The 55,093-nt window shown below is 60.3% G+C and carries 60 protein-coding genes and 2 pseudogenes (1 of these 62 cut by a window edge); 18 read left to right on the forward strand and 44 right to left on the reverse strand.

Annotation, left to right across the window (positions count from 1 at the left end; all coding sequences use genetic code 11):
* Position 1: 1 nt before the first annotated feature.
* The 6 genes from RIF72_RS09870 to RIF72_RS09895 are packed head-to-tail and all read right to left on the reverse strand — an operon-like array spanning position 2 to position 6,285.
* Positions 2 to 823 carry an ATP-binding cassette domain-containing protein gene (locus RIF72_RS09870; protein WP_309074642.1) on the reverse strand — a complete coding sequence of 274 codons (822 nt, stop codon included), beginning with the start codon at positions 821 to 823 and terminating at the stop codon, positions 2 to 4.
* Positions 820 to 1,629, reverse strand: a complete 810-nt coding sequence (locus RIF72_RS09875) for an ABC transporter ATP-binding protein (protein ID WP_309074643.1) — start codon at positions 1,627 to 1,629, stop codon at positions 820 to 822. Before RIF72_RS09875 ends, RIF72_RS09870 begins: the two co-directional genes overlap by 4 nt.
* A 4-nt stretch (positions 1,630 to 1,633) precedes the next feature.
* Positions 1,634 to 2,497: an ABC transporter permease gene (locus RIF72_RS09880; RefSeq protein ID WP_309074644.1), complete on the reverse strand. Its 864-nt coding sequence runs from the start codon at positions 2,495 to 2,497 to the stop codon at positions 1,634 to 1,636.
* Entirely contained in the window at positions 2,494 to 3,444 is a 951-nt protein-coding gene (locus RIF72_RS09885; protein WP_309074645.1) for an ABC transporter permease, read from the reverse strand. Before RIF72_RS09885 ends, RIF72_RS09880 begins: the two co-directional genes overlap by 4 nt.
* Positions 3,445 to 3,448: 4 nt before the next feature.
* Positions 3,449 to 5,101 (reverse strand): ABC transporter substrate-binding protein, encoded by a 1,653-nt coding sequence (locus RIF72_RS09890; protein WP_309074646.1) that lies wholly within the window; start codon positions 5,099 to 5,101, stop codon positions 3,449 to 3,451.
* Complete coding sequence (locus RIF72_RS09895) at positions 5,098 to 6,285, reverse strand: C45 family peptidase (protein WP_309074647.1); 1,188 nt, start codon at positions 6,283 to 6,285, stop codon at positions 5,098 to 5,100. The genes RIF72_RS09890 and RIF72_RS09895 overlap by 4 nt, the downstream gene beginning before the upstream one ends.
* A gap of 149 nt (positions 6,286 to 6,434) precedes the next feature.
* Here RIF72_RS09895 and RIF72_RS09900 point away from each other — a divergent pair, with 149 nt between their 5' ends.
* Positions 6,435 to 7,283, forward strand: a complete 849-nt coding sequence (locus RIF72_RS09900) for a MurR/RpiR family transcriptional regulator (protein WP_309074648.1) — start codon at positions 6,435 to 6,437, stop codon at positions 7,281 to 7,283.
* A 49-nt stretch (positions 7,284 to 7,332) separates the two neighbouring features.
* Here the strand turns inward: RIF72_RS09900 and RIF72_RS09905 are convergent, their stop codons facing one another.
* Entirely contained in the window at positions 7,333 to 7,623 is a 291-nt protein-coding gene (locus RIF72_RS09905) for a nucleotidyltransferase domain-containing protein (protein WP_309074649.1), read from the reverse strand.
* 288 nt (positions 7,624 to 7,911) lie between these two features.
* On the opposite strand from RIF72_RS09905, the gene RIF72_RS09910 reads away from it, so the two are divergent.
* From RIF72_RS09910 to RIF72_RS09930, 5 genes are all read left to right on the forward strand, one after another.
* Positions 7,912 to 9,228 carry an extracellular solute-binding protein gene (locus RIF72_RS09910; protein WP_309074650.1) on the forward strand — a complete coding sequence of 439 codons (1,317 nt, stop codon included), beginning with the start codon at positions 7,912 to 7,914 and terminating at the stop codon, positions 9,226 to 9,228.
* 63 nt (positions 9,229 to 9,291) lie between these two features.
* Entirely contained in the window at positions 9,292 to 10,419 is a 1,128-nt protein-coding gene (locus RIF72_RS09915; protein ID WP_309074651.1) for a sugar ABC transporter permease, read from the forward strand.
* Entirely contained in the window at positions 10,416 to 11,318 is a 903-nt protein-coding gene (locus tag RIF72_RS09920) for a carbohydrate ABC transporter permease (RefSeq protein ID WP_309074652.1), read from the forward strand. Before RIF72_RS09915 ends, RIF72_RS09920 begins: the two co-directional genes overlap by 4 nt.
* A complete protein-coding gene (locus tag RIF72_RS09925) occupies positions 11,318 to 12,775 on the forward strand; it encodes a GH1 family beta-glucosidase (protein ID WP_309074653.1) in 1,458 nt (485 codons plus the stop codon). Before RIF72_RS09920 ends, RIF72_RS09925 begins: the two co-directional genes overlap by 1 nt.
* A 44-nt stretch (positions 12,776 to 12,819) precedes the next feature.
* Positions 12,820 to 13,839, forward strand: a complete 1,020-nt coding sequence (locus RIF72_RS09930) for a LacI family DNA-binding transcriptional regulator (RefSeq protein WP_309074756.1) — start codon at positions 12,820 to 12,822, stop codon at positions 13,837 to 13,839.
* A gap of 54 nt (positions 13,840 to 13,893) precedes the next feature.
* On the opposite strand, the gene RIF72_RS09935 is transcribed toward RIF72_RS09930, so the two are convergent.
* From RIF72_RS09935 to RIF72_RS09995, 15 genes are all read right to left on the reverse strand, one after another.
* Positions 13,894 to 15,096, reverse strand: a complete 1,203-nt coding sequence (locus RIF72_RS09935; RefSeq protein ID WP_309074654.1) for an ABC transporter permease — start codon at positions 15,094 to 15,096, stop codon at positions 13,894 to 13,896.
* Positions 15,093 to 15,974: an ATP-binding cassette domain-containing protein gene (locus RIF72_RS09940; protein WP_309074655.1), complete on the reverse strand. Its 882-nt coding sequence runs from the start codon at positions 15,972 to 15,974 to the stop codon at positions 15,093 to 15,095. Before RIF72_RS09940 ends, RIF72_RS09935 begins: the two co-directional genes overlap by 4 nt.
* Positions 15,975 to 18,560 (reverse strand): pitrilysin family protein, encoded by a 2,586-nt coding sequence (locus RIF72_RS09945; RefSeq protein WP_309074656.1) that lies wholly within the window; start codon positions 18,558 to 18,560, stop codon positions 15,975 to 15,977.
* The gene (locus tag RIF72_RS09950; RefSeq protein ID WP_309074657.1) at positions 18,561 to 19,478 is read right to left on the reverse strand and encodes a hypothetical protein; all 918 of its coding nucleotides are present in this window, start codon (positions 19,476 to 19,478) and stop codon (positions 18,561 to 18,563) included.
* Complete coding sequence (locus RIF72_RS09955; RefSeq protein ID WP_309074658.1) at positions 19,472 to 20,083, reverse strand: flavoprotein; 612 nt, start codon at positions 20,081 to 20,083, stop codon at positions 19,472 to 19,474. Before RIF72_RS09955 ends, RIF72_RS09950 begins: the two co-directional genes overlap by 7 nt.
* Complete coding sequence (locus tag RIF72_RS09960) at positions 20,080 to 21,039, reverse strand: LLM class flavin-dependent oxidoreductase (RefSeq protein ID WP_309074659.1); 960 nt, start codon at positions 21,037 to 21,039, stop codon at positions 20,080 to 20,082. Before RIF72_RS09960 ends, RIF72_RS09955 begins: the two co-directional genes overlap by 4 nt.
* Positions 21,036 to 22,862, reverse strand: coding sequence for an ABC transporter ATP-binding protein (locus RIF72_RS09965; RefSeq protein ID WP_309074660.1), 1,827 nt, complete (start codon positions 22,860 to 22,862; stop codon positions 21,036 to 21,038). Before RIF72_RS09965 ends, RIF72_RS09960 begins: the two co-directional genes overlap by 4 nt.
* Complete coding sequence (locus tag RIF72_RS09970) at positions 22,859 to 23,914, reverse strand: methyltransferase (protein ID WP_309074661.1); 1,056 nt, start codon at positions 23,912 to 23,914, stop codon at positions 22,859 to 22,861. Before RIF72_RS09970 ends, RIF72_RS09965 begins: the two co-directional genes overlap by 4 nt.
* A gap of 117 nt (positions 23,915 to 24,031) precedes the next feature.
* Positions 24,032 to 24,247: an LxmA leader domain family RiPP gene (locus RIF72_RS09975; protein WP_017198208.1), complete on the reverse strand. Its 216-nt coding sequence runs from the start codon at positions 24,245 to 24,247 to the stop codon at positions 24,032 to 24,034.
* 64 nt (positions 24,248 to 24,311) lie between these two features.
* Complete coding sequence (locus RIF72_RS20110; protein WP_192811984.1) at positions 24,312 to 24,485, reverse strand: LxmA leader domain family RiPP; 174 nt, start codon at positions 24,483 to 24,485, stop codon at positions 24,312 to 24,314.
* A gap of 65 nt (positions 24,486 to 24,550) precedes the next feature.
* Entirely contained in the window at positions 24,551 to 24,718 is a 168-nt protein-coding gene (locus RIF72_RS20115; protein ID WP_192811983.1) for an LxmA leader domain family RiPP, read from the reverse strand.
* A gap of 59 nt (positions 24,719 to 24,777) precedes the next feature.
* On the reverse strand, positions 24,778 to 25,755 hold the full coding sequence (locus RIF72_RS09980) for a T3SS effector HopA1 family protein (protein WP_309074662.1): 978 nt from the start codon (positions 25,753 to 25,755) through the stop codon (positions 24,778 to 24,780).
* Positions 25,752 to 26,846: a class V lanthionine synthetase subunit LxmK gene (gene lxmK, locus RIF72_RS09985; RefSeq protein WP_309074663.1), complete on the reverse strand. Its 1,095-nt coding sequence runs from the start codon at positions 26,844 to 26,846 to the stop codon at positions 25,752 to 25,754. Before lxmK ends, RIF72_RS09980 begins: the two co-directional genes overlap by 4 nt.
* Before the next feature lie 284 nt (positions 26,847 to 27,130).
* Positions 27,131 to 27,445, reverse strand: coding sequence for a transcriptional regulator (locus tag RIF72_RS09990; RefSeq protein WP_309074664.1), 315 nt, complete (start codon positions 27,443 to 27,445; stop codon positions 27,131 to 27,133).
* On the reverse strand, positions 27,442 to 27,915 hold the full coding sequence (locus RIF72_RS09995) for a hypothetical protein (RefSeq protein ID WP_309074665.1): 474 nt from the start codon (positions 27,913 to 27,915) through the stop codon (positions 27,442 to 27,444). The genes RIF72_RS09990 and RIF72_RS09995 overlap by 4 nt, the downstream gene beginning before the upstream one ends.
* A 180-nt stretch (positions 27,916 to 28,095) precedes the next feature.
* On the opposite strand from RIF72_RS09995, the gene RIF72_RS10000 reads away from it, so the two are divergent.
* Together RIF72_RS10000 and cofE are read left to right on the forward strand one after the other, a co-directional pair.
* Positions 28,096 to 29,100: a TIGR03557 family F420-dependent LLM class oxidoreductase gene (locus tag RIF72_RS10000; RefSeq protein WP_309074666.1), complete on the forward strand. Its 1,005-nt coding sequence runs from the start codon at positions 28,096 to 28,098 to the stop codon at positions 29,098 to 29,100.
* Positions 29,097 to 29,924, forward strand: coding sequence for a coenzyme F420-0:L-glutamate ligase (gene cofE, locus RIF72_RS10005; RefSeq protein WP_309074667.1), 828 nt, complete (start codon positions 29,097 to 29,099; stop codon positions 29,922 to 29,924). Before RIF72_RS10000 ends, cofE begins: the two co-directional genes overlap by 4 nt.
* Here cofE and RIF72_RS10010 read toward each other — a convergent pair.
* The 3 genes from RIF72_RS10010 to RIF72_RS10020 are packed head-to-tail and all read right to left on the reverse strand — an operon-like array spanning position 29,921 to position 32,789.
* Positions 29,921 to 30,721: an ABC transporter ATP-binding protein gene (locus tag RIF72_RS10010; RefSeq protein WP_309074668.1), complete on the reverse strand. Its 801-nt coding sequence runs from the start codon at positions 30,719 to 30,721 to the stop codon at positions 29,921 to 29,923. The two genes, cofE and RIF72_RS10010, sit on opposite strands and share 4 nt — an antisense overlap.
* Positions 30,718 to 31,809 carry a putative F420-0 ABC transporter permease subunit gene (locus tag RIF72_RS10015; protein WP_309074669.1) on the reverse strand — a complete coding sequence of 364 codons (1,092 nt, stop codon included), beginning with the start codon at positions 31,807 to 31,809 and terminating at the stop codon, positions 30,718 to 30,720. Before RIF72_RS10015 ends, RIF72_RS10010 begins: the two co-directional genes overlap by 4 nt.
* On the reverse strand, positions 31,806 to 32,789 hold the full coding sequence (locus tag RIF72_RS10020; protein WP_309074670.1) for a putative F420-0 ABC transporter substrate-binding protein: 984 nt from the start codon (positions 32,787 to 32,789) through the stop codon (positions 31,806 to 31,808). The genes RIF72_RS10015 and RIF72_RS10020 overlap by 4 nt, the downstream gene beginning before the upstream one ends.
* 359 nt (positions 32,790 to 33,148) lie before the next feature.
* On the opposite strand from RIF72_RS10020, the gene RIF72_RS10025 reads away from it, so the two are divergent.
* Positions 33,149 to 33,841, forward strand: a complete 693-nt coding sequence (locus tag RIF72_RS10025; protein ID WP_309074671.1) for a hypothetical protein — start codon at positions 33,149 to 33,151, stop codon at positions 33,839 to 33,841.
* 52 nt (positions 33,842 to 33,893) lie between these two features.
* Here RIF72_RS10025 and RIF72_RS10030 read toward each other — a convergent pair whose 3' ends face one another.
* Together RIF72_RS10030 and RIF72_RS10035 are read right to left on the reverse strand one after the other, a co-directional pair.
* Positions 33,894 to 34,100, reverse strand: a complete 207-nt coding sequence (locus RIF72_RS10030) for a helix-turn-helix transcriptional regulator (protein WP_309074672.1) — start codon at positions 34,098 to 34,100, stop codon at positions 33,894 to 33,896.
* Positions 34,100 to 34,387: pseudogene (locus RIF72_RS10035) on the reverse strand (DUF2975 domain-containing protein); the annotation flags it as partial. The gene RIF72_RS10030 and the pseudogene RIF72_RS10035, both read right to left, overlap by 1 nt.
* 249 nt (positions 34,388 to 34,636) lie before the next feature.
* On the opposite strand from RIF72_RS10035, the gene RIF72_RS10040 reads away from it, so the two are divergent.
* Complete coding sequence (locus tag RIF72_RS10040) at positions 34,637 to 35,203, forward strand: type 1 glutamine amidotransferase domain-containing protein (protein WP_309074673.1); 567 nt, start codon at positions 34,637 to 34,639, stop codon at positions 35,201 to 35,203.
* A 115-nt stretch (positions 35,204 to 35,318) separates the two neighbouring features.
* Here the strand turns inward: RIF72_RS10040 and RIF72_RS10045 are convergent, their stop codons facing one another.
* Together RIF72_RS10045 and RIF72_RS10050 are read right to left on the reverse strand one after the other, a co-directional pair.
* Complete coding sequence (locus tag RIF72_RS10045) at positions 35,319 to 35,726, reverse strand: ASCH domain-containing protein (protein WP_309074674.1); 408 nt, start codon at positions 35,724 to 35,726, stop codon at positions 35,319 to 35,321.
* A 245-nt stretch (positions 35,727 to 35,971) separates the two neighbouring features.
* Positions 35,972 to 37,804 (reverse strand): VCBS repeat-containing protein, encoded by a 1,833-nt coding sequence (locus tag RIF72_RS10050; protein WP_309074675.1) that lies wholly within the window; start codon positions 37,802 to 37,804, stop codon positions 35,972 to 35,974.
* Between the two features lie 232 nt (positions 37,805 to 38,036).
* Between RIF72_RS10050 and RIF72_RS10055 the strand changes: the two genes are divergently transcribed.
* The 3 genes and pseudogenes from RIF72_RS10055 (at position 38,037) to RIF72_RS10060 (ending at position 39,847) form a co-directional block, all read left to right on the forward strand.
* The gene (locus RIF72_RS10055; protein ID WP_309074676.1) at positions 38,037 to 38,363 is read left to right on the forward strand and encodes a hypothetical protein; all 327 of its coding nucleotides are present in this window, start codon (positions 38,037 to 38,039) and stop codon (positions 38,361 to 38,363) included.
* Positions 38,364 to 38,402: 39 nt separating this feature from the next.
* Positions 38,403 to 38,545 (forward strand): annotated as a pseudogene (locus tag RIF72_RS20120) (dihydrofolate reductase); the annotation flags it as partial.
* Between the two features lie 558 nt (positions 38,546 to 39,103).
* Positions 39,104 to 39,847 (forward strand): MBL fold metallo-hydrolase, encoded by a 744-nt coding sequence (locus tag RIF72_RS10060; RefSeq protein WP_309074677.1) that lies wholly within the window; start codon positions 39,104 to 39,106, stop codon positions 39,845 to 39,847.
* A gap of 4 nt (positions 39,848 to 39,851) precedes the next feature.
* Here the strand turns inward: RIF72_RS10060 and RIF72_RS10065 are convergent, their stop codons facing one another.
* Positions 39,852 to 40,295 (reverse strand): YdeI/OmpD-associated family protein, encoded by a 444-nt coding sequence (locus tag RIF72_RS10065; RefSeq protein WP_309074678.1) that lies wholly within the window; start codon positions 40,293 to 40,295, stop codon positions 39,852 to 39,854.
* A 96-nt stretch (positions 40,296 to 40,391) separates the two neighbouring features.
* Between RIF72_RS10065 and RIF72_RS10070 the strand changes: the two genes are divergently transcribed.
* A complete protein-coding gene (locus tag RIF72_RS10070; RefSeq protein ID WP_309074679.1) occupies positions 40,392 to 40,646 on the forward strand; it encodes a DUF2630 family protein in 255 nt (84 codons plus the stop codon).
* A 12-nt stretch (positions 40,647 to 40,658) separates the two neighbouring features.
* Here the strand turns inward: RIF72_RS10070 and RIF72_RS10075 are convergent, their stop codons facing one another.
* Together RIF72_RS10075 and RIF72_RS10080 are read right to left on the reverse strand one after the other, a co-directional pair.
* Positions 40,659 to 41,801: a glycerate kinase gene (locus RIF72_RS10075; RefSeq protein WP_309074680.1), complete on the reverse strand. Its 1,143-nt coding sequence runs from the start codon at positions 41,799 to 41,801 to the stop codon at positions 40,659 to 40,661.
* A gap of 82 nt (positions 41,802 to 41,883) precedes the next feature.
* Complete coding sequence (locus tag RIF72_RS10080; RefSeq protein ID WP_309074681.1) at positions 41,884 to 42,855, reverse strand: D-2-hydroxyacid dehydrogenase family protein; 972 nt, start codon at positions 42,853 to 42,855, stop codon at positions 41,884 to 41,886.
* A 65-nt stretch (positions 42,856 to 42,920) separates the two neighbouring features.
* Between RIF72_RS10080 and RIF72_RS10085 the strand changes: the two genes are divergently transcribed.
* Entirely contained in the window at positions 42,921 to 44,741 is a 1,821-nt protein-coding gene (locus RIF72_RS10085; protein WP_309074758.1) for a sugar-binding domain-containing protein, read from the forward strand.
* 86 nt (positions 44,742 to 44,827) lie between these two features.
* On the opposite strand, the gene RIF72_RS10090 is transcribed toward RIF72_RS10085, so the two are convergent.
* From RIF72_RS10090 to RIF72_RS10115, 6 genes are all read right to left on the reverse strand, one after another.
* Positions 44,828 to 45,967, reverse strand: coding sequence for a Vms1/Ankzf1 family peptidyl-tRNA hydrolase (locus RIF72_RS10090; protein ID WP_309074682.1), 1,140 nt, complete (start codon positions 45,965 to 45,967; stop codon positions 44,828 to 44,830).
* Positions 45,960 to 46,178 (reverse strand): hypothetical protein, encoded by a 219-nt coding sequence (locus tag RIF72_RS10095; RefSeq protein WP_309074683.1) that lies wholly within the window; start codon positions 46,176 to 46,178, stop codon positions 45,960 to 45,962. The genes RIF72_RS10090 and RIF72_RS10095 overlap by 8 nt, the downstream gene beginning before the upstream one ends.
* A 56-nt stretch (positions 46,179 to 46,234) precedes the next feature.
* The gene (locus tag RIF72_RS10100; RefSeq protein ID WP_309074684.1) at positions 46,235 to 46,837 is read right to left on the reverse strand and encodes a flavodoxin family protein; all 603 of its coding nucleotides are present in this window, start codon (positions 46,835 to 46,837) and stop codon (positions 46,235 to 46,237) included.
* A gap of 5 nt (positions 46,838 to 46,842) precedes the next feature.
* Positions 46,843 to 47,121 (reverse strand): hypothetical protein, encoded by a 279-nt coding sequence (locus RIF72_RS10105; RefSeq protein WP_309074685.1) that lies wholly within the window; start codon positions 47,119 to 47,121, stop codon positions 46,843 to 46,845.
* Positions 47,122 to 47,256: 135 nt separating this feature from the next.
* On the reverse strand, positions 47,257 to 48,054 hold the full coding sequence (locus RIF72_RS10110; protein ID WP_309074686.1) for a glycerophosphodiester phosphodiesterase: 798 nt from the start codon (positions 48,052 to 48,054) through the stop codon (positions 47,257 to 47,259).
* Between the two features lie 13 nt (positions 48,055 to 48,067).
* A complete protein-coding gene (locus RIF72_RS10115) occupies positions 48,068 to 48,340 on the reverse strand; it encodes a hypothetical protein (RefSeq protein WP_309074687.1) in 273 nt (90 codons plus the stop codon).
* Between the two features lie 88 nt (positions 48,341 to 48,428).
* Here RIF72_RS10115 and RIF72_RS10120 point away from each other — a divergent pair, with 88 nt between their 5' ends.
* Positions 48,429 to 49,343, forward strand: coding sequence for an SDR family oxidoreductase (locus RIF72_RS10120; RefSeq protein ID WP_375164213.1), 915 nt, complete (start codon positions 48,429 to 48,431; stop codon positions 49,341 to 49,343).
* Positions 49,340 to 50,287, forward strand: a complete 948-nt coding sequence (locus RIF72_RS10125) for an isoprenylcysteine carboxylmethyltransferase family protein (protein WP_309074689.1) — start codon at positions 49,340 to 49,342, stop codon at positions 50,285 to 50,287. The genes RIF72_RS10120 and RIF72_RS10125 overlap by 4 nt, the downstream gene beginning before the upstream one ends.
* Here RIF72_RS10125 and RIF72_RS10130 read toward each other — a convergent pair.
* The 4 genes from RIF72_RS10130 to RIF72_RS10145 are packed head-to-tail and all read right to left on the reverse strand — an operon-like array spanning position 50,268 to position 52,514.
* The gene (locus RIF72_RS10130; protein WP_309074759.1) at positions 50,268 to 51,077 is read right to left on the reverse strand and encodes an HAD family hydrolase; all 810 of its coding nucleotides are present in this window, start codon (positions 51,075 to 51,077) and stop codon (positions 50,268 to 50,270) included. The two genes, RIF72_RS10125 and RIF72_RS10130, sit on opposite strands and share 20 nt — an antisense overlap.
* 40 nt (positions 51,078 to 51,117) lie before the next feature.
* The gene (locus RIF72_RS10135) at positions 51,118 to 51,936 is read right to left on the reverse strand and encodes a HipA domain-containing protein (protein WP_309074690.1); all 819 of its coding nucleotides are present in this window, start codon (positions 51,934 to 51,936) and stop codon (positions 51,118 to 51,120) included.
* Positions 51,860 to 52,186 carry a hypothetical protein gene (locus RIF72_RS10140; RefSeq protein ID WP_309074691.1) on the reverse strand — a complete coding sequence of 109 codons (327 nt, stop codon included), beginning with the start codon at positions 52,184 to 52,186 and terminating at the stop codon, positions 51,860 to 51,862. The genes RIF72_RS10135 and RIF72_RS10140 overlap by 77 nt, the downstream gene beginning before the upstream one ends.
* Positions 52,173 to 52,514 (reverse strand): helix-turn-helix transcriptional regulator, encoded by a 342-nt coding sequence (locus tag RIF72_RS10145; protein ID WP_178994725.1) that lies wholly within the window; start codon positions 52,512 to 52,514, stop codon positions 52,173 to 52,175. Before RIF72_RS10145 ends, RIF72_RS10140 begins: the two co-directional genes overlap by 14 nt.
* A 126-nt stretch (positions 52,515 to 52,640) precedes the next feature.
* Here RIF72_RS10145 and RIF72_RS10150 point away from each other — a divergent pair, with 126 nt between their 5' ends.
* Positions 52,641 to 53,702, forward strand: a complete 1,062-nt coding sequence (locus RIF72_RS10150; protein ID WP_309074692.1) for a glutathione S-transferase C-terminal domain-containing protein — start codon at positions 52,641 to 52,643, stop codon at positions 53,700 to 53,702.
* Positions 53,703 to 53,712: 10 nt separating this feature from the next.
* On the opposite strand, the gene RIF72_RS10155 is transcribed toward RIF72_RS10150, so the two are convergent.
* On the reverse strand, positions 53,713 to 54,648 hold the full coding sequence (locus RIF72_RS10155; protein WP_309074693.1) for a carbohydrate kinase: 936 nt from the start codon (positions 54,646 to 54,648) through the stop codon (positions 53,713 to 53,715).
* A 40-nt stretch (positions 54,649 to 54,688) separates the two neighbouring features.
* Positions 54,689 to 55,093: the 3' portion of an alpha/beta hydrolase gene (locus RIF72_RS10160; RefSeq protein WP_309074694.1), read on the reverse strand. It continues 417 nt past the right edge of the window; the window shows 405 of its 822 coding nt (coding positions 418-822); the start codon falls outside the window, past its right edge; it ends in the stop codon at positions 54,689 to 54,691.

Below are 55,093 nucleotides of genomic sequence, written 5' to 3' on the forward strand. Positions count from 1 at the left end.
CTCACACCCCCACCTCCGCCTCGAACGCCGCCCGCCTCTGCAGCACGTCCTTCGGATCCCACCCCGGCCCAGGCATGGAGGAAATGAGCAGCTTCGTGTAACTGTGCTCCGGCGCATTCAGCACCCGGCCAGTGGGACCCTGCTCCAGGATCGATCCCCGGTACATGACCAGTACGTCGTCAGTGACCTCGGAAACCACGGCGAGGTCGTGGCTCACGAACAACAGCGCGATCCCGGAAGACGCCCGGATCTCGTTCAATAGGGCAAGGATCTGCGCCTGCACCGAAACATCCAGCGCGGACACAGCCTCGTCCAACACCATCACGGACGGCTCAATTGCCAAGCACCGGGCAATCGCCACGCGCTGCCGCTGCCCACCACTGAGCTGGTGCGGCTTGGAGTCACCATGCTTCGCCAGCAGGCCAACCTGATCAAGCAGCCCAGCAACCCGCGAGGCGGAAGAAACATGATGCATCCGCATCGCCTGATCCAAGCACTGCGCCACGGTCAGCCGGCGATCCAGGGAACCGTACGGATCCTGGAACACCATTTGGATCTCCTTGGCACGCCGCAGGCGGGCCGCACGTCCCCGTTCCCGCGTCCCAAGCTGCCGTCCCCGCACGTGGATAGTGCCGGCGTCGGGCGTTTCAAGGCCCACCAACATGCGGGCGATCGTGCTCTTGCCGGACCCCGACTCCCCCACCAGTCCCATGGAACCGCCCGGCGGAATGGCGAAGCTGACGTTGTTGCAGGCCACAACGTTGCCCGCACCCACACGGAACGCCTTCTGCAGCCCGTCGACCTCGAGGACATGCTCGCTCATGATGCCCTGCTTTCTGAATTGGGGAGGTGGCCGATTGCGGGAACGGCCGACAACAACCGGCGGGTGTATTCGTGTTGCGCGCCGTGGAAGAGATCGTTGCCCCGCAATTCCTCCACGATCTGGCCGCGGTACATCACATAGACGCGGTGGCAGTAAGCGGCGGCCAGGTGGAGGTCGTGGGTGATGAGGAGGACGCCCAGGCCGCGCTGCGTCTGAAGGTCACGCAGGATCGCAAGAACCTCAGCCTGGGTGGTCACGTCCAGAGCGCTCGTGGCCTCGTCCGCCAGCAGCAACTTGGGCTGTCCGGTGAGGGCGGCAGCAATAACGACGCGCTGGAGCATGCCGCCGGAAAGCTCGTGCGGGTATTGGCGCATCCGCTCTTCAGGCTGCCGGATCCCCACAGCCGCAAGGAGTTCCAGCCCAGCCGCGGCAGCGTCCGCACGGCTGACACCCAGCACGTGGACCAGCCGCTCTGTCAGCGAGTCGCCGATCCGCCGCAACGGGTTGAGCGCCGCCCGCGGGTCCTGGTGAATCATGGCGGCTTCGGACGAACGAACGCGGTGGAGCTCGTCCCGGGAGGCGGAGAGGACTTCAGTCCCACCCACCGTAATGGAACCGTCGACGGCGGCCGTTTCGGGATACAGCCTCAGCACGGCTCGCGCGGTGGTGGACTTACCGGAACCGGACTCGCCCACCAGGCCCACCACTTCCCCGGCGTCAACGGAGAGACTCACCTGGTCCAGGATTTGGTGGCTGAGGCCATTCGTGGTGATGGTGAGGCTCAGATTGTCTATGTCGAGCAGCATTTTCCTACCTCTCAAACCGTGAGTTCAGGCGGTCGGACAACCGCACGCCCACCACGTTGACGGCCACCACAACGGCGGCGATGGCGGCGCCGGGAACCAGCGTCGGCCAGATGTGGCCTTGGATGATGCCGGACTGGCCTTCCTGGACCATGAGTCCCCACTCGGAGCTGGGCGGTTGCGCGCCGAACCCCAGGAAGCTGAGCGTCGCGAGGCTCATGAGGCCTTCACCGAACAGCACCACAAGGTAGCCGAGTAGCGGTGGCGTCAGGTTGGGAATGATGTAGCGGACGCACAGGAAGAATCCGCCCACACCTTGCACGCGATACGCATCCACATACGGGCGGGCCATCTCGGCCAGCGCCAGCGACCTCGTGAACTTGGCGATCACAGGTGCGTAGGCGAGCGCCAAGGCGACAATCGCCGTCGCGGGTCCTTTGCCAAAGACGGCGATGACCAAGACCACGAACAATAGCCCGGGGAAGGCGAACATGACGTCGGTGATGCGCGCCAGGAGGACATCGATCCAGCCGCCGTTCCAAGCCGCGACAGTTCCGATTGTCACCCCGAACACCGTGGCCAGCGCCAAGAGTGCAAGGGGTCCGAGCAACGATTCGCGGGCGCCGTGGATGAGCCGGGAGAACAGGTCTTGGCCCACTTGGTCAGTACCGAGCAGGTGCGCTGCACCCGGCGCCTGCCAGATCGCGGTGAAGTCCACGGCGTTGGCGGCGTACGGGGCCACCCACGGTGCGAGCAGAGCGGCGGCAACCACAACGATGAGGAAGCCAAGGCTCAGAAGGTACGCAACATCGCGTTTCTTCCTGCCAATAACCGGGGTGGACGCCAGCGTGGACGTCGAAAGGGAGCTCATGATTTCTTGTCCTTTGCCTTGATGCGCGGATCAAGCAACGGGTGGATCAGGTCCACCAGGGTGGTCACCACCATGTACGTGATGACCATGTAGAGGAGCACGGCCTGCACCACTGGGAAGTCGTGCGTGTTGATGGCATCCACCAGCAGCTTGCCGACGCCGCTAATGCCAAAGACACTTTCGACGACGACCGTTCCGGCCAGCATGCTGGCCACCACGAGCGCCACCATGGTCAGGATGGGTCCCCAGGCGTTGCGCAGGACGTGCCGGCGGATCAGTTTGGCGGGCGCCAGCCCGAAGCTGCGGGCCGCCTCCACGTGGTCCATGGACAGCTGCTCCACCATGGATTGGCGGGTCACCCGGCTGACAATTGCGACGGCGCCAACGGCCAGTGCCACTGCTGGCAGCGCAAGGTGGTGCAGCCGGTCCAAGAACCCTTCGCCAGCGCCCGAGACGGGAAACCACCCCAGTTGGACCGAGAAGATGGACACCAGGAGGAGGCCGATCACGAAGGATGGAACCGATGCTGCGAGCGTGGTTGCGGCGGTGATGGTGGAGTCTGTGCGCTTGCCTTGCCGGAGCGCGGACAGAATGCCCAGGCCAACACCGGCCACGATGAACAGCACTGATGCCATGGCCACCAACGCCAGGGTTGCGGGAAGTCGCGTGGCCATCAGCTCGGCCACTGGCTGGTGATATTGGAACGACGTACCGAGGTTGCCAACAAAGGCCTGGGATGCCCAGAGCCCGTATTGCACAATGAGCGGTTGATCCAGGTTGTACTGCGCCTTCACTTCGGCAACGCGCTCAGGCGTCATGTTCTCCGGGTTGCCGATCAGGAACGTGACCGGGTCCCCTGGTGCCGCATACATCGCGGCGAAGATGACGAACGAGCTCACCACCAGGGTCAGGATCATTCCCGCGATGCGGGTTGCTGCACGGATCATGGCGTCACTTCTTGCTGCTGCCGACGTCCGCGGCCCACGGGTAGTAGAGGAACGACGCCGACGACGGTGCTCCGGTGATGTCTTTCGCCATGGCGATGGTTGCGGGTGTGTGTGCCACAGGAATCCAGACCACGGCGTCGGTCCACTGCTTCTCCAGTTCGATGGCGAGCTTGGCGCGAGCGGCGTCGTCGGTGGTGGCCTGGGCTTCCTTGACCTTGTCGTCGTAGCCCTCGCCGGTGAATTTCACAAAGTTGACCCGGGCCGTGGAGGCCCCGTTTTTGTAGAAGCCCACGGGGTCGTTCTTGGAGATGTAGTACTCATCCGAGAAGAGGTCTGCTTGTGCACGCAGGGATGCGTCCGAGTAGAAGTCGCCGTATTGCTGGCGCGGGATGGTGACGATTTCGGCCGTCAGCCCGATCTTCTGCGCTGCTTCAACCACTGCACTGGAGATGACGTTCCTGATGGAGTCGCCGCTGTTGGCAACAACGATCGGCTCAGCGGGCACGCCGGCTTCCTGCACCAGTTTCTTCGCCTTCTCCAGGTCTTCCCCGGACGGCTGCGCGGGTGCGCCAGTCAAGGTTTCGTAAGCGGCGCTGAAGGTTGGCTCTTCGTATCCCCAAGCACCCGGACCCACAGGCGCCTTCCAGGGTTTGGCCAGCCCGCCAAATGCCGCCTGGGCTACACCCTCCCGGTTGAGAGCCAGCGACAATGCCTGCCGGATCCGCTCGTCCTTCAAGGCTCCGCGCTCGGTGGCCATGAGCGACCAGACGTTGGTGGACGGTCCTTGGGCGATCTGGACCTTGTCGCTCTTCTGCAGTGGTCCGGCCGTGGCGGGGCTGTCCAGGTAGGCGCCCTGGGCTTCGCCGCTGGTCAAGGCGTTGACGATCGCATTGTCGTCAGCCCAGCGGAAAGTTACGGTGCTGGCCAGGGAAGCGTTGTCAGCATCCCAGTAGTCACCGGCCTTGGTGAGGGTGATGTTGGAGCCTGCCGACCACTTCTCAAGTTTGAGGGGACCTGAGCAGGCGTCAGGAGCCGACGGCGACCCGTAGTTCGCGCCTTGAGCCTCCACGACCTTTTGGTTCAGCACGATTCCGCCGTTGCCGGCCATGGCTTGAAGGAAGATGGCGTCGCGCTGTTTCAGCGTGACCGTGATTTGGTTGTCGCCTGTCTTTGCCATGCCGGTGACGTTGGCGTATTCATCTGATTCGTCCGCGCCCTTTGCTGCGTGCCGCTGCATGCTCCAGAGCACGTCATCGGCGGTCATGGGCGTGCCGTCGTGGAATGTCACGTCCTTCCGGAGCGTAAACACCACCGTGGTGTCCGAGGTCCATTCGGCTTTCTCTGCCAGATGAGGCGTGGTGGTCAGGTCTGGCTGGAGTTTCATCAGGCGTTCGCAGACGTTGGACATGATGGTGTTCTCAGCCGTGCCGCTGTCCTTGTCCAGATCGAACGTCGCCGGCTCCTGGGTGATCATCCACGTGAAGGAATCGATCGCGCCTGCAGCTTCCGAAGTGGTCGGACCGAAGGAAACATCAGTGGGGGTGCTCTGGGCCTGAGGTCCTGCAGCGTTGCAGGCACTCAGCGCCAAAGTGAAGGCGGCTGCACCGGCAATGACGCCTGTCCGGGCAAAGGGCTTGAATCTATCGTTGCGTTTCACAGTGATACCTCTGCAGTGTTGGGATTGAAGGATTCGTGGGCGGAACCAGGTCCGTCGTAGAGGTTCCAGGGCATTTGTTCGTAGTTGTGTTCACAGGGGGTTCCGTTGGTGACCAGGTAGTCGCCGGTGGTGAGGTCCACGCAGCTTGAGAGCAGCGTGGACCACTGACGGACGCGGGGGCGTCGCTCGTCCGGGTGCGTGCAAACAGATTCGGGGTAACCCAGGTGATCTGACATTGCGGACTTGATGAGTTCCCGGGAATGCACGGTGCTTGTGGCGGTGCGGACCCGTTCCAGCCCCCGTCGCGCTTGTGGAACCCGGAAGAGGGAATCCACGGAGACAGGACGGTAGGTGGCTGCCAGTTGTACCGGCATGAAAGCTTCGTAGTGGTTTCCGTGCACCAGCACCCCGGAGGTGTCCGGGTACATCCAACCGTTGCTTCCCGGGGTGGTTTCCACGTCAATGGAGAATCCGGAACGGTGGGACAGCACGGCATTGCTGGCGATGTGGGGCTTCTGGCGGAAGAGCGTGTTCAACGCATCCGGAAGTTCTGATTGATCCAGCACCATGCGCCGGATGAAGGTCTGCGGCATCCCGAGTTCGTCGTTGAACCGGCCGCCCAATCCGTTGGCGTTGAGGGCAATGCCGGCGGAGTTCGCTCCGTGCCGGCCAATCTGGCCTGCCTCAACCTGCATGATCAGCGTGGGCTTAGGATCCTGAACAACCCGCAGGATCATCACGGTGTCCTGTGTGCCATGGCGCCAATCCCAGTTTTGGCCCACGTACATGTGGCCGTCACCGGATGCACCATCGGTCAGGACAAAAGAGGTGCACCCGTCCACGTTGTCGCGCTCTTCGGGTTCAGGCGCCTTGGCGAAGCCAGCGTCGTAGATGATTTCACCGCGAAGGTTCAGCACCATGATGTCCAGGACGTCCCGGCCACTGCCTTCGGCGATGCCGCGCATTTCCGTGACCAGATCCGGCGCTGCGTCAGTGCACAGCCCCATCCAGCGCTCGGCCCGCCCGCGCAGCTGCTCCCAGGTCAGTCCCGTCTGCTGTTGGAACGCTTCGGTGTAGAAATCGATGGCTTTTGTGATCAGGTCTGCGGCAGCGTTTCCGTACTGCCTCCCCCGCTCCAGGGGAGGTCCGGAGATCTCCACGATCCGCAAGGATGTGTTGCTCATATCCGTAGGGCCTTTCATTCGATTGGGTCTCACTGTCATCCGCTGTTGGAAGGGGTATCTTTGGAACAACCGTTACAAGTGAGGGCTTCTTTAGAATGAATAGTACATCCAATGTGACTTCTGTAACAGACGTTACGAAAAATCGAGGCATGATTAATTTGCGTGGTCGTGTCCGCGAGCATTGGGACAGGCTCTCCAAAGCCGAGCGGACGGTCAGCACCTTCCTCACCAACAGCTCCCCGGAACGGCTCCTCTACGCGAGCGCACAGGAGCTCGGCGCCGAAAGCGGAACCAGCAGCGCCACCGTGGTCCGCACGGTCCAGTCATTGGAGTACTCAGGACTGCAGGAGCTCAAGAGGGACATCGCCACCCCCTTCACCTCAACGGTGGCGCCGGAAATCCGCATGCAGCAACGCATCGACCACATGGGCGCCAGCATTGAGGACATCTGGCAGAACGTGTGGTCCGAGGCCAAGGACCGCCTGGAACTCGCCGCCAGCGCCGACCCCGCAGAGGCGATCGCTCCCGCCGTCGAACTTCTCATGCGGGGTTCCACAATTGTCAGTTACGGCGTGGGCGCATCTGGAATTGCCGCGCTCAACCTGGCCCTGCGCTGCAACCGGATCGGCCGGCGGGCCAGGTGCATTTCCAGCGACGGATTCCGGCTCGCGGATGATCTGCTCCAACTTGGGAGCCAGGATGTGGTGGTCGTCTTCGCGCCGGGACGTGTAACGGTCGACGTCGAAGTGCTGCTTAAGCGCGCACGCTCGGTTGGTGCGTCCATCGTCTTACTGACTGATGAACCAGAATCGGCGTTGCATGACCTGGCCGATGCTGTGATTCTTGCCCCGCACACGCCAACGGGCATGACCACGGAGGCGCTGCCGTCGATCGTGCTGAGCGACGTGCTTGTGCAGGCCCTGGTTTCCGTTGATCACGAGCAAGCGGTGGAATCGTCGCATCAACTCACGGCGCTGCGGGAGCAGTTGGGGTACTAGGATGCCCGCGAATCCTCAAGTCTCCCGCTGGCATCTGACCTTGCCGTCACTAGGCAGCCGCCGAATCACGGAGGCGGCGCGACAACCAATTGCGGTCACCGAAAACATGAACGCCCTCCCTCATAATCGAGTCGAATATCGGCGCGCTCCGGACTTCGGACGCTTCGTAGATCATCGGGCGAACATCGTTGCCGGTGAGACCGTAGACGTCAACGGCCAGGTTTCCAATCTGCTTATAGAGCTCATCGTCAGCGCCGTCATGAATGATGAACAGCAAATCGATATCAGAGTCGTTGCGCATGTCCCCGCGCGCCGCTGAACCGAAAAGGGCAACCTGCAAATAAGAACCCTCCATAACCCCGAGAGCTAACCCCTCGGCGAACGGGCAGCGGGAAGCGCCCACCGAGGGGTGAGCTTTCGGCAATAAGAACCCTCCATAACCCCGAGAGCTAACCCTTCGGCGAACGATTGGGGTTGGGCCGCCCTCTTGACTTCCGAAGACACAGAGACGGGCTGAGAGAGCGCTCTCTTGACGTACGTGACTTACAGCACATACATTAGTCCCACATCCCAGAGAGCGCTCTCTCGCCATTGGCGGCCGGTCGCTCGAACACACAAAGGAGTGACCGTGGAATTCTCGCGACTTAGAAAAATCAGCGCCATCGCCGGCGTTGCGTCCCTGGCCCTCGCAGCCGCTGGCTGCAGCGGCGGAGGCGATAAGGCGGCGAGCGCCGACAACCCTGTCACACTGACCGTGACCACCTTCGGCACTTTCGGGTACGACGACCTGTATGCCGAATATGAGAAGCAAAACCCCGGCGTCACCATCGAGGCCACCAACATTGACCGCGGCTCCAACGCCCGGACCGATGCTTTCACCAAGCTCGCCGCAGGCTCCGGACTTAGCGACGTCACCGCCATCGAGGAAGGCTGGCTGGGCTCCATCATGGAGGTCTCGGACCAGTTCGTGGACCTCAAGGAACACGGCGCCGAGGACATCAAGGCCAACTGGGTGGACTGGAAGTTCAAGCAGGGCACCGACCCGGACGGCCGCGTCATCGGATACGGCACGGACATCGGCCCGCAGGCATTGTGCTTCAACGGCAAGCTCTTTGAAGCTGCCGGCCTGCCGAGCGACCGCGAAAAGGTGGCCGAACTCTTCGGCGGCAAGGACGCAACCTGGGACACATACTTCAAGCTCGGCCGCCAGTACAAGGAAGCAACCGGCAAGGCCTGGTATGACCAGTCCGGCTTCGTCTGGAACTCCATGGTCAACCAGATGGACGAGGGCTACTACACCAAAGACGGCAAGCTGAACGTCGAGGGTAACAAGGACATGCGGGCAAAGTTTGACATGCTCGCTGCCGGCACCGCCGGTGGATTGTCTTCCAACCAGACCCAATTCGACTGGGGTAATGGCAAGGCCTTCGTGGACGGTTCCTTCGCAACGCACGTATGCCCGGCTTGGATGCTCGGCACCATCAAGGGCCAGCTCGAGTCAGCAGGTGGCGGGGCAGCAAGCGGCTGGGACGTAGCCGACGTCTTCCCCGGCGGTGCCTCCAACTGGGGCGGCGCTTTCCTCTCGGTTCCCAAGAGCTCCAAGCACCCTGCTGAAGCAGCCAAGCTGGCAGCATGGCTGACCGCCCCTGAACAGCAGATCAAGCAGTCCGCCGCCGCGAACAACTTCCCCAGCACCCTCGAAGCCCAGGCAAAGATCGTCGAGGCCGCCAAGCCGAACGAGCTGTTCAACAACGCTCCCTATGGCGCCATCTTCGAATCACGCGCCGAGGGCGTCATCGCCCAGTTCAAGGGCCCGCACGACTCCGTGATCCAGGAGAACGTCTTCGGTCCCGCGCTGAAGATGCTCGATTCGGGCAAGGCTACGGCCGATGAGGCCTGGAATGAAGCCGTCAAGCTCCTCAACGACCTCGTCGTCAACAACTAGCAGCAACCGGCCGTGGGGCCTCCGGCGCAACCGGAGGCCCCCTCACAGAGTCTGAGACCTTCCATGACCACGACACTGAACCGTCCGGCAGTCAGCAGGCCTGCTGCCAGTAAACCGAAACCCACCTTCCGCCAACGCCTGAACGTCTTTGACATGAAGGCCTCCCCCTACCTCTACATCGCACCGTTCTTCATCCTGTTCGCCTTGGTGGGCCTGTTTCCCCTGGGCTACACATTCTTCGTCTCCCTCTTCGACTGGCACCTGCTCAAAGGCCAGGGAGAGTTCGTGGGATTCCAAAACTTCGCTGAGGTGCTGCAGGACAGGTTCTTCTGGAACTCCCTCTTTAACACCGTCAGCATCTTCCTGATTTCCACCATCCCCCAGCTGATCATGGCCACCATCATTGCCGCGGTCCTGGACCAGAACCTGCGAGCCAAGACCTTCTGGCGCATGAGCATCCTGCTCCCCTACGTGGTCACTCCCGTGGCCGTCGCCATGATCTTCACCAACATGTTCGGGGAGCAGTACGGGCTCATCAACAACATCCTGTCGAGCTTCGGCATCGATCCCATCATGTGGAAAAACGACACCCTTCCCAGCCACATCGCCATTGCCACCATGGTGAACTGGCGTTGGACGGGCTACAACGCGCTCATCCTCCTGGCCGCCATGCAGTCAGTACCGCGCGATATTTACGAGTCCGCAGCAATCGACGGCGCCGGCTCTTTCCGCCGCTTCTTCAGCATTACCCTGCCGAGCATTCGACCCACCATGGTGTTCGTCATTGTCACGGCTACCATCGGCGGGCTGCAGATCTTCACCGAGCCCAGACTCTTCGATCCCGTGGCTGCCGGCGGAACGGCACGGCAGTTCCAGACCACCGTGTTGTACCTGTGGGAGATGGCCTTCCAGCGTCAGAACTTCGGCAAGGCGTCCACCATCGCCTGGCTCCTGTTCCTGATCATCCTGCTCTTCGGCATCGTGAACTGGCTGATCTCGCGCCGTATCGCCACCAATGGTGACGATCGCGGCGCCGCCAGCCGCCGCCGTCGGAAGCGCTCTTCGGCACCGGACGCCAACGCGTACGACGCCGGCCTCCCGGCCCAGGCGGTAACGGCACCAGCGGCTTCGGCACCGGCGGCATCGGCACCGGAAACAGCACCAGAACAGACCCCGAGGAGCGGGAAATGACCCTCACCCAAAACCGGCCACAAACACCGGCACCTCAGCGAACCTCCCGATCCCTGGCCACGCGCAAGGCCCTCCTTGGCAACGGCCGACGGCCGGGGTTCCTCACTTATGGGCTGCTGCTCGCCTTTTTCCTGGCTTCGGCCTACCCGCTCTGGTGGTCCGTGATCATCGGCAGCCGCTCCAACGAAGCCCTCGGTGAGACCTGGCCGCCGCTGTTTCCGGGCGGCAACTTCTGGACCAACGTTGGCGAAGTCTTCGACACCATCCCGTTCTGGCTCGCGCTCGGCAACAGCGTCCTGATTTCGGGCATCATCACGGTCTCTGTGGTGGGGTTCTCCACCCTGGCCGGGTACGCGTTCGCCAAACTGCGCTTCCGCGGCCGCAACTGGCTGATGGTGGCTGTCATCGCCACCATGGCCATCCCGACGCAGCTCGGCATCATCCCGTTGTTCATGCTGATGCGCACGCTCGGCTGGACAGGTGAGATCGGCGCCGTCGTTATCCCTACCCTTGTCACGGCGTTCGGTGTCTTCTTCATGCGGCAGTATCTGGTGGACGTGATTCCGGACGAGCTCATCGAGTCGGCACGCATGGATGGGGCGTCCATGATTTCAACCTTCTGGCACGTCGCGCTCCCTGCCGCGCGCCCGGCCATGGCCATCCTCGGCTTGTTCACGTTCATGACGGCATGGACTGATTTCCTGTGGCCCCTGTTGGTGCTCGACGCCGGCAACCCCACCTTGCAGACGGCGCTCAGCCAACTGCAGTCGGCCCGTTACGTGGACTATTCGATCGTCCTGGCCGGCGCCGTCATGGCAACTCTTCCGCTGCTGGCCCTCTTCGTCATAGCGGGACGTCAACTCATATCCGGAATCATGCAAGGAGCAGTGAAGGGCTAATGCCATTCGAAGCAACAAACCACCCAGCGACCACCCCCTTTAACCGGGTGTGGCCCAAGGGCTTCATCTGGGGCTCGGCTACCGCCGCAGCCCAGGTGGAAGGCGCCAGCCACGAGGGCGGCAAGGAAGATTCCGTGTGGGATGCTTTCGCCCGCGTTCCGGGTGCCATTGCCAACGGCGAGACGCTGAAGGACGCGGTGCAGCACTACCACCGCATGCCCGAGGACGTCAGGATCATGAAGGATCTGGGCCTGGATTCCTACCGGTTCTCCACCAGCTGGTCCCGCGTGCGCCCGGGGGGCCGCGCCGCTAACGCTGAGGGTCTCGATTTCTACTCCCGCCTTGTGGATGAACTGCTCGACGCCGGAATCCTCCCTTGGTTGACGCTTTACCACTGGGACTTGCCGCAGGCGCTGGAGGAGAAGGGCGGCTGGGCCAACCGCGATACCGCCTACCGCTTCGTCGACTACGCGAACGACGTCTACTCGGCGTTGGGGGATCGCGTCCAGCACTGGACCACGTTCAACGAACCGTTCTGCTCGTCACTCCTCGGCTATGCGGCGGGCGTGCACGCTCCGGGTCGTCAGGAACCGGAAGCAGCCGTCGCGGCGATCCATCACCAGCACCTGGCCCACGGCCTGGTGGTCAACGAACTACGGAGTCGCGGCGCGCAGCAATTGGGAATCACGCTCAATCTCAGCAACTCCATTCCGCGGGATCCTTCCGATCCCGTGGACCTCGATGCCGCGCGCCGGTTCGATTCGCTGCAGAACCGGATCTTCCTCGATCCGATCCTGCGCGGTGCCTACCCGGAGGACACCCTCAACGATCTTGAACAGTTCGGCATCCGGGACGTCATAAAGCCCGGCGATCTGGAGATTATCGGTGCGCCCATCGATTTCCTGGGCGTCAACCACTACCATGATGACCTCATCAGCGGGCACCCCACTGCTGAGCACGGTGACGGTCATTCGGGCGGCGCAACCCGCCCGACGTCGTCGTGCTGGATCGGTTCGGAAGATATCGCCTTCCCGAGCCGCGGACTGCCACGAACGGCCATGAACTGGGAGGTCAATCCGGATGGTCTGCGGAAGCTCCTGGTGCGCCTTGGCGAGGAGTACCCGGCGCTGCCGCCGCTGTACATCACGGAAAACGGCGCCGCGTACGACGACGTCGTCGGTCCTGATGGAGCAGTCCACGACGCCGAGCGGACCCAGTTCGTCCTCGACCACATCACAGCTGTTGGTGAGGCACTCGACCAGGGCGCCGACGTGCGCGGCTACTTTGTTTGGTCGCTCCTGGACAACTTCGAGTGGTCATGGGGTTACGGCAAGCGCTTCGGGGTTGTTCGCGTGGACTATGACACCTTTGAACGGACGGTGAAGGACAGCGGACTCGCTTACTCCCGCGTTATCGAGGCAGCCAAGGCATCTGCGACCGCTACCGTGAACGCCTAAAGTAGCCTTCAGAGGCTTACTTTTCTTACGTTCCGGAGATGACAATGACGCAGGACACCAGCGGCCCCCGGCCGGTACCCACCCTTGAGATGGTGGCTGCCTTGGCCGGGGTGTCGCGGGCCACCGTGTCCCGCGTCGTCAATGACAGTCCTAGCGTTGACCCGGATCTGGCACAGTCCGTGAGGAAAGCGATCCTTGCACTCGACTACACGCCAAACCGTGCCGCCCGTTCCCTGGCTAAACGCCGGGCGAATGCGGTCACACTGATCGTCCCGGAGTCGACATCCAAGGTCTTTGCGGACCCCTTCTTCGCCTCGGTAGTCCAAGGCATCGCCCTTTATCTCACCGATACCGAGTACACGCTGAACATGGTGATCTCCTCGGAGTCGAAGCCGGAAAAAACCCGCAGCTTCCTGCTCGGAGGCAACGTGGACGGCGTCCTGGTGGTGTCGCACCACAGTGGTGACAACTCCTGGACGCATCTTTCCGGATCACTTCCCATGGTGTTCGCCGGACGCCCCCTGGTAGGCGGCAAGGAGAGCTACTACGTTGATGTGGCCAACGAGCAAGCGGCCTACGAGGTCACCCGGCTTCTGACCGAGAGCGGCCGAAAGAACGTTGCCACGATTGCCGGTCCGCAAGACATGCCCCCCGGCCTCGACCGCCTCGCCGGATGGAGGACCGCCGTGCGGGAGGCGGGTCTTGGGGAGGGCTTGATGGAGGAAGGTGACTTCACTTTGGCATCCGGCGCCAAAGCGATGCACCGTTTGCTGGATCGGGGAGTGCCCATCGACGCCGTTTTCGCGGCCAACGACCAAATGGCCGCCGGCGCCTACACCGCCATCCAAGGGCGGGGCCTGCGCATCCCGGAGGACATCGCCGTGGTCGGTTTTGACGACGATTCCTTCGCTACCTCAGTGACACCCGCCCTCACCACCGTGCATCACCCGATTGTTGAACTCGGCAAGAAGATGGCCGAGACCCTGGTGAACCTGATCGAGGGCAAACCAGCGGAACGCGTCACCAGAATGCCAACCTCGATCGTTATCCGCGATTCCGTCTAGCGTTTCACTTCAGGCTTTGAAGGCTGTTCCGAGGGCTTCTTTATATCCGCCGCGCTACGAGGGGCCGTTTCGGAGCGCTTCCTTTAGGGACGTCCGCCTGTTGGTTCGCATCAGCGTGCGCAAATATATGTTTGTGCTCAACCTGATGGCCAGGATACCCACCACCACCACCCCGCTCGCCGCGGCCCAAGGCTCCCACCATTCAACACCCCCGTCCAAGATGCGCGTTGGCATGGCGATGGAGGAAAAAACCGGCACAAAGGAAGCCACTCTGAGAATTTCCTCAGGAGCGGTGAAGCTGAGGAAATAAGCCCCGAAAAGAAGGATCTGCATGGGTATTGCTGATGACGCAAGATCCTCGGACCGGGTTGCCATGGATCCGAGCGCGGACCAGATACAGGAGACAGCGAAAAACCCAAGCACAAAGAAGAAGATGAACCATCCGCTGGCCGCCGCGACCCGGCCCAGGTCCGGAATGACATTGACGAAAGCGAGCCCGGTCAGCGCTATGGTGGTCAACGCGGTGACTTGCAAGAATCCGAGGATAAAGTTTGCGCCGATTTTGCCCACCAGCAGGTATTTCACGGATGTCGCCGCTGCGAGGATCTCTACAACCCGGCTCTCTTTTTCCTCTACCACGCTCTGGGCTATCGCCAGCCCGTACGTCATGAGCGCCGAGACGAACATGAAGCTGAAAACAAACTTCAAAACGAACAACGAACCGTCGTTGCCTTGCTTTTCGCTGAGAAGCTGCCGCTGAAGCTCCGACCCCCGGCCGAGTTCTTCCAGATTGACACCGAGTCTTGCCGCATTCGCTGAGGTGGCTGTCTGCTGCACCACCGCCGCGACTGCTTGCTCCAAATCGGGGTTGATGGATCCGTTACCGACCAATTTCCAAAGGGCCGCACCAGTGTTATCCATCACTGGAATCAGCGCTGCGTCAGTGGTTCCGTCCGATACCTTGTCCAGGGCCACAGCCGCTGTGTCGACGCGGACCACCGAGACCTCGTCAGGAGAGTCGGGCTTCAGCGTCCGCAAGAGATCGCCGCTCTGATGTACCACTGATGTGCCGGCGTCATCTATAACTGCAATCGAATGGTTCTCCGTCCTATTGGAGAAAAATGAGAGCGCCGCTATACCAAGGACCACCAGTATCAAGGTGGAAGCAATGCCAATCCTGAATGTCTTTTCGCGAACCTTCATGCCCATTTCACGGAGAAGTACCACTACCCATGCCGGACGCTGTGTTGTGGTCATCTGTTCGTGGCCAGGAATCGTTCGGTCAGGGAAGCGTGTACCCGCGAGAAAGACGTCACGGCACCAAGGCTGACTGCCCGCAACAAAACCTCCTGTTCCACGCCGGGTTCCGCGGGACTGAACTCCACCCAGCCTGGCCCCTGTCCCAGGATTGTCATTCCTCGAACTGCTTTAAGCGACGACATGTCCTCACCCATCTCCAATCGATAAGTCGGCGTATCACCGTCTGAGTCCGCGTTGGTGACGCCGTTGACCCGGATACTTCCGTCCACCAGCATCACCAGCTCGTCACACAACCTTTCAACAAGTTCCAACTGATGGCTTGAGAAGAGCACCGGGACACCCTCCTGAGCCTTTTCCCGCAGCACTGTGCTCATGAAATCGACGGCCAACGGATCAAGTCCAGAGAACGGCTCGTCCAGGATGAGGCATGTTGGTCCGTGAATCAGGGCCGCGATGATCTGCACCCGCTGCTGATTTCCCAGGGAAAGGGACTCGAGGAGTTCGTCTTTCCGACCTATCAGTCCGAAAGCGTCCAAAAAGCGATCCGCCCTGAGAACCGCCGCCTTGCCGGAAAGGCCATGGATCTCGCCGAAGAATCGAAGCTGCGTAGCGATAGTCTGCTTGGGGTAAAGACCTCGTTCTTCCGGCATGTAACCGAACGTCCGCTGATGCGCGCGGGTGATGGGGCCGCCATCCCAGCTGACGTAGCCGTCGTCCGCAGAAAGCAGCCCCATTCCGATCCGCATGGTTGTTGTCTTTCCTGCGCCGTTTGCCCCTACGAAACCGGTCAGGCATCCCGGCCGAACGGAGAAGGAAATATTCTCCAGAACCCGTCGCTCTCCATAGAATCTAGTGACCTCGTGGTATTCCAGCACTTAGGCGCCTTCCAAATTTGCCAGGTCCCCGACGCTCACGGCGATACGTGCGCCGGAAAAGAGTGAATCGAATGTTGCGGCGACGAGCTCAGGTGTCACTTCACGCAGTTCCGCTCCTATGTTGTGATAACGGTCCAAAGGAATCCCCCTGCTCATGAGATTGGCGAAATAGTCGGCCTTGGTTTGAGTGCTGTCCGAGACGTTTCTAAGTTCGTTTTCGCAATACTTGATGGCTTGCGCGATCTCTGCCTTGGCTGGCGGGTAAGCCCTGAAAGACTTCTCCTCGCGTTTCATTTCCTTGGCAGCTGCGGCGAAAGCGGAGGAACCGGCAACGATTCGCGTGGTGGCAACGGGACGGCCGGCTATGGTCCGTCTACCGACGATGCCCCCTGTGCGGGCAATGACGGTTTCCAGTACGGGGTTCCTGTGCAGCCGGGAAAGAGGAGACCCTCCGTAAAGTGCGGCGGTGATATACCGTGCCGCCTCCGGTATGCCGGCAGTATCAGGTTCAAGAAAGTAGCTTGAGTGCACCGTGGTGAAGCCGTCCACCTGAACGTCTTGTCGCAGGTTTGGCCGCTCTGGCAAAGCCAGTGCCCTGTTCGTTCCTTCGCGGTCTTTCGGAAGTCCCAGAGTTGCCAAGGACTCTTCCAGTTCATCGGCGTCAATATTGCCGACTACCACCAAGGTGGCTGCGGTCTTGGTGAAGATGCGCCTGTTTGGAAGTTCGGTTTTGCCATGCGAATGCATTCCTGTCCAGCCGGCAGCATCGATGAGCAGCTTCCGCGCAATGACATCGGACAGCATCCCAAGTGATTGCGCTGGGCTTTGCGGAGAAGGCGTAAGCGGAGGCCAGTCGCGGGATATGCAGTCCGCAACGGCACCGAACCAACCAGGCAGACTTGCCGGTTCAGCCCGCCCGGAGAACTCGATCATCTCGCCGTCAGCTCTCACATCCATATCCAGGCACCCGGCAAGTGCCGGCCTAAGAATCTCCATACGTCGACGAATACCGTCCACCATCCTCCGGACACCCCAAGGATCTTCCCAGCCGACGCCATCGGTAGCGAACCTCAGCCTGAGTTCTACGAGCGAACTACGGTTCTCCCTGCAGAGTGCGATGGAAATCCCGCTACGGGTGGAGGTGGTGAAGGACAAGGACTCGGCGAGGCCGGTTGACTCGGGTTCCCGCACTTCGGTGTAAGAAGCCAAACCAACGGTGGGACCCCATCCCAGGGCTTGGGCCTTAGCATCCCGACCGTCAGGGATGGTGATGGTCCCCAGTGTCTTTTGGAGGTCTCCGGACGCGGTCACCATTCCGGTTCCTTTGGTCGGCAAGATATTGACTACCGCCCTTTTCTTAGCCACCAAAGACTGCGCTGCTCTGGCCAGGTCTGTGGCCGTAAGCGCTGCAACGCATTGCGGCAAGGATGAGATGAGGTCCGGGTCGCCGAACAGGAGCTGGGATTTACCGATGAATCTGCAGCGGTCGAGCAAGTCGGTTCCCATGAGTAAGTAGTGCCGCCGCAAGGTTCCTAATGCTGGTTGCAGATGCCTGTCCACCGCGGCAGGATCCCGGAAGGCAGCCAACGCCTTATCGAACGCATCCACCGCGGAATCGCAGTCAGCCCCGTTTCCCACGGTCAGCACAACATTGAAAACCTCGGGAGTCACGGCGTCAAAGGCGCCGAAGTAGCCCGTTTGTGCATCGATGTCAGCAAGCGAGCTTGACTGACCCGACTGCAAGCTAAGAAGTCTGGCCAATGCATTAAGCGCCAGATACGAATCTGGTTCGACATCGGGACCTGGAATCCGATAGCTGATGGATACTCCGGGCAGTGTCACGTTCGGGTCATGGAAGGAAGCCGCCCTGCTGGCCAGGAGTTCCGCATCGTCCAGCCGTGTGCGGCCTTTGGTTGCCCGCGGCGGGACTGATCCAAAGTACCGATCGGCAAGCTGCTCGACCTGGTCCATGGAGTGCCGTCCGCTGACGGTAAGGACCGCATTTTCCGGGGTGTACCAGTCGTGGAAGAACTCTGCACAGTCATCAAGGGAGATGGAACGAAGTCTGTTCATATCACCGTAGCCATCATGGGCGTTGGCATAGTCGTCAAAAAGCAGGTTCGATGACTTGGGCCAAGGAAATCCAGCATAGGGATCCACCGCTGTGTTGTAGTAGATCTCTTGCTGAACCAGTTCCAACTGCTCCTGAAGACTCCGACGCGTGAATTGGGGGGCTCTCATACGGTCTGCTTCGAAGTACATGGTCCGTTCAAGGTCCCACGGCGCAATCAGGTGTTGATAATCCGTGTAGTCCTGGTGCGTGGTGCCATTGACGTAACCGCCCGTAGCCTTCACCCGGGCGTAGAACAGTCCTTTGGGTACGCGTTGGCTCCCTTGGAACATCAAGTGTTCGAAAAGGTGCGCAAAGCCCTCCTTGGACTCCGGCTCGGAGCGGAATCCAACACCGTAATGTACGGTAACTGCGGTTCTGGCCACCTCGTCCGTGTAATCGGCAATGACGCGCAGCCCGTTGCCAAGTTTGATAGTCCGCAGTTCTCTTGCAGAGGTGGTGGTTTGTGTTGGCACTTAGCGTGATCCCATTCCTGACTCGACGAGATACCGGACAAATCTGAGGTTTTCGACAATTTCGGGGGTGACTTCATGGGCGGCATATGCCACAAAGTCATGCTGATGCATCAGGATGCGCAGTATTGCAGCACGAAAGTCGTCAGGAACGAGTCCGCGGCCGTAGCCGTCCTCGAAGGCTTGAATGGACAGTTGCAACTCTTCCGGGTTTATCCTCTCGGCGCGGCTCATCTCCAAGAGTTCTCCGAGGAAGTAGCCGATGTCCAGACTCGGGTGTCCCGCGCAGAGAGCTGGCCCCGTCAGGACTTCCAGCACCGATTCGTACCCAACGTGGATGCTGCCCATACCGAACTGTCCGTGGCAGAGAGTGGTGCTGGATGCCGCCAGTAAGGATTCGCACCATGCTGCCAAGGTGTTCCAGACTGAATCCCCCAGCACCTCCCGGACCACCGGTGTGAAGTGGGCTCCATGAAAGTCCGGGGAGAGTCCCCTGAACCAGGCGTCGAGCCTCAAGTAGGGTTCTGGACCTCCGGTATCGCTGACATCGTGGTCCTTATCTGGGGAATGCAAGGTCTTGAGGAAATTGCCGGCAGCGTGCGAGACCGCTGGCCACGGTATGCCCCCATCCCCTGCAAGCACACCGTCGACCAACGTGGATTCACTGCGCACTGAGAAGATCCACTCGAAACCCGTGAATCTTCCGGCTACCACTACCGCATGCCCGTCACCTTCGCCGTGACCAACGTTCCGCAGTTCATGGGCCACCTGGCCGCGCTTGTAGGAGTGGCTGGCGCTGACCCGACTGAACTGCTGCCGGATTTCGTAACCGTCCGCGGCTGTGATGATGAAGGATGACGCAATATCGTTGACCGCTGTTTCGCGGCCCAGGCCCGGCAGCTGAACGGTTTGGTTCACCATGATTGCGCCTCTCTAACCCGGCCCTGTTCGTGTCGAAGTGCTTCTGTCAGCTTCACGACATCGGAGATTTCCCCGGGCGCTCCTTGATAAATATCGCCGGAAGTGACACTGACTGCGGTACGTGGCGGAACAATGGCCATGTTCCCCGCCGCCGAGATTTCTTGCCAATGGCTTTTGTACGCCCGGCTCTGAATCCCGCCCGGCGGCAGGGCCGGAACAAAGACAACAGGTTTGGCGGTGCACTGAATGGCGAGGACCGAAGGACTGTCCCCCCTTCCTCCCGCCACCCGTGAAAGAAAGTCAAGGGTTGCGGGGAACACGGCGAACGAATCCGTCCAATCTTCAAGCTCCACATGCAGGGCCTCGTCGGCATCACTCCATTCATCCAGTTTCACTGGGTGGCCTGTGCGATGCGCCAATGCCGAGGGTGTGACAAACCTCAACGCTGATCTCGTCACGACCACCCTGATACTCAGATCGGGATAAAGCTGCCTTAGAACATACAGGTGCGTGGGGGCGTCCGCCGCGGAAGGCGATCCTGTCACTACGATCAAAAGACGAGCCGGCCCGCCGCCGTCGTCATCTCTCTTGTCTCCCGGATTCATCCTGGGTTGACCTCCGTCAGTATGGTGGCCAACTCCTCAAGCGCCGCATCGGCACTGACTGATGCCACACCTGTGGTGTTGAGGACCAGTTCATCGACGCCTGCAGCCTTGTACGACTGCAGTCCGTCGCCAATCCGGTCCAACGACCCTCCCAGAAAGACTTCCCCCGCCAACAAACGACCGGTGGATTCCGAGGGCATGCCCGTTGTAACATCGATGCCCGCGCGGGCCAACATGTCCTGGTAGTGCGGGGCGCCCAGGTGCACTTGGCTTCCCTCCCAAAGCAACTTCGCGTGCTCCCTTCCAGGAACTTCGCGGGCAACCGGAACTACCGAGACAATGCGAGGCGACGGCCTGCCCGCCGACTCGGCGGCGGCCTGTAATGCTGGCTGCAGGATCGTCGATATATAGGAAGGCGGGCACATCCATGTGATTGCCACGTCTGCGACTTCTCCGGCCAAAGCGGCCATTCTTGGGCGGAGGACCCCTAGACCCAGTTCCGCGATATTTGTGTGCAGCGGGGGCAGCTGGGCGTGCAGCGAAAAATATTGGCCATCCCTGCTTACCGGCCGCCCGGTCAGCAGTTCACGAACAATAGCCAAATATTCGCGCATAGCCGTTAAGGGGCTGGAGTACGGTCGCTGCATGACGCTTGCTTGGAAGCTCTTGGCACCCGGACCGAAACCGGCAACCATGGGTTGCTTGCTGAGTGCCATGACACTGTTGATTTGAACTGCCGCCTCAAGCGGACTGCGTAAAGGTATCAGCGCCACCCCGGAACCCATCGGCACCCCGACTCCTGCAGCACTTAGTGCGGTGAAGAGCTGATAAGAGTCAAGCAGAAGCCCTTGGCCCTGCCATAGGCTGTGACCCGGGCTGTGCTTTACCATTGCCGCGAAGGGCATCGCGGCCCGGACATCCAGAGGCATGACCGGCAGCAGGACGGACAGCTTCACTGCGGCACCAGCTGCCCTTCATCTGTCTCCGTCCTCTTGTTCAACGTCTGTTCGCTGGCCAGCAAAGTGTAGGCCTGGCTGTTAAGTAAGAGCTCCTCATGGGTGCCTTCGGAAGCTATTTGGCCACCGTCAAGAACCACGATCTTGGATGCATTTTGCACCGTGGAAAGACGGTGAGCGACCATAAGAACAGCCCGGTCGCGGGACATTTCACGGACGCAAAGCCGAAGCTTCTCTTCATTGACGCCGTCGAGTTGGGAGCTGGGTTCATCCAGGAGGACAAGAGGCGCGTCCGAGAGGACTGCCCGGGCGAGGGCGAGCCGCTGCTTTTGCCCTCCCGAAAGATCAGTGCTGCCGCCGATTTCGGTGTCCAGGCCCTTCGGAAGGGCCTCGATGCACTCTTCCAATCCCAGCATCCGGAGTACTTCGCCGAGTCGGTGTTCCTGGACCTCAGTGGTGCGACCCAAATTCAGGTTCTCGCGGACAGTCCCCTGAACCAGGGTGAACGATTGGTCCACATAGGCTATGTTTCGCCGGACCTCACTCAGAGACAAATGCTCAATCGGGTGCCCAAAGAACGTGATTGCTCCTGACTGGTCCACGGCGAAGCGTTCGATGAGATCAAGAATGGTGGTCTTGCCGGATCCTGATAGCCCCACCAAAGCAGTCAACCCCCGGCGAGGCACATCGAAAGTCACGTCCTGCAGAATCGAAGGGCCCCCGTAACCGAACGACACGCCGTCGAAACTAACCGCCGAAGGCACGTCTACTTGCAGGTTCCCCTCGTCGGTTGCGTTGGCGCTGGCTGCATCCGGGTCTGGTTCAAAGGCCTTCTCCGTAGGCATTGCAAAAACACTCTCAAAGCGTGCACGGGCAACCATTCCACCTTGGATGGTTGTCAGGCCGGACACAGCCATCACAACAGGTCCTACGAGCTGCAAGAGATACAACAGGAATGCAATGTATGTGGGCAGGTCGAGGTCCCCGCCAATGACCCGGGTGCCACCGCCGACCAGAACGCCCACCAAAGCTATTTGCTGGCCCAGTGTTACCGCCGGCACGAGCATGGATTCGATACGGGATGCCGAGACTCCAAGGTCGGCCAGTTCATCCGCCCTCTTGGTCAGGCGGCGAAGGATCAAGCCCTCAGCCCTGTAAGCCTTTATCGCGGCTACAGCCTGCATCTGATTGACGAAATTGTCGGAGAGACTCCCGATCCGATCCTGCAGTTCCTTGTACTTCTTGCGGAGCGAAATCATGAGGAACCCGATGACCACAAAAGCCGCAGCGAAACACGCGAGAGTGATCAGCAAGAGTACCCAGTCAAGCAAACCCATGATTGCCAACGTGCCGAGCAGTATCAAGGCACTGGTTGGCAGCTGCAACGGACCAATGTCGATTGCGGCCTTCACCTGGAATGCATCGGCGTTGAGGCGGGCCGAAAGGTTCCCGACCCCTTCTTCTTTGATGTCCCGAAGCCTCATTCCAAGGGAATGGGCCATCACGCGGCCACGCAACCGGCCGATGATGCGTTCGCCGGTCCTGCCCACAAGAAAAGTGGCGATGGCCCCTGCCACCGCACCCCCGAGCCCTGCCACCACCATCCAAAGTGATGGCAAGAGCAACGGAGATCCGGCCTGAATCGCTTCGATGAGCTTGCCCACCAAGTAGGGGAAGGCCAACGTCCCGGCGACAGAGGCAAGGCCCAGCACTCCGATGAGTACCATGTTGAATCGTCCGTGAGCCATGAATTCACGGGTGATGCTGACCTTCGACGGATCACTTCCGTCAAATGACGTCGACGAGGCTTTTGGAGAGGTCATGAAGCAGACCCGGCAGTTACCGGCACAAGCTCAATCAGGGTACGGAAAGGGTGGTCGTCCCTGACGAGTTCTGCTTTCAATTTTGCTGGTGCCGCAATGCGACTAATGTCTTCCAAGGTCCTCACCGGGGCCGGCACCAGGGTACTCATGTAGAGATCCAACTCAGCGACGTTCGGGGTCATCATCTCGTAACGGAGGTTTATCTCCCCCAGAAGTATTTTCGCCCTGGGCCCGGCAGCCGCAGCCACGTTCGTGAGAATCTCGACGGCTTCCGAGTCAGTCCAGTCATTGAGGATTCCGGAAAGGAGGTAGACGTCGTATCCCTGGGGCAAGGGTTCGAAGAAGCTACCGGCGATGGACTCGGCCCGTTCGGAAAGCCCGGCGGCGGCAATCTCGTCTCCTGCTATGGATGCCAGGTTGGGCAGATCCAAGGTGGCCCCCGTAAGGTATGCGTGGGCTTGCAGGAGGTTGATAAGTACCATCCCGTTATTGCCTCCGATGTCTATGACTGTACCGACTCCGGACCAGTCATATCCGTGGATGATCTCCTCTGCTCCGTACACCGGCCCCCGGTTACCGTCGCTCCGCAGAGACTCCAAGTACTTCGGATCATTGTTGAGGTCGTCCCAGTATCTGGATCCAAAGACTGATGCATGGCACGTTTCGCCGGTAGTGATGGTGTGCAGGAGACCCACCAGCCCCAATTGGGATCTGCCAACGCCGCCGTTAACGTCCAGGATCCTGCGGATGGACAACGGTGAGGTGGAGAGAAGCGGCTCGGACAGACTTGTGTTTTCAAACTGGCCCGACTCGGTCTCTACGAAAATATCCATCTCGGCCAAGTACGACAATAATTTGCGCAGATGCAGCTCGCTGGTGCTTGTTGCCTCCGCCAGCTCCGTGACGGTCTTGGGCCCTTCTGCCAGGAGATCGGCAATGTTCAATGTCGCCGCGACCCTTAGCGCCATCGGCTTAAGGACACTGGCGAGATCGAGCAGTCGGAGCATTGCAGTCGGGTCGGATGTGGTGTTGTCTTCAAGAGTGTTAGTCACGGGCGTTGCTTTCTGGCTCTACGGCGGCAAAAGGGAATGGAGATCAAACGGGGCGGATCAACTTCCTGATCCGCCCCGTTTGACCTTTGATCTTTCAGAGCTGACTAAGGCTTGCTGCTAGCAGCCGAGCCTCCAACTAACGCCTGCCCCGGCACCACTGACGGCACCCGATACAAACAGCTTGCTCGTGGCAATCGACCACAGAGCCAGCGTCGGGGTTGCTGCAGGCGCATCTGAGTCCGCCGTGAATTCGAGTTCATCTGCTGCCGCGTACTGCTTGTACCCGGAGACGAGTTCCATGAGGTTTCCTGTTGCTTGGGACTGTGCGTTCATGTGTTCGCTCTTTCTCGATATTTGATCAAAAAAATGACGTACTACTGCTGTTCTTGATGTTGAACTAACGCTTGGGCGGTCCGCCCGTGCTTGTAAAGTACGAAAAAGCAAAGCTCGCAAGGAACCCGCAAAGCGGAGAACTGGCAGGCGTGTCTCCTTCGGCCGTGAAGGATATTTCATCAGCTGCTGCATAGGTTGAGTAGCCCGAGACAAGGCTCATAAGCTCTTTTGTTTCCATTTATTCACCCCCATTCATAAATAGATGCCGACGTTCCGCTGGGCAGCCGGCTGCCCTTGTTGCAGTTATCTGCCCGGTCCGCCGCTCGTAATGTACGAGAATGCGAAACTTGCCAGAAAACCGCAGATCGGCGTGCTGGCCGGTTCACTGGACTCTGCCGTGAAAGACAACTCATCAGCAGCGGCGTACGTCGAGTACCCCGAGACAAGGCTCATCAGCTCTTGTGTTTCCATCGATTCACCCCCCTTCGTGAAATGGAAATTTGAAGTTTGCCGGTTTTCCGGCAAAACCTTTATCCGGCGGCGTTCATTGCCGGCCGGGCCGGGTCTACCCCGGCTGCGGTGAGCTGGTACTTGAGCTCCTCATCCAGATTGCGGCCCTTTTGTGCACTGTGGATGAGTGTCCTGGCATAGAGAAGCGAGCGGTGCTGTCCAAAACTAAGAGCCCGCATGGTTGGCCGGAGGTCATTTGGCTCTTCGGCTATGGCTATGCCTGGGGCAATGCGCTCTGCGAAGACCGACGTCTGCGTCCCGACTCCGGAAACGTCGGAAAGGGCGTACGAAAGCTTCTTTATTTGATCCAGCCGCGGATCACCAATGTAGGCCACGATTGCGTCGTTGCGCGGGTAGGCCGCCGGGTCGGATAGAACTTTTGCGGAGTAGCGGTTGCCCAGCGATTCCAACGCGGCAAGGACAGATCCCCACGCCTTAGGTGCATGCTCAGCATGGGTGACGTTCACATACAGACGCACTGTTCTGGCTGGTTTTGGCGCCAGTGACGCTGCCGCGCCGAGTGTGTAGAAGAAGCCTGGAGAGGCTGCTGGTCTGGCTGCGGGCAAGGTCACCAGAATGTTGCTGTTGGCCACCGGATTGCTCCGCCTCGAGATCACCAACCGGTTCTCAATGCAGACTTTCACTCCTTCGATGGATATAAGCGAATGAGTTTCCTGCATCCCATCGGCCGTAGAACCTCCGAGATAGACAGCGGGTTGTTCAAATTCCGGAACCGGAATCTGTTCGGACAGCTGTTGCTCGAAGGCGGCAATACGCTGAGGCCTTAAAGCTCCGGAGCCATCGTCCTGGCAGGCATGGAATTTTCTGTAGATTGCATTAGCCAGGGTGACTTCCAGATAGCGCTCATCCGGAAGATCCAAGCGTTCGCCCAGGATCCACGCGCCTTCACCGGCGGGTTCGATACTTATTGCTTCGGAGAGTACGGCCAGGGTGGAAGTACTAACCACGGCTTCGGGCACCAACAACGATTCGCTCATGCGGTCTCACCCCCCAGCCCCAGTACTGCAGCAAATTTTTCAGGCTGCAAGAGCATGGAGCGACCGATGCCGGCAGCGGCCCGTTCGATGGGTGGAAGAGTAGAACGGAACTGACTGCTGGCCAGCAAGCGATCATGAAGGTGCCAGCCGGCAAAGCCAGTTGCACGGACCGCTGTTTCATCATCAGCAAAAGCGGACTTTGCACTGTAGCCGGACCAGAATTCAACGATGTGCGGACGGAGTTCAAGGAGTTTCGCAACACCGCGCTCAATGATGAGGTCGTGATCCAGATTAAGCTCTATATTCGGAGCGCTTTGGTCTGCACGCACAATGTCCATGATGGCCCGGTACACCCATTCGCCTGCATAGCTGCCGATATCCCGGGCAGGATCGGCGAGCCTGAACTCTTCCCAGTCCAAGATGTGGGTCTGGTTATCTGAAATCATCACCTGGTCCAGGCGAAGGTCGCAGTGCGAGGGAACGCGAGGCGACTTTTCTTCTTCGATAAGCAGATGCTTCACCGCGGCTGCGAATGCAGTGTCATCCTGGTGGAGCTTCACAACCTGCAACTCACCCCAGGTGCTGTTGAGGTAGCGGTCCAGCGGGAATTCATCGAAGTGGCTGGTTTGGGGAAGATCCGGCTTGGAGGTGTCGTAGTGGACTGCGCCCCCTGCTTCCGAGGCGTGGAGTTCCCCGATGGCCGAGCCGATTTCGCGGGAGCGTTGTGGATCTCCGGTACCCTGGATGACCTGCGCTGCCAGGGACTCCCCATCGCCGAGGGCCTCAAAGACTACCTGTCCTCGATCGGAATCGGCGCCCAGCAGGTGGGGACTCCGAAGATGAACATACGTGCTTGCTGCCTGATGGCGCTCGAAGGACGCGATACGGCTGAACCGCTGGTCAACGCTTTCTTTCGGCCCGAGAAGTTGCTTGGCGAACACCCTGCGACCAGTGGACGTGTCACCAACCCAGCTGTCATTTCGACCCACCGGAGAGACCAGTGTGCCGGGCCGAAACTCTCCCAGTCCAAGGTCGCGGAGCAGGTCTACAAGCCCTTCAGCCTGCTCAAGAGGTTTAGCCTGAGTGGCCAATTCCAAGTTTTTAGCGTCAACAGCCCGCGCCCGTTGATCAGCCAGCACATGTGTCATTAATCCCGCATCCCCCAATACGTTCGCCAAGAGGTCAGCGCATTTTTCGGCTGACTCCCCTTGACCTGACAAGAGCCTACAGGTGAATGCAATCCTGTCAATTCGATCTTTTGAGGGAGGAATGGCGCTGCATTGGCGAAATGTCCTCTGTCGCACCAGTTCAGGTGCAACCTGAACTCATACTGACGAACCAAGCAGAGGCATATACCAGAGGAAGGGGTGCTTGTCTAGTGCCGCTTTCTCGAGCTGTCAATAATTTCCTGAAGAAAACTTATATGGCCATCAAAAGCTGCTTCCCCCTCGAAGGTAAGCGCAGCCCAGGTCTTTGATCTGGTCTCAACAGTCTTCTTTGTCAAAGCCACATATCCGGCTTCGTTGAGGCTCTTCAAGTGCTTGCTTAGAGTTGAATCGGAAATACCCAAAGACTGCCGAAGGAATCCAAATTCGCTAAGTCCAAACTGGCGCAGGAGACTGCATATTCGAAGGCGCACCTGCCCGTGAATAACCTCATCAAAGACGTACCGCGAGTCCTCCACGCTCATCGCCGAGTGCCATTGTACGAGGTAATAAAAGCCTTCTCCATACGCTGGCTCATAACAAGTGTGAGCACTAAAGCAAGAGTCGCAGAAGCAATGAGAATCCACAGTTGACCTGAAATGGTGTACAGCCACACTCCCGCGACCCCGAGACAAATCAGGGTAGCCAGAAGTTGCAACCCGATCCTCCGCGAAGCGCCGCGCTCCCAAGGGCTGGCTTGCACATGCGTCAGCCGTGGTCGCAGGAACCCAAGAACCGTATAGAGGACGGCAGCGGCGCAGATCACCGTAATGAACCAACTGGTTGGCAGTGAGAAGGCGAGGAGAAACCCGGCGACACAGGCGCTTTGGAGAATGTGGTACCAAAGCGGGGCCGCAGCGGAGGCTGCGGCCCTCGCTCCGTCTGTGCGGAGGAACGCGAGGTCTTCGGCGGCAGAGTCGGACGTGGGCGGTTGGTGGTTTCTGCTATTTTCCATACCGGAAAGCTATTACTTTCCGACTCGGAAAGTCAAGGCTTTCCGTAGCGGAAAGTATCAAGAATGCACTCTGGGATCCAGCGTTTGCCCAGTTCGGACTCGCTTGCGGACGAACGCACGGGCTCCACACCGCCAGATGTAAAGTCGCCGGCTGTGGAGTTGGCATGAAAGCATGTGGCCATGAATGACGCACCGACTATCGGTTACGCAGCAATGCTTGAGCAGTTTCATCCCACGGAGGCTCTGGACCTCGCTGAGTACGCTGAGCTCCGGGGATTCTCCGGAGTCATGGCAGCTGACCACTTTCAGCCCTGGGTTCCAGCCCAGGGTCAATCAGCCTTTGTGTGGAACGTCTTGGCCGCAATCGGAGAACGCACCAAAGGGGACTTTGGACCGGGAGTCACGACGCCTACCTTTCGCTGGCACCCGGCCATGGTTGCCCAAGCTTCGGCAACAATGGCGGCAATGTATCCAAACAGGCATTGGCTTGGTCTCGGCTCAGGAGAGGCCCTGAATGAGCACATCATCGGAACATATTGGCCTGAAGCACCGGAACGCATAAATCGCATGTTCGAAGCCGTTGACATCATACGAAAGCTTTTCGCAGCGTCTATCGCCGGGAGGGATGTCAGGCACGACGGACAGTTTTACAAAATGGAAAGCACTCGGCTGTGGACCATGCCCGACGTAGCACCGGACATCCTCATTGCTACTGCCGGGCCTGTCACCGCCAAGCGTGCAGGACGTGCCGCAGATGGATTGATCACAGTAGGAGCACCGCTCGAGAAGGTAGCGGGATTGATAGACAAATTCAACTCCGGCGTGCGCGAATCGGACCGGGACCCGGACTCTCTGCTCAAGGTCCTTCAGTTGCACATAAGCTGGGCGTCGAGTCATGAGGAAGCCTTGGCGAACGCAATGGTCGAGTGGCCCAACGGGGGGATGAAATTCCCGAAAGCAGATATTAGATCGCCCTTTGAGATTGCACAGATTGCCAAGATGGTGCGTCCAGAAGATTTCGACGGCCGGGTACTTATATCTGCTGATCTGGATGAGCACAGGAAGCACATCCAAAGCTATTTGGATCTCGGCTTTGATCGCATCTACCTGCACAATGTTGGGCGCAACCAACGCGAATGGATTGATGCCTTTTCAACAAAGGTTCTACCGAAGTTGATACGATGAGACTGGCGTTGGAAATATATGACTTGCCCGGGCTGCCGGAAATTGGCATAGGCGACGACCTTACAGCAATCATTTTCGCGAAGTTTGGCGATGAATTACACGACGGTGACATTGTTGCCATTTCCTCGAAGATTGTCTCGAAGGCTGAAGGAAGAGCAGTTCCCGCCAGCGAACGGGAACGTGCCGTAGCGGCTGAAACCGTCCGGGTAGTGGCAGAAAAGACGCACGCGTTGGGTATGACGCGCATAGTCGAGAACCGGTTGGGAATTGTTGGTGCCGCCGCGGGTGTGGACAGCTCCAACTGCCAACCAGGAACTGTGCTGCTCTTGCCGTCCGACCCTGACGCCACAGCCCAGGCAATCTGCACCGCGCTCCGGGATAAGACGGGTCTGGATCTGGGAGTCCTGATCACGGACACCCTTGGCCGGCCGTGGCGGGCCGGACATACCGATATTGCGATCGGCGCGGCTGGCTTCACTGTCCTTGATGACATGCGCGGCCGGCCCGATGCGTATGGCAGGCCCATGGAGGCCAGCATAACGGCCGTCGCTGATGAGGTAGCTGCAGCTGCTGATTTGGTGAAAGGAAAAGTAAGCCAATGTCCAGTGGTCGTCCTGAGAGGCTTGCAGAAGTTCGTCCTCAGTGCGCAAGAGGATGCACGCAGCCCGCATCAAAATGCTGCGCGCCTGATCCGGCCTGCGTCTGAGGACATGTTCCGTTTGGGCAGCGCCGAAGCGTACGCGGCCGGGTTCGCCGAAGGCCAAAGCGCCTCATCCGCAAGTTTAAGGACTTCCGATGGTGACGTCGGTGGTGCATTGATCTAACCGAAAACAACCAGCGGACGTCCAGACTTTGGATGAACCAGAATCGCGGCCTCGACGCCGAAGACCTTGAGAATGGTTGCCGGTGTCAGTACTTCCTCCATCGGACCCGCCGCAACAATCGCACCGCCGTCGAGAAGAATCGCGTGCTCACAGAATTGCGCGGCAAGGTTGAGGTCATGAATGGCAGCCACAACTGTCATGCCTTTCAGGGCAAGTCCCTGTAGAAGGCGCATTGTAACCAGTTGCGCCCCTATATCAAGATGATTTGTGGGCTCGTCCAAGAGAAGCACGCGAGGCTGTTGTGCCAGGGCCCTTGCGACGTGGATTCGCTGCTTTTCCCCTCCGGATAGGGTGTGAAAGTGCCGTTCCCCGAACGCAGCCATTCCTACCGTTTGCAGGGCGGCAGATGCAGCAGCGTAGTCATCCGTGGAAGGGCCGGCAAACATGCGTTGGAAGGGTGTCCTACCCAGCAGGACCACATCCAAAACCTTGAGCGGTTGCTCGCTCACCACGGCCTGCTCAACCAAAGCTATGCGTTGCGCCCGGATTCGCGGGGATACGGACGCGAGGTCTTCTCCGTCCAACTCGACCTTTCCTGAGGCCGGTCGCAGAATGCCTGCCAAGAGATGGAGGAGGGTCGACTTACCTGCTCCATTTGCCCCCAGCAAAGCGGTCGTACCTCCGCCGTTGATAACGCAATCGAGTTCCTTAATGAGGTACTTCCCCTGAACTGAGTAATTCAGATCCAATCCCGACAACGTCCCCTCAAGCACTGGCTGCTGCGCCAAGGTCATCATGTGCCCCTCTTTTGCCGCCAAATGAGGAAGGCGAAAGCCGGGGCGCCAACCAGCGCCGTGATAACGCCCACTGGAATCTCCCGTGGGGACAGTACGGAGCGGGCAACAGTGTCAGCCCAGATCAGGAAGATTGCGCCGGTGAACGCGCTCAAAGGAAGCACGGTGCGATGCCCGGCACCTGCCAGCAGGCGCACAACATGAGGAATCACCAATCCTACGAAGCCAAGAGCGCCGCTGACGGCCACCATGCACCCTGTCAGGAGGGCCACGGCTCCCATCATCGCCCAGCGTATTCGGGTGGGATTAAGGCCCAGTGACGACGCAGCCGAATCCCCGAAAGCAAATGCATCGAGCATCCTGCCGGTAAGCAGAATGGGCACGCCGGCCAGCAGGAATCCGACGATGGCGATGCCGACTGAAGACCACGTCGAGCCAGACAGAGAGCCCATCAACCAGCTCAGAACTTCCCTGTACGAGTCCCCTTGGGCAGTCCAGAAGATGACAAATGAGGTCAGAGAGGAAGCCAGGGAAGATACTGCAAGTCCTGCCAAGACGGTCCGGGTGGTTGAGAGACGGCCAAAAGAGGACGCCAAACCCAAAGCGATGGCCATTGCCGCCAGAGCTCCCGCGAAGGCCGCCAGCGGCAGCAGGAGGGCTACGCCCAGCAGCAGGACTGATACTGCTGCGAGCGAAGCTCCAGAGCTGACACCAAGAAGGTATGGATCGGCCAACGGATTCCTGGTCAATCCTTGCATTACCACACCGCCCACAGCCAACCCGGCTCCCACGACCGCAGCAGTGACCACCCTGGGTAGTCGCAGCTCCCAGATGATGGCATTCTGAACCTGTTTGGACGGGTCCGGACCAGCGGCTCCGAACTTCTCAGCAACAGCAGCAAGGACTTCCGCTGGAGAGATGTAGGTGGGGCCAACTGCGGCAGCAGCCGCTAGGGACAACAACAAGATGGCCAGCAAGAGCAGGAGAACCAGAGTCAGCTTACGCTTCCTTATCCGGTACGTTGACTCCGGATCCGGTGGAATCAGAACAGGATGCGGCAGCACCCCTACTTGGGAGTGCAACGCCCTCACGACGCTTTGCCGTACAAGGCGTTCGTTTGGTCCACAAGGGACTGGACTGTGTCTACATTCCTGACACCGGCTTCGGACGCTGCAAACGGGACAACTAAGTAGCGTTTGTTTTTCACGGCCTCCAACTGGGACATCACCGGATGGGATTCCAGGACTAATTTCTTCTTCTCCGTGCTACCCCAGCTTGAGTTAACCAAGACGATAGTGTCCGGGTTGCGTTCTGCAATCACCTCCCAGGATGCGGATGCCCACGATTCCTGGACGTCTGCCATGACATTCACCAAGCCTGCGGCTTCCATCAGCATCTGAGGCGCACCCGTTCCCGCCCCGACGTATGGGGTCTCGGACCCGGAACTGAACCATAGAGTTGAATGCTTGTCCGCGCTGGGCACTATAGCAGCCAGTTTCTCGCGCTCTTGGGTAACCAACTGCTCCGCCGCAGCTTCGGCGGCGAATATGTGTCCTACCTCGGAAATCCCGGCAAAGACTTTATCAAATGTCAGAGGCGCAGTTTTGTAACCAGACTTGAGACAAGCAGCCGGAGCAACATAGGTAGAAATGTTCAATTGGGCAAGGGATGAACGGTCTCCCACACCCTCCGGAGTGAAGTTTGACTCCCAACCCCCGAAAATAAAGTCGGGCGAATAGGAAAGCACCGACTCTTGAGCCGGAAGGGACTTGGAGATGACGGGAATCTGTTGTTGCCATTTCTCAGGCACTGGACCGTCCGCAAAGGCACTACCGACAATCCTGTCTCCCAGACCCAATGCAAGCAACATCTCAGTAGCGGTGGATTTTATTGTCACCACCCGCTGCGGAGGTGACGCGATCTCGAGCCGGGTACCGCAGTTGTCGATCGACATCGGGTATCCGCTGGAGACTGGAGCTTGGGTGGTGGAGTCCCCCGAACAAGCAGACAGCGAGAGCGCTAGTACACTAAAAACGGCAAAAAAACGACAGGTGGAATTGGCCCGGTTCATTCGTCCCCAATACGAAGCATCAAGCAGAAAATGATGTCAGAATCCGGCTCCGCCGGTGGCAATCGCCTAAATCAAGGCGCACTCTCCCCGCAAGTTTGCCAGGAGGCCAATGGCACCAAGTCTAACCATGAAAAATTCCGGAACATAGCCTGTCCGAACGGAACTAAGCTCCGGGTATGCCCTTGGGGCCTTATACCGTAGCCTATTTGGGAAGCAGACCATCGTCCGCTTTGCAGTCGGGAAACATCCATAGGGGGATTGGAACTATTCATGGCTATAAAACTTGACGAAAAGCGCTGCTCCTTTTGCATCAACCTGGCTTCATCACTGCAGAACCTGCTCTTGGATGGAACTGAAGCATGAAAACCGCTGCCGCCCACGACGTTCGCTGGATTCTGGCCAACTTGCCAGGAAGTCGCGGTTACCTCTCGCCCAAGATTCAGAAGCTGGTGCGCTCCCTCGGCGATGAACTCACGTCGATAGGAGAATCGGGTCCCCAGAAGGATCTTGTCGAGCATATTTTGACCGTCAGCACGACACAGGGCTCCACCACCACCCCGGAGTGGTTGATGATGAACGGCTACGTGCGTTCGCGGATCGGGAGCCACGCCGACCTCCTCCCTGACGCCAGTGATGCCCCCGGCTCCAGCCTTTCCCAGGTCCAGGACTCACTCAAAACCATGGACGCATTGACGCCATCATTGAGACTCTTGGTGGGGGAACTGATGGACAGGTCAAATGTTTTGATGAGCCACTATGTCCGAAAGTTCCATGGTGACCAGCTCAAGTTGTATCGGGTATCCGGCATCCACCAGAGCGCCGGAACGCCAGGCCTTCACCCCCCGCTGTCGCGTTGGACGGACGCCAGGGAAATAGCGGAGAACTGGCTTGCGGGTTCGGAGGGGACGGTTGTCACCGCTTTAGTGCCTGCGGAATGCGTGTGGATAGCGTGCGATCACCATGCTGGTCAGTTGATGATCAGCCCGCACTCTGCGTGGGGCCATTCCATTGAAGTCATTGAGACGGTCGGCTTGGATTCTCGGCAAAGCTGACTACTGGGTACTCCTCAAGGCGGGGTGAATCGAGGCCGGGTTCATGGACCCGTCACGCTTCTTCCCACCGCAGCAGATCTCCCGGTTGACACTCAAGCACTTCGCACAGTGCTTCGAGCGTAGTAAACCTCACGGCTTTCGCACGCCCATTCTTGAGTACTGCCAGGTTTGCCGGGGTGATCCCCACCCGATCAGCGAGCACTCCCACAGGCATTTTGCGCTTGGCCAGCATGACGTCAATATCCACGATGATCGCCATCAGATCACCTCGTCGAGCTCGGAGCGGAGCTGCGCGGCTTCGACGTCCCGCGCTACAGCCTGCGCGAGCAGCGTGCGCATCACCAACACAACCAGCGCCACGCCCCCGGTCATCAACGCCGCTCCACAGATCAGCATGACAATGCCTGGTGCGGTCTCGCCGGGCGCCAGAATCACCGCGATGCCGAAAACCAGCACCGCCGCGAAAGCGATGGCTCCAAAGATGATGTCCACGTACCGGAAAGCTCCGTGGGAGAACACCGTCCCTCGGCGCACCATGGTCAGCAAATCGCCAGCACCATCGCAATGACTATCCGTAGCGCGAGGATGGTCAGTTTTCCCATGGAAACTCCTTTATCGAACAACAATCATATTCTATTGATATTCGATACTTAGACAAGCTGAACTCCTCGCAATGGCCGTTAGTCAGCTTGCTTACTAAAGAGTCTTTCCCTAGGCTTGAACGGGTCAGACAAACAACTCTCACAGCGGCGGCCACGCTCAAAAAGCACTCCGCCGCGCAATGGAGGAGGAACAATGTCAGAACACAACATCACAGGCAAGAAGGTCGCATTCCTGTTGACGGACGGCGTGGAGCAGGTGGAGCTCACCAGCCCATGGCAGGCGGTCAAGGATGCTGGCGGCGAGCCAACTCTCGTGGCTCCCTCCAAGGGAAAGCTCCAAGGTTTCAATGGCGTGGAGAAGGGTGACACCTTCGACGTCGACCTCGCGGTAGCCGACGCCAACGCCTCCGATTTCGACGCGCTGGTTCTCCCCGGCGGCGTTGTGAACGCCGATCATCTCCGGGTTGATAAGGACGCGCAGAACTTCACGCGCGCCTTCTTTGAGCAGCACAAGCCGGTTGCCTCGATCTGCCACGGGCCGTGGATTCTCATCGAGGCCGGCGTGATCAAGGGCCGCAACGTCACCTCTTATCACACGCTCCAGACTGACCTGAGGAACGCGGGCGCTAACTGGACCGATGAGGAAGTGGTGGTGGACCAAGGCCTGGTCACCAGCCGCAACCCGGACGACCTCCCCGCCTTCAACAGCAAGGTGGTCGAGGAGATCTCAGAAGGCCAACACGCTGGCCAGACCGCCTAACGGTCAGCGACCCACATACGGCAAGTGCCGCCGTCGTACCTTCCAAAGAAGTACGACGGCGGCACTTGCCGTATCGCTGACTGCTCAGGTTCCAAAGATGACCCAGCCGCCGACCTCAACGGGCAAGCATGAACTGCTCGAGCACAACAAGCGACGAATCGGTGATTTCGAAGCCGTTGCCCAGCTCCGCTCTCATTGCCTCTGACGACCAGAATTTGGTGTGACCCGCACGCCATTCTGCGACCGTCGCATACCCCTCCCCCTCGGCTAGGGCATGGCTCAACGGGACATCGCGTATAGGGACGATCCGGACGTCGGTGATTTGGATGATTGCCACCTGCTCTCCGTTCGAATCGATGACGGCACCCCTGTCGCCCACAGCAGGCAGCGGCTCTTTACCGACCTCGTATTCGTGGAGTAGGGAGCTTGTGGCAGTCTTGCGCCCAGATCGGACCTCACTGATGATGCGATCGCGTAGTGGCCCGGGAAAGGCGAACTCAACGACGGGGAGCTGTTCATCCATAGGAACAGCTAATCAGCTCTAAAGCTGCATAACCATTGGTCGCTCAGCTATCCACGCACAGTGACCGAGAACTTCCTCACGACCATTCCAGCGTCGGTCCTGATGATGAAGCACTGACTCGCGCGGGTCCAGGAGGAGTTCATCGTGAGGCGCTTCGTGTTGCCAATAGGCCTGAACGGCCGCCGTCGTTCTTTCACAAGAAGTACGACGGCGGTACTTGGCGTTTCGCTACAAAGTCGCCCCGCTTAGAACAATGCGGTGAAGACGTCCCAGTCAGCGCCGACCAAAGCCCGGGGTTTCCAGCTTCCCGACTTGAAGGGGTATAGATACATGTACCCCGCGCCGTCTATTCCGTAAATATCGGTCCATCCGTCATAGTCCCGGTCGCCCGCGCCGAACACGCCCTTGAAGGACTGCCAACCAGAACCGATCACCTTCGAGCCGAGCCAACCGCCCTTGCCGTTGGACGAATAGAGGAACAACTGGCCACCCGCGTTGGTGGCGAGGATGTCTGCGTGCGAGTCTCCGTCGAAGTCGCCTGTTGAAAAGACCCTGTTGAACATGTTCCAGCCAGCCCCAACTTGTCGTGGAGCCAGCCAGCCACCCTTGCCGTTGCCTGGGTAGAGGAGCAGCCTGCCGTCTCGGTCTTTGGCCAGGACGTCATCGTGGCCGTCGGAGTCGAAATCACCGGGAGCCATGAGTTCGGTCATACCCTGCCAACCGACGCCCACCAAGGACGCGGGCTTCCACCAATATTGACCGTCAGCGGGGTACATCCACAGTTCCCCGGAGGGCTTACGGGCCAGCACATCGGCGTGCCCGTCCTCATTGAAGTCCCCGGGCGAGAAGATCTTGTCAAAGACATTCCACCCCGTTCCAACCTCCTTGGGGAACGATCCGAAGTACCTGCCCCACATCCAGAGCCTGCCGTCAGTAGTCCGGGCCATCAGGAAGTCGCTGACTTCCCGGTGGACATAGTTCCGGGACGGGGCTGGATTAGTCACATATGCGGTCGAATCACTGACGAAACGGCCTACAACTTTGCCCTCAAGCGAAACAACGGCGGCAACGCGCACAGTTCCTCCGCCGTCTGCGTCTTTGACAACGTAGTCCACGCCAGGGGCAAGCCCTGTGCCAGCGGGATATGGTGTGGACTTAGTAAGCCAAAAAAGTTCCACCTTGGGGGTCGCGCCGACCGGAATGCCTTTGATGGATGAGACGTCAAAGCTTGCCTTCAATGCGGAGTTGATCCAGGGCTTCCCTGAGACAGCGATCGGGCCGCTCGTGACGAACAGATAGGGCTCCGATTCCGCGGATACCGATTTGAACCCCGGGGTCACCGTTGTGATGCGCAAGGACACTTCCTTCCCCGCATCAGTGGATCGGACGGACCCTTCGAAAGGCTCCGTTCCGTATTCGTAGCGATAGAGCTTCGCAACTCCCCCCGAAACCCACTGCACATGCACCTTCGTGACGCCTGCGGTCCACGTACCGGGAGATATCGTGCCGTCTACCCCATAGTTCCAGTTGCTCCACAAATCTTGGTCCGCTTGGAATTTAGGCAAAACCGAGGCTTGTGGGGTCCGCAAAACTCTCGAAGGGTTGCTTACGGCGAAGTCAGCATTTTGTAGCAGCGGATCTCCAGCGTTGTCGCTGAACAGATAATCGGATGAGCTGTTCCTTAGGGCCGCAGTTTCGGCTGGGTAGGACTGCCCGCTCTTTTGGAAGACAATACGAACGTCGGTCAACCGCTGCAGACCTTCGTAGAAGTCGCTGACGCCTATGACTGCCGTGGCTTCAGCTATGAACGGGCCGGGCCCAGGGTCTCCCGTCCAGATCAGGCTACGAGGCTCGGACAAGGACGCATCGCGGTACCGGAACTCCACGCGTTGCGCGGGTTGACTCAAGGTAAACCGCACCCTCGCGGTTTGCCCGGGCGCTAGTTGGGCTGCAGAGACCAACTCCACGGCAGTGAGTTTAGGTGCTTCGCTCGCTGCTGTGACCGCATTGGCTGGCGAGGCCGGGAGTCCAACCAACATCAACAGCACGACCACAAGCGCGGCCGCCAGCTTTGACAAAGGCCTAAGTTGACGTGACTTTTCCGGCACGCCAGCGTCGGTATTTGAGCGCACTTCTCCCCCAATATTCAGGCTGTGGACGGCCTGATAGAGGCCTCTCGGTAGAGAATACAGTTTCCTCGCAGAAATACGTGCTACATGACCGCGATACTGGCGGAACCTACGCCGTCGTAATGTTGCGCAGGTCACACTTGGCGCATACGCTGGGGGACGCTGCAGCGTGGCAGCAAGGATGAAAGGCAGTACATTGGCCAGCGACAAGCTCTCCGTAGTTGTTCGCGTCGACGTTGACGGCGAACAGATCCAGATCGCAGCGACCGGTCGAGTGACCACCTTGAGCCTCCAAGGGCTCTACCCGGTGGTTCAACGCACCAAGAGCCTCGGCGGCGGTCTCGGAGTTGAGATGGACCTGTCCCAAGCGACCATTGATGATGATGCGCTCGTCCAACTGCAGGGGTACGCCGCACTCCATGAGGTGCCCGTGCACCTCGCGGCGGAACTCACCAACGTGACGGCCCTCCCCTCCCGCGGCCTCCAAGCCACTAGCCGCGCCGCCTAACAGCGCCGCTTATCCCCAGCCGCATAGCAGGAGAAACTATTGCGCAAAGTCACCCTGGTCTGTTCCACTCCGTGGACGGCCTAGTCCAGGATCCCTTCAAGTTCCAGCTCGACAGCTTCGACGACGAACTCGGCACCGGGCTCACCAAGATGATCAACACAGTGGATACCGTGGTCCTGGGTCCGCATCTGCCTTCAATCAGCTGGGAATTTTCTATCCAAGGGGTTCGGACAAGGTGCGGGAGGCAACAAACTTCTTTACAGGCCCGCTTACCTGCGCAGGACGCGTCGCAGCCAACTCAACAGCTTGCTTGGTTCGGCCCTGTCCTTTTATGTGGCGTCCGCGGCTAATTCATTACGTCAAACCACTGCAAAACCGCGCCAGGTGTGGCCGACCCGGGTGGTCAAAGTCCTGGCCGGCCACACTGTCCGCCTGGGCAAAGCGGACGGGTACGCGGCCGGCCAGCCGACGGTGGGGGCCTTGCTCGCGCACGGTGACCAGCCGACGAGAGGGGTCTCCTCGCCTCATCGACTGTGGCTGTTGTTCTGCATCCGAATTGCGCTCTACAGCCCGTCACTACTTGGTAGTGGGACCAGCCAGAAGAATATGACGTGATTCAGGTCACTATTAATTTGGGAGGTCCGCGAGAATCAGGCTGACACCCTTGTTCCAAAATACTAAGTATGCTTATGGTAGTGGTTGCACCGGCCCATCTGACCGACCCAGAAAGCGGAGCAACCATGGCAATGACCGAGGTGGCAGACGGTGTCCATCGCTTCTCGGACGCCTACGTGAACTTCTATGTGGTGGAAGGCCGCGACGGTCTCACTCTGATCGATTCCGGTCTTCCGGCTATGTGGACACCGCTGGACCAGTCACTCAGGATCCTCGGTCATTCCCTCCAAGACATTCGCGCTTTAGTCCTGACGCATGCCCACTTCGATCACTTGGGACTGGCCAAACGGCTCCACCAAGAGTTGGGTATTCCCGTGTGGGTGCACACCGAAGACTCCTACATCGCAAAACACCCCTACCGCTACCGGCACGAACGCTCGCGGTTCATCTTCGCACTCACCCACCCGCAAGGACTGCCAGTGATGGCCAGCATGACCAAGGCCGGAGCACTCAACGTGAAAGGAGTCGAGGACGTCAGGCACTTTCCCGGCACCGGGGCTCTTCCAGTCCCTGGCAGCCCGGAAATCATCTTCTCCCCCGGACACACCAGCGGCCACTGCGGGCTGTTTCTCCGCGAGCGCGGGATTCTTTTCAGCGGTGACGCCCTGGTCACCATGGATCCGTACACGCAAAGAACCGGGCCGCGAATCGTTGCCGGCGCAGCCACTGCCGATAGCGCACTGAACCTTGCATCACTCAAGCAACTGGCACTGACCCGGGCAGGCCTTGTGCTTCCGGGCCACGGGGAACCATGGACCAAGGGCATCGAAGAGGCGGTTGCCATCGCCAGGGCGAACGGCCCGGCCTAAGATGCTACTTCTTGCCGGCCTTCAAATCCGCAACTACCTTCGCGATCCGTCGGGCACGCGTCTCTTCGGTCTTGGCATCACCGATCGGCTCGACGTAGCGCCGCTGGCTGCTGTAGTTCAGCGTGCCGTAGAACGCCTTCGCCTCAGGTTCTGCCTCCAGCGCGGCGGCCAAGTCCTCGGGCACCTCAACGACCCGGGGCTCGGTGTCTACTTCAAGACCCACGTCCACGGTGTCCCCCGCCGCAGTCCCGGTCAGTTCACGGTTGGCCGAGCTGACACCCACCATGAATTTCCCGCCCATCACGGCAATGCTGCTGCGGTAACTCCGGCCATTGATGGTCACCACCACCGGGGGCCGTTTTCCTGCGCCGAGCCCCTCAACGATCGCACCCGGAATTTCGATGCCCGCTTTGTTGCCATCGCCGACGATGGTCGTAGTGAATTCCATGACCCAAGTATGCCGTTGGCCACCAGTAGACGCACCCCATCAGCACGACTACGTTCGAGGTAACCACGCAATCCCCGCTACCCAAGGAGAAACAACATGGACGAGCAGGACCTTCTGGAGCGCATCCAATCGTTGGTTGAGGAGGAGCACCGACTCCGCGACACCACATCAGGCGGCGGCGGAACCGAGGACGACGTCGACGGCGGCCGGGCACGATTGGCTCAACTCGAAGCGCAGCTCGACCAGTGCTGGGACCTGCTGCGCCAACGCAGGGCGAAGAAAGACGCCGGAGAGAACCCCGACGAGGCCGAGCCGCGCCCCATCAGTGAAGTGGAGGGCTACCGACAGTAGCCCCGCATTCCACTACGCCCCTTCAAGCACCTGACTCGTCGCCCACGCCAAGTATTTGGCGGCGTTGGCAACGGCATCGGCGACGTCCGGAACGCCATCCTTGCGCTGCGCGACATCCAACAGCTGGGCGGCGGCAACGATGCCGTGCTTCGCCAGGTCTTCAGGCGTGACAGTAATGCGCCCGGCCACGGCGATGACGGGAATTCCGTGCACACTCGCGGCGTCGGCCAAGGCGATGGGCGCCTTGCCGGTGAGCGATTGCTCATCCATGGAACCCTCACCGGTGATGACGAGGTCTGCCTCACCGAGGTGCTTGGCGAGGCCAGTCAGCCCGGCGACCAGCGCAAAACCGCCTTCCAGCGTGGCATCCGTGAACGCGAGGATCGACGCCGGGAACCCACCTGCCGCTCCAGCTCCAGGAACGTTTACATCGCGACCCGTGGCCTCCCGAAGGAGCGACGCCCAGTTGCGGAGACCGGCGTCGAGCTTTTCAACGGCGTCCTCGTCCGCGCCCTTCTGGGGACCAAAAACATGCGCCGCGCCTTCCGGCCCGTACAGCGGGTTTTGGACGTCGACGGCGATGCGGAACTTCACGGCGGACAGCCGCGGATCCAGTTCGGAGACATCCAAAGCAACGACGTCGGCCAGGGAACCTCCGCCAAGGGGCACCACGTTGCCGGCCGCATCCAGGGGTTTGAGCCCCAACGCACGCAAGGCGCCGCTGCCGCCGTCGGACATGGCAGAGCCACCCAAGCCGAGGACGATCTCGGTGGCGCCGGTGTCGAGGGCCGCTGCCACTAGCTGGCCGCAACCGTAGCTGTGGGCGCGCAGCGAGTTCTCCGGCGTCGGTTCCATGTGGGCCAGGCCGGAGGCCATCGCCGTCTCAATAACGGCGCTTGCCCCGCCGAAGGAGTCCTTGCGGATGGCCCATGAAGCTCCGACGGGCTTGAGGATAGGGCCAACAACGGCGTTGTTCCGCTCCTCGTAGCCGGCAGCAATGGCGGCATCAAGGGTACCTTCGCCGCCGTCGGCGACGGGGAACTGGGTGGTCACGGCGTCCGGGTAAACGCGCAGGGCACCTTCGGCCATGGCTGACGCGGCTTCGGCGGCGGTCAGGGATCCCTTGAACTTGTCAGGGGCTATGAGGATACGCATGGGTCCATCTTGCCAGTTTCACTCGGAAAGCGCTTGCCCACGGCGTAACTTTTGCGCAGCGGCGCTGCTGCAAGAGCCGGAGTTACCCGCTGATTACCCTCACCGGAGCCCCATCAAGCCACGCCTTCACATCCTCGAACGCCCCGCCATAGAACTGCCGGTAGCTCTCGCGCGTCACGTAGCCGATATGCGGCGAGAGGACGGTCCTCGGAGAATGCAGAAGCGCATGCCGCGCCGGAAGGGGTTCCTCCTCGAAGACATCCAAGGCCGCACCACGGATCCACCCCTCCTCCAAGGCTCGGATCAGCGCCGCCTCATCCACCAAGGGGCCGCGGGCAGTGTTGACCAACACGCCGTCCGGGCCGAGAAGCCGCAGTTCTTCAGGGCCAACGACGCCCTCTGTCCTCTCGGATAATCGCAAGTGCAGCGTCACGACGTCGGACTCCCGGAACAACTCCTCTTTGCTGACATTGCGGGCACCGGCAGCTTCAGCAGTTTCCGCCGTGAGGTTCTGGCTCCAAGCCAGGACGTCCATCCCGAAGGCCTTCGCATAACCCGCCATCCGCTTACCGATCTTGCCCAAACCAACTATTCCGAGGGTTTTGCCCTCGAGTTCAAACCCGACGCCGGCCTGCCAGTCGCCAGCGCGGAGAGAGTTCTCCTCCACAGTCAGGTTTCGGGCAAAAGCCAGCAGCAAAGCCCACGTCAGCTCGGGCGCCGCGGCGGGTGAGCCGCCCGTTCCGCAGACCACGATGCCGCGTTCCGCCGCCGCTTCGAGGTCGATCGCTGCATTCGCCATGCCAGTGGTTACCAGCAGCTTCAGGTTCGGCAGCGAATCAAGGACTTCCTGTGGAAAACGGGTTCGCTCGCGCATCGCCACAATGATGTCGAACGGCGCCAACGCGGCCACGGCCTGCTCTTCCGAAAGGAAAGGTGCGCTGAAGACGCTGACCTTCACGTCGTCGTCGAGCAGTGAATCCCACGGGGCGTAATCGCCGGAGACCTGCTGGTAATCATCAAGGATTGCTAAACGGAATCGGGTCACGTTACTCATCCTTGCGCGGCGGCTGGTGGTACTCAACCCCGTGGCACGTTAGGTTTTTGATTGTGAGCCAAAATGTGACCCCCGCCATGCCCAAGCCTGAGCATCCGCGCCCGCAATTAGTCCGCGACAAGTGGCTGAACCTCAACGGCACTTGGGAGTTTGAGGTCGACGCCGGTGACTCCGGTTTGGAGCGCGGACTCACCACGCGCGAACTCAACAGCGAAATCGTGGTTCCGTTCGCACCGGAATCTGCACTTTCGGGGATCGAGCACGTCGATTTCATGGAAGCCGTCTGGTATCGGCGAACGGTGACGATCCCTCAGGAGTGGGCGGGCCAGAACGTTCTGCTGCACTTTGGCGCCGTGGACCACGACGCCACCGTATGGGTTAACGGGGTTGAAGTTGCCAGGCACCGTGGCGGCTTTACACCCTTCACTGCAGACCTCGGAGGAGTCGCCGAGCCAGGAACGGATGCAGTGATTGTGGTCCGGGCCAGGGATTCACGGCATGAGATGCAGGCACGCGGGAAACAGGCAACTTGGTACAACAACACCCACTGCCAGTACACCCGGACCACCGGAATTTGGCAGACAGTGTGGGTGGAAGCGGTCCCGGCGGTTCACATCAAACGCCTCCGCATGACTCCCAACCTGGCGGACTCCAGCATCACAGTGGAGGTGCCCGTCAGCCAGAACCGCAGCGGGCATACGGTCACCGCCATCCTCAGCGACAAGGGTGACGTACGTGTTGAGGCCACAGCCAAAGCAGACCTGGACCTCACGCCATCACTCCGGCTCATCATCCCCGCCGAATCCCTGCGTCCTTGGTCCATCGAAGATCCCTTCCTCTATGACCTCAATGTCAGCATCCACGATGACTCCGGCAATGTTGTTGACCAGGTCAGCAGCTACGCGGCAGTGCGGTCAGTTGCCTTGGACGGCAAGGTGGTTCGCATCAACGGCAAAGCTGTCTTCCAACGACTCGTCCTGGATCAGGGCTACTGGCCCGAGTCACTGATGACCTCGCCGGATGACGCTGCCTTGATCAAAGACATCGATTTGTCCATGGCTGCAGGTTTCAACGGTGCACGTCTACACCAGAAGGTCTTCGAAGAACGCTTCCTCTATCACGCTGACCGACTCGGCTATCTGGTGTGGGGCGAGTTCGGTGACTGGGGCGTCTCCGGCGGCGGGACTGTGGGGCACAACCAAAAGCCCACAGCCAGCTTCGTGGCGCAATGGCTGGAAGTGCTGAAGCGCGATTTCAACCACCCCTCCATCATTGGTTGGTGCCCCCTCAACGAGACGCACCAAGTTCTCCACGACCGCCTGACGGTGCTGGACGACGTCACCGAGGCCATGTTCCTGGCCACCAAGCTCGCCGATCCCACGCGCCCGGTCATAGACGCTTCCGGCTACGCCCACCGGATCCGCGACACGGACATTTACGATTCCCATTCCTATGAGCAGGACCCGGACCGCTTCCAAATCGAGCAGCAGGGGTTGGCGGAAGGAAAGCCCTACATCAACCGCAAGGCCGACGGCGAGGAATACTCCGTGCCGTACACGGGGCAGCCCTACTTTGTCTCGGAATTCGGCGGCATCTGGTGGAATGAAGTTGAGGCCCGTCAGGCTATGGACGGAAGCGACGTCGCCACTTCGTGGGGCTACGGCCAGCGCGTCAGCAGCGAGGAAGAGTTCTACACCCGCTTCGACGGCCTCTGCTCAGTACTCCTGGATAACCCCGACATGTTTGGTTACTGCTACACCCAGCTAACGGACGTTTTCCAGGAGAAGAACGGCATCTTCAACTTCGACCGCAGCAACAAGTTCGATCTGGCGAGAATCCGTGCAAGCCAAGTTCGGCCTGCCGCGATCGAAACCCGGAACAGCTAGCACTGCGTTTCATATGAGAGGGCCGAGGCATCCGCCTCGGCCCTTTCGCATGCTCCCTTCAGGCAGGCGCCCTCTCAAGCACAGGCCTATGTAGCCGCTGGTGCTTCCGGTCCGGTCGGCCAGCGAAGCAGGGCTGCAATCTCGACGCCGTCAGGCAGTGCTGCTGAAGGGACCAGTTCCACTCTCGCATCGGTCAGTGCTGCAGCCCTGAGCAGGGCGGCAGCAGCAGGAACCTTCCCCAAGACTTCCGCGCCAAGTGATTCCTCCTCCGAGGTGGCCAGCCATGGTTCGGCATTCAGCGCCAACACCGTGCGGTCGGTGAGCGACCCGTCGTCGAACATCAACACCTCAACCTGGGCCTGCTGGAGGGCGTGGACCACGGCACCAAAGCCAGTGGCCGACTCCGGATTGGCCTGCCCTTCCTGTTCGGCGAGACGGTCAACGAGCTGCCCCTGCTCGGTGGCCCATTGTTGGGCGACCAAGGAATTGACCTCGTCCTCGAACTTTTCGCGGTCGGAGCCTGCGGCAAGGGTATGGGAATCCACGAGGGAGAGAATGGCTTTACTGGCTTCCGACAGTTGATCGGCTACGAGCTGCCGCGCTCGGATGTCTCCCGCGAGGACCAGCAGACGGGCGCTATTCTCACGGACCACCCTGTCGATCTGCTCCACCACCTGGTCAGCGTTGCGGCGCCAGATTTCCTCCGTGTGCCGCTGATACCGGCCCTGTGACCAGCCGCCCACCGGAACCTTCTTCAGATTCTCGTCCGAGCCTTGGATGTGTTGGCTTTCCTCCGCCGCCTGCCGGCCGGCACGGTGCAGCCGGATTTCACCCTCCTCCCGGCTGACCTCGGCCACGACGTAGGCGAACCCGTCCGGACGATGCTTGAGCAACGGAAGCAGGTCCGGGACAACATCTGTGGAGATCTGCTCCGGTCCCAGCAGCGCACCGGGAAGCAACTCGTTGATCGCCACCTCGCCCTGCCGCACCAGCACATAGCGACTAATTGGCGAGGGCTCACCCGTCGCGGGCTGGATGGCCCCGGCAACGGCCTCCAAATCGTTTTCGGAAGCACCAAGTCCAGCGAGTGCATTCCTCACGTTGTCGGGTTGGACATCAGCGGCTTCCAGACCATCCACGGTGCCGGCGCTGGCATCCACATAGGCCATGCACCAGGGACCTGGTTTACGGAAGAGCTCGGAGTACTTGGCAAGCCGGTCACTCATCTGACGCCCCTCCTCCACCTGCTTCTCCCTTACCAGTGTTGGGGTTCAGCGCTTCCCTGACTTCCGCCGGATCGGTTTCATCAGGAAACGGTTCAGCTTCTCGCGCCTCTTCAACATGGGCGGGTTTGGTTCCCCTGACCATGCCTTCGGCTTCGTGTTGCATCTGTTCATCCAGATGCGCACCGTGCTTGGTGTTTCCTCGTTCAGCCACGGTATTTCTCCCTTTCGAACTAGTTGACTTACACGTATTTGTTGAGTTGGCCAGCATTATCCTGCGGGCGGCAGCGGGTTCGCCTTAAGGGCAGAGGCCGCGGCGAACAAGTTTGCTGCCATGGTCTTACCAGTAGATTCAGACCACTCGTGCCCGTGCGCGGTTTCCGTGTAGGACGGACCGGGCCCCGGACCCATGTTCCAGTAGGTCCACGCCTGCCCCGGGATGGTGAAACCGATGTCGATCAGCGCACCAGCGACCTCGCTGATCACGTGATGGGCGCCGTCTTCATTGCCCGTCACAACCACTCCGGCCACCTTGTTGTACGCCGCATAGGTTCCGTCATCCTTCTTCTCGGAAATCATGGCGTCCATGCGCTCGAGCAGCAGCTTTGCCACGCTGGATGGCTGGCCAAGCCACGTGGGCGTCGCAATGATGAGGATGTCGCTGTACTTCAGCAGCTCGTGAATCTTAGGCCAATCATCACCTTCCCCCATGTCAGTTTCGACGCCGGGCGGAATGCGGTGATCCACTGCCCGGATCACCTCAACATCCACATCCTTCTCTCGAAGCGCTTTGATTACGACGTCGGCCAGGACGTCCGTATTCGACGGCGTCGGAGAGGGTTTCAGCGTGCAGTTCAGTACCAGTGCCCGCATGGGTATCAGCGGCTTACCAGCTTGAAGAACGTGCTGTCCTCGCCGCTGGCCTTCTTCGCCTGGTAGAGGAAAGCGAGCTTGCTCTCCTCGAACTTCTCGAACCATTCGTCCCAGCTGATGTGCTCCAGGGAGTCCTCCCCGACACCTCCCGGGAAGTCGATACGCAGGATACCCACGTCATTCTTGTCGCCGGTCTTCTTGACGCTGGCCGGCTTACCGTCGTTGCTTTCCACCCATTTGCGGATCTCGTCGTGATCCGTGGTGGTATGAGATTCCGAAGCCATCCTTCAGGTTCCTTTCTTCCCGTGCCGGCGCAGAGAGCGTCATGCTGCCGACGAAGAGTACGGACACTTCGACCCTAGCGCCGATCCGACTCAAATAGAAAGGGTACTGAGTAATTCCTTCCGCCGAGTTGGCATCTAAACCCACTGGCCCCTGCGCACCAGGACTTCCTTGAGAAGATCGAGCCGGTCCGACACGATTCCGTCCACCCCAAGGTCCAGCAGCCTTTCCATGTCCACGGGATCGTTGACCGTCCACACATGGACCTGCCTGTCGCACCGGTGCGCGCGCCGGATAAACCCGGGCGTCACCACGGGAAACCGCCCATAGCGGACAGGAACTTGGAAGACGTCGACGCCGGAGAGCAGCTTGCGTGCCAAAGGAACCGGAAGCACGGGGCCGAGAAGAACGAACAGCGCTGTCAGGGAGCTGCCCGCAGAAGAAGCCACACGATGGGAGAGCTTGGAAAGGACTGCCCGGCGGCGCCTGTCCGAGAAGCTTGTGACCAAAACCCGGTCATGGACGCCATGCTTCTCAATGGCCGCTGCCATGGGGCCAACAGAATTCCAATCCTTGACGTCGAGGTTGAGCCGGGCGTGCGGCAGGGCGGTAACCAGCTCATCGAAGGTGGGGACGGGCTCCACTCCACCGATTCGGGCAGCCGCAACCTGGGCGGCGGTCAGCTCCGAAACCTTGCCGATGGAATCAGTCACTCGGTCCAAAGAAGAATCATGGAACACCAGCAGGACGCCGTCGGACGTCGTGTGCACGTCCGTTTCAAGGTGCACCGTTCCAAGATCAACTGCCGCCCGGAATGCAGCCATGGAATTTTCCAGGCCACCCAACGAGAATCCTCGATGGGCGAAGGCCAAGGGGCCCACCGAACCGTCCTTGCGAAGGAAATAGGGCAGCGTCACTCCCGTAGCGTAGCCCATCGCAAAGGTGCGGTTAGCTCTCCTGAGGGACCGCCGCCGTCGTCGATTGCGGAACGATCGTCACGCCGTCGCTGACGTGCACCAATGTCCGGCCGCGACCGCCGTCGAGCTCCACCCAAACCGCCGTTGCATCGCCGGTGACGGCGTCCACCACGCCAGTCGACTCGAAACCCGGTGTCAGCATGACATTGACGCGGTCGCCCTGGCGAAGCGAACGCCAGTGATGATCCGGTTCGATGCGCCGCAATGGTGCGGTATTGACGTTGTTGATCCGACGCTTAGCCAAGGTTCCCCCTACAAATTCAATGAGACAGATAAACCGTGCGAACGGGTCTTGGCTGGAAGCCTACGGTTGTAAGTTGAACGCCGGTTGTATGGAAGCTGGGAACCAGGTGACACTGCAGGACTGCCAAACTAGGGGCATGACTGTGTTGATTGCCGGCTGCGGCGACCTTGGAACGGAAGTTGGACTGCGCTTCGCAGCTGCGGGCCATGATGTGGTTGGCCTGCGCCGGTCGCCTGAAAAGCTACCCGCAGAGATACGCGGCGTGTTCGCGGATCTCTCCGTTGCAGTTCCGGAACTGCCCGAGGATGTGGCCATTGTTGTAGTAACTATCGCCGCCGACACGTCCACGGAAGAGGCCTATCGCGCGGCCTACTTGAACGGCGTGAAGAACGTGCTGGATGCTCTGGAACGGCAGTCCATCGAGCCGCGGCGGATCCTGTTCGTCTCCTCAACGGCCGTTTACAAGGATTCCGGCGGAGCTGTTGTGGATGAATCCACGCCCACGGAGCCCACGCGGTTCAGCGGCAAGGTCCTGGTGGAAGCGGAAGAGCTGTTGTTCAGCCGGACGGGCGGGACCAACACCCAGCCCATCTCCCTGCGGCTCGGCGGCATTTACGGACCGGGACGCACCAGACTGATCGACCAGGTCCGCAGCGGCAAGGCCGTCATCCCCGCCCAGCCCCGGCATACCAACCGCGTCCACCGGGACGACGCCGCGGCCATGATCGTGCACCTCACCACCATGGAGCCGGCTCCTGATCCCGTCTACGTAGGCGTCGATGATCACGCAGCGGAAATGGGCGACGTCATGCGGTTCCTCGCCTCTGAAATGGGATGCCCTGAACCCCCGACGGCGGCACTTGGGAGCGAATCCGACGCCGGCCCAGGCGACAAGCGCTGTTCCAATAAACGCCTGCGGGCGACCGACTTCGAATTCATCTTTCCCACCTACAAGGAGGGCTACCGCGCTTTGCTGGCCGGTAAGGGCGTGCGGCACCCGTGACGCTTGATGCGCCGCCGGCTGCGCGGGTTCAAAGGTTGGGGCGGGCCTATTTCGCCGTGCAGGCTGCAGCTGGGCTCGTGTGGTGGATAGCGGTTTTCCTGTCACCGGCGATTCGGTCGGCCACCCTTGGCAGCCTCAACCCCGTAGTTGTGGCTGCCTTGGACGTTCCACTATTTGTCATCGGCTCGGCCCTTGCAGCACTCGGTATCAAGGCTGCGGCCGTGATTAGCGCCGGTTGGACGGGACTGGTTGCCGTTGGACTGGCGGCCTATGCCACCGTCACCACCGAAGCCGGCTGGGGAGTGGTGATCATGGTCGCTGCGACGGCTTGTTCGGTGATTGCACTGTTCTTTGTTGTGCAGGGTCGTGTCCCGACCGAGTTGATTGTACGGGGACCGTTCGCGTTCCGTCCGGCGTCCATCCGTCGCGGCACTGCAGCCAACGTGGGGGCAACCATGGGGCAGCTCATCCTCTTCTGGGGTTTCTTCCTGGTGGTTGTTCCCTCAGCGCTGGCCTTCCTCGAGCAGCGCTGGATGGTGTCCCTGGTATTTCCCTCCATGGTGGGACTTGCCGGGCTGGTGCTTCTGGTCCTCGCCAGCTGCCTCGGTATTGCTTCCGCGGTGACCATGTCCTCCACCGGAAAGGGCACCCCGCTGCCGTCTGCCATGCCTAACCGACTGGTCGTGGCCGGCCCCTACCGGTGGGTTCGGAACCCGATGGCGGTGGCAGGCATCTCACAAGGTGTGGCCGTGGGCATGATACTGGGCTCGTGGCTGGTGGTCGCCTACGCGGTTCTGGGTTCGCTGCTGTGGAATTACGCGGTGAGGCCGCTCGAAGAAGCCGACCTGGCGAAGCGGTTCGGTGCCGAGTTCCTGACGTATCGCGGAAGAGTGCGCTGCTGGATTCCTCGGATCGGGAGCAAAACTAGACCCGCTGCTCGCTGAGTTTCGCCTCGAGAATCTGGGCCACGCCGTCGTCGTCGAAGTGCGGCGCCTGCTGCCCGGCGGCGAGGATGGCCTCCGGGTGGCCGCTGGCCATCGCGTAACCGTGGCCGGCCCAGCGCAGCATTTCGATGTCGTTGGGCATGTCACCGAACGCCACGACGTCAGCGGCTTCGATCCCCAGGGACTCGGCGTACTTGGCCAGCGTGACAGCCTTATTGATGCCCGGAACGGACATCTCCAGCATTGCCGTCCGTGGCGCCGAATGCGTGGTGCTCACCAAATGCGCGACGGCCGGCTGCACTTCAGCCAGGAACTCGTCCGGCGTACCTTTGCGGGTGATCGCCAGGAACTTTACGACGGCGTCATCCGCGGTCAGCGTCTCGGCCAGCGGCGCGGGGGTGAACTCGGCGAGCAGCTCGCTGGTTTCGTTCTCGATGAAGCCCGGCTCGAGTTGGAAACCCGTGAGAGTTTCCACGGCGAACAGGGCGTCGGGCCTGATGGACTTGATGATGCGGCGGGCTTGAAAGACGGATTCGGAATCCAGAACACACGAGGACAGGGCCTTCTCAGTTTCGAGATCCCACACCACGGCGCCGTTGGAACAGATCACGATTCCGCTGTGACCAAGCTGCTCCTGGAGCGGGTACAACCAGCGCGGCGGACGACCCGTAACGAAGACGAGTTCCACTCTTGCTTCGCGGCACGCCTGAAATGCCTTGATGGTCCGGTCACTGATTTTGCCGTCGTGACCGAGGATGGTGCCGTCAATATCGCTTGCTACGAGCCGCATCATGCCAGTCTACGTGGGCGCAACATGTGGTTGCGCGCCGCTACAGCTGCTCTGGTTCATAGTCGAAGAACGCCGCTCTTGGTAGCACCTGCTTCCCGAGGAGCTGGCGCTTGTCTGCCTCGCTCAAACGCGCCACCTCGGCAGCAGCGTCCCAATTTTCGCGGATGCTCGATACAAGGTTGTCGATGATATCCCGCCCTTCTGCCGCGTTTAGCCCGTATGTCTCGGACTCGCCCACCAAGGCACCGAAGTTGGAAACCTTCGCACCGCGGTCACCACGCCCGAACCGCATGGCCTGCTCAAATGTATCGCCGGATCTTTGCCCTGGAGCCAGGTCGTAAGCCGGCGTTAGTTCCAAATGCTTCCCGTCCCAGAACGCGGCGTGATTCCGGGCATGGTCGTCGTTGTTGCTGATGGCGATGTTCAGAGCAATACGCCGGAACAGCTCCGGTCCCGGCTGTGCTGCGTCTACTGCGTACTCACGGAGCACATCAAGGATCTGAGGGTAGGACACATAGCGTGCGTACATCTCATCGGTCTGAGCCATGGTCAGTCCAGACACGGCGTGACGCCGTCCGCCAGCCCCATCACGGTCGAATCGCTCAACAAGGAGGACTTCCTTGCCGAGGGAAGAAATGACCTTGCTCTCGGGCACTTTCATGCCGGCCCGGCGAGCAAGTTCGAGCATCGCACCCTCGGCGTTCACCACCGAAAAGACGCGGTCGTCAGACGACGAGAACTTTGCGAGCCACTCACTCCCGTCTTCATCAGTGAGCGTCGCCTTAGGGCGTGCTCCTCCAAGGCTGGTGCCCTGCATCATGGCCGCCGGGGGCAACGTTCCGTCGTCGTTCGATGACACCGCGACCCCACCTGTCGGGACTCCCGTCCCGAAGGACGCCAGCAATGCTCAGTCCGTCTGCAGGCTCCTGGACGCCGGGTCGCAGGGGGAGCTCCGGGGCGAACAGGCTGATAGCGTCCGGCCGGGACCTATAGTTCAATCCATAGATGAAAGTGACGAGTGAGCCGATCTGCTCCACTCTTCCGGCTACCACAGGCTCCGTTCCACCCGGCAGCCACGTCCAGACGTAGAGCTCGTTAGAAGTTGTCATCGGTACTGCCGCTCTTTGGTCGGCGCACGCGACTTGGGAGGAGAGCGAGCATCTCCTCGCCTCGATGACGACGAATTGCGAGTTCGGCGCGGTCCTCAATACCAAAAATGGGAACTCCGACGAGGTCTGAGAGGTCCATCATCGTGCCTACCGCCGCGCCGCGGCTGCCGGCCTCAGCTGCGAGCACCGTTTGCTCCGAAATATTCGCGCGCGCAGCAAGCTCCTTTGCTGTCCATTTTCGATCGATTCGGCCTTGTCGGATGAGTTGGCCCCACACGATCAGCGCGTCTTGTATGTGCGGACGCAATGGCACTGTACGTTTTGCCAACGCAAACCTTCTTAAAATATGCCTAGGAGCTTTTAGCCATACTTTATCATGGCCAAAAGTTGCATGTAGGCTTTTGCGACAGTCCGCAGCCAACACGTAACGGGGCCCAGAGCATAGGCTGAAGTCATGAGTGAGAAGACCAGCGAAGTCGAAGAACACAGCACCCGCGGGGCGTACGTCACTGGCGGCGAGTTCACCCGGGACACCAACTACATCGAGGACCGCATCACCCGTGACGGTACCGACGGACCGAACGGCGAGCCCGGCTGGCCCGTGGAGCCGGGGCGCTATCGGCTGATTGCGGCCCGGGCTTGCCCTTGGGCCAACCGTGCCGTGATCGTGCGGCGGCTTCTTGGTCTGGAGGACGTCATTAGCCTCGGGCAGCCTGGCCCCACCCACGACGCCAGATCCTGGACCTTCGATTTGGATCCGGATGGCAAGGATCCCGTGCTGGGCATCGAGCGCCTGCAGGAAGCATTCTTTCGCCGCTTCCCTGACTATCCTCGGGGCATCACCGTTCCGGCGGTGGTGGACATCCCCAGCGGAGCAGTGGTGACAAACAACTTCCCCCAAATCACGCTGGACTTCTCTACGGAATGGACTGAGTTCCACCGCCCGGGAGCGCCACAGCTGTACCCGGAGCACCTGCGCGAAGAAATCGACCAGGTCAACAAACGTGTCTTCACCGAGGTCAACAACGGCGTTTACAGGTGCGGCTTCGCCGGATCCCAGGAAGCATACGAGGCTGCCTACACCCGGCTATGGAATGCCTTGGACTGGCTGGAGGAGCGACTGACCGGCCAACGGTATCTCGTGGGTGATTCGATCACCGAGGCCGATGTCCGGCTCTTCACCACCCTGGCGCGCTTCGATTCTGTCTACCACGGCCACTTCAAATGCAACCGAAACAAGCTGAGCGAAATGCCGGCGTTGTGGGCGTACGCCCGGGACCTGTTCCAAACTCCGGGTTTCGGGGACACCATCGATTTTGTGCAGATCAAGCAGCACTACTACATGGTGCACGAGGACATTAACCCCACCAAGATTGTCCCCGTGGGCCCGGATCTATCCGGATGGCTTACCGCTCACGGACGGGAATCCCTCGGCGGCAGCCCCTTCGGCGACGGCACTCCGCCAGGCCCGGTGAAAGCGGGCGAGGAAGTGGCTGCAGGGCACGGGGCTGGCTAACCAGCTTTTCTCAGGCCGCCCCATGGTTGAGCTCGGCCCGCGTGGGCGGATTCGCGCCTGCCCGGGACACCGTCACTGCAGCCGCACGTGTTGCGTGATCCATGATGGCTGCCAGGGTTTCTGCAGGCATCGCCCTCAAAGCGCCACGGTTCTGCGCGCCGTCCAGCCCGTGATCCACAATCGCGGACAAGAGCCCCGCCATGAACGAATCACCCGCGCCCACTGTGTCCACAACGTTCACGGAGGGTGCGGGAACCTGAGTTTCTCCGGCCCTGGTTACGCCCCACGGTCCACGTGATCCTCGGGTCACCACTACCAAAGCCGGACCCTCAGTACCGCCCAACGACAGCCAGCGACGCGCGGATTCCACCGGGTCAACGCCGGGATAAAGCCATTCAAGGTCCTCGTCCGAGGCCTTCACGATGTCGGCAAGCACTACAAAGCGCTCGGCTTGGGTTCGCGCAAAGTCGACGTCCGTGATGATGCTGGGGCGGCAATTCGGGTCGAAGCTGATGGTGCAGCTCGGGTGGGCATGCTCGACGGCGGCAAGCACCTCTGCGGCGCCAGGCTCCAGGAAGGTGGCAATGGAGCCTGTGTGCAGCAGCGTGGAGCCCTGCATCATGAGCGGCCAACGTCCTGCGAGCCCGGGCAGCTCCCAGGCGAGGTCGAAAACGTAGGTGGCGGCGCCGTCGTCGTCAATCTGCGCGGTGGCCACACTGGTTGGTTTCTCATCCGGCGGAAGCGGAACCATCACCGAACTCGACCGCAAGTGCGCGGCAATGGAATCGCCGTACGCGTCCCGGCCGTAGCGACCGATGAACTGCACGGGATGATCCAAGCGGGCCAGGCCGACGGCAACATTGAGAGGGCTGCCTCCAACATGCGCCTCGATCCCGGAGGAGCGTTGAACGACGTCGACCAGGGCCTCACCAATGACTGTCAGCATGGGACCACTCTGCCAGAGGACGGCCGCCCCGGACCAACAGTTACGAGAGCAATCGTTGCACCAGTTCGCGACACTTCTTATAGGCCACGGCCTTGGGGTCGATCAGGTCGAAGTGGTCGCCCGGGACGCGCAGCAGCTGGGCCGCACTTCCTGCCGCCGTTGCCGCCGCGACGTATGCTTCGGACTGGCTTGCAGGAACATCCTCGTCATCTGTGGCATGCACGGCATAGACGGGGACATCGATGGGCAGTGAGCTCATAGGGTCGGCGTATTTATGCCGTTTGGGGAATCTATGGGAATCCCCGCCCATGAGGTTGCAGACGGCGCCGTTGCTGAGGTTAAGCTTCTCTGCCGCGGCAAGATTCAAGAGGCCCGACTGGCTGACGACGCCTGTCAGGTGAACAGCGTTGCCCTCCGGTCCGCGCTGGAGTTGGCGATCGGCGTC

It is taken from the genome of Paenarthrobacter sp. (assembly GCF_031180005.1).
Taxonomy (GTDB): domain Bacteria; phylum Actinomycetota; class Actinomycetes; order Actinomycetales; family Micrococcaceae; genus Arthrobacter.

What these genes read in the sequence shown, in the direction of transcription:
- RIF72_RS10120 (WP_375164213.1), top strand. Translation starts at nt 48,429, where the DNA reads ATGGAAGCTGGGAACCAGGTGACACTGCAGGACTGCCAAACTAGGGGC.
- RIF72_RS10155 (WP_309074693.1), bottom strand. Translation starts at nt 54,648, where the DNA reads ATGCTGACAGTCATTGGTGAGGCCCTGGTCGACGTCGTTCAACGCTCC.
- RIF72_RS09915 (WP_309074651.1), top strand. Translation starts at nt 9,292, where the DNA reads ATGACCACGACACTGAACCGTCCGGCAGTCAGCAGGCCTGCTGCCAGT.
- RIF72_RS09875 (WP_309074643.1), bottom strand. Translation starts at nt 1,629, where the DNA reads ATGCTGCTCGACATAGACAATCTGAGCCTCACCATCACCACGAATGGC.
- RIF72_RS09990 (WP_309074664.1), bottom strand. Translation starts at nt 27,445, where the DNA reads ATGAGCGTGGAGGACTCGCGGTACGTCTTTGATGAGGTTATTCACGGG.
- RIF72_RS09920 (WP_309074652.1), top strand. Translation starts at nt 10,416, where the DNA reads ATGACCCTCACCCAAAACCGGCCACAAACACCGGCACCTCAGCGAACC.
- RIF72_RS10150 (WP_309074692.1), top strand. Translation starts at nt 52,641, where the DNA reads ATGAGTGAGAAGACCAGCGAAGTCGAAGAACACAGCACCCGCGGGGCG.
- RIF72_RS09885 (WP_309074645.1), bottom strand. Translation starts at nt 3,444, where the DNA reads ATGATCCGTGCAGCAACCCGCATCGCGGGAATGATCCTGACCCTGGTG.
- RIF72_RS09955 (WP_309074658.1), bottom strand. Translation starts at nt 20,083, where the DNA reads ATGAATCCGGGAGACAAGAGAGATGACGACGGCGGCGGGCCGGCTCGT.
- RIF72_RS10060 (WP_309074677.1), top strand. Translation starts at nt 39,104, where the DNA reads ATGGCAATGACCGAGGTGGCAGACGGTGTCCATCGCTTCTCGGACGCC.
- RIF72_RS09950 (WP_309074657.1), bottom strand. Translation starts at nt 19,478, where the DNA reads ATGGTGAACCAAACCGTTCAGCTGCCGGGCCTGGGCCGCGAAACAGCG.
- RIF72_RS10110 (WP_309074686.1), bottom strand. Translation starts at nt 48,054, where the DNA reads ATGGGCTACGCTACGGGAGTGACGCTGCCCTATTTCCTTCGCAAGGAC.
- RIF72_RS10000 (WP_309074666.1), top strand. Translation starts at nt 28,096, where the DNA reads ATGAATGACGCACCGACTATCGGTTACGCAGCAATGCTTGAGCAGTTT.
- RIF72_RS10055 (WP_309074676.1), top strand. Translation starts at nt 38,037, where the DNA reads ATGAAAGGCAGTACATTGGCCAGCGACAAGCTCTCCGTAGTTGTTCGC.
- RIF72_RS09895 (WP_309074647.1), bottom strand. Translation starts at nt 6,285, where the DNA reads ATGAGCAACACATCCTTGCGGATCGTGGAGATCTCCGGACCTCCCCTG.
- RIF72_RS10130 (WP_309074759.1), bottom strand. Translation starts at nt 51,077, where the DNA reads ATGCGGCTCGTAGCAAGCGATATTGACGGCACCATCCTCGGTCACGAC.
- RIF72_RS10025 (WP_309074671.1), top strand. Translation starts at nt 33,149, where the DNA reads ATGAAAACCGCTGCCGCCCACGACGTTCGCTGGATTCTGGCCAACTTG.
- RIF72_RS09930 (WP_309074756.1), top strand. Translation starts at nt 12,820, where the DNA reads ATGACGCAGGACACCAGCGGCCCCCGGCCGGTACCCACCCTTGAGATG.
- RIF72_RS10020 (WP_309074670.1), bottom strand. Translation starts at nt 32,789, where the DNA reads ATGAACCGGGCCAATTCCACCTGTCGTTTTTTTGCCGTTTTTAGTGTA.
- RIF72_RS09980 (WP_309074662.1), bottom strand. Translation starts at nt 25,755, where the DNA reads ATGAGCGAATCGTTGTTGGTGCCCGAAGCCGTGGTTAGTACTTCCACC.
- RIF72_RS09925 (WP_309074653.1), top strand. Translation starts at nt 11,318, where the DNA reads ATGCCATTCGAAGCAACAAACCACCCAGCGACCACCCCCTTTAACCGG.
- RIF72_RS10030 (WP_309074672.1), bottom strand. Translation starts at nt 34,100, where the DNA reads ATGGCGATCATCGTGGATATTGACGTCATGCTGGCCAAGCGCAAAATG.
- RIF72_RS09965 (WP_309074660.1), bottom strand. Translation starts at nt 22,862, where the DNA reads ATGACCTCTCCAAAAGCCTCGTCGACGTCATTTGACGGAAGTGATCCG.
- RIF72_RS09975 (WP_017198208.1), bottom strand. Translation starts at nt 24,247, where the DNA reads ATGAACGCACAGTCCCAAGCAACAGGAAACCTCATGGAACTCGTCTCC.
- RIF72_RS10140 (WP_309074691.1), bottom strand. Translation starts at nt 52,186, where the DNA reads ATGACAACTTCTAACGAGCTCTACGTCTGGACGTGGCTGCCGGGTGGA.
- RIF72_RS10100 (WP_309074684.1), bottom strand. Translation starts at nt 46,837, where the DNA reads ATGCGGGCACTGGTACTGAACTGCACGCTGAAACCCTCTCCGACGCCG.
- RIF72_RS10040 (WP_309074673.1), top strand. Translation starts at nt 34,637, where the DNA reads ATGTCAGAACACAACATCACAGGCAAGAAGGTCGCATTCCTGTTGACG.
- RIF72_RS10070 (WP_309074679.1), top strand. Translation starts at nt 40,392, where the DNA reads ATGGACGAGCAGGACCTTCTGGAGCGCATCCAATCGTTGGTTGAGGAG.
- RIF72_RS09935 (WP_309074654.1), bottom strand. Translation starts at nt 15,096, where the DNA reads ATGACCACAACACAGCGTCCGGCATGGGTAGTGGTACTTCTCCGTGAA.
- RIF72_RS10075 (WP_309074680.1), bottom strand. Translation starts at nt 41,801, where the DNA reads ATGCGTATCCTCATAGCCCCTGACAAGTTCAAGGGATCCCTGACCGCC.
- RIF72_RS09870 (WP_309074642.1), bottom strand. Translation starts at nt 823, where the DNA reads ATGAGCGAGCATGTCCTCGAGGTCGACGGGCTGCAGAAGGCGTTCCGT.
- RIF72_RS10065 (WP_309074678.1), bottom strand. Translation starts at nt 40,295, where the DNA reads ATGGAATTCACTACGACCATCGTCGGCGATGGCAACAAAGCGGGCATC.
- RIF72_RS10105 (WP_309074685.1), bottom strand. Translation starts at nt 47,121, where the DNA reads ATGGCTTCGGAATCTCATACCACCACGGATCACGACGAGATCCGCAAA.
- RIF72_RS10045 (WP_309074674.1), bottom strand. Translation starts at nt 35,726, where the DNA reads ATGGATGAACAGCTCCCCGTCGTTGAGTTCGCCTTTCCCGGGCCACTA.
- RIF72_RS10090 (WP_309074682.1), bottom strand. Translation starts at nt 45,967, where the DNA reads ATGAGTGACCGGCTTGCCAAGTACTCCGAGCTCTTCCGTAAACCAGGT.
- RIF72_RS10080 (WP_309074681.1), bottom strand. Translation starts at nt 42,855, where the DNA reads ATGAGTAACGTGACCCGATTCCGTTTAGCAATCCTTGATGATTACCAG.
- cofE (WP_309074667.1), top strand. Translation starts at nt 29,097, where the DNA reads ATGAGACTGGCGTTGGAAATATATGACTTGCCCGGGCTGCCGGAAATT.
- RIF72_RS09900 (WP_309074648.1), top strand. Translation starts at nt 6,435, where the DNA reads ATGATTAATTTGCGTGGTCGTGTCCGCGAGCATTGGGACAGGCTCTCC.
- RIF72_RS20110 (WP_192811984.1), bottom strand. Translation starts at nt 24,485, where the DNA reads ATGGAAACAAAAGAGCTTATGAGCCTTGTCTCGGGCTACTCAACCTAT.
- RIF72_RS09880 (WP_309074644.1), bottom strand. Translation starts at nt 2,497, where the DNA reads ATGAGCTCCCTTTCGACGTCCACGCTGGCGTCCACCCCGGTTATTGGC.
- RIF72_RS20115 (WP_192811983.1), bottom strand. Translation starts at nt 24,718, where the DNA reads ATGGAAACACAAGAGCTGATGAGCCTTGTCTCGGGGTACTCGACGTAC.
- RIF72_RS10010 (WP_309074668.1), bottom strand. Translation starts at nt 30,721, where the DNA reads ATGATGACCTTGGCGCAGCAGCCAGTGCTTGAGGGGACGTTGTCGGGA.
- RIF72_RS09995 (WP_309074665.1), bottom strand. Translation starts at nt 27,915, where the DNA reads ATGGAAAATAGCAGAAACCACCAACCGCCCACGTCCGACTCTGCCGCC.